The sequence below is a fragment of the Haloarchaeobius amylolyticus genome (genome assembly GCF_042678045.1).
GTDB classification, from domain to species: Archaea; Halobacteriota; Halobacteria; order Halobacteriales; family Natrialbaceae; genus Natrinema; species Natrinema amylolyticus_A.
On record NZ_JBHUDI010000004.1, the window covers coordinates 440,203 to 496,734 of the forward strand.

Here is a 56,532-nt window from a genome sequence, read left to right on the forward strand (position 1 = left end):
GCGCGTAGCCGGCGGCCTGTGCGCCAAGCAGGCGAGGCATCCCATCGACGATGCCGGCCTCGTTGAGCAGCGAAAAGCCCCGATACGCGCCCAGAAAGAGCGTTCCGTGGCCGATCGGGAGGACGACGGCGTCGGGGACGGTCCAGCCCTGCTGGGCGGCCACCTCGAACGCGAAGGTCATCGTCCCGGCGTAGAAGGCAGGGTTCCAGGCGTGGCTGGCATACCAGCCTTCGCCGGTCTGGTACGGGGCGTCGCTCTCATCGCCGCCGTCGCCCGAACCGCCTTCGACGGCCTCGAGACAGGCCGCTGTAACGTCTTCGCGGGCCCCCTCGATGCGAACCGGGCGAGCATCGGCCCGCTGAATCGCCATCAGCTTGGATTGTTTGACGTCCGCCGGGACGTAGATGTCCGCCTCGAGGCCGGCCCGGGCTGCGTAGGTCGCGATCGACGCGCCGGCGTTACCCGACGAGTCTTCGATGACCTTCTCGACGCCGAGTTCGACGGCCCGCGAGAGCGTCGTCGTCGCACCGCGGTCTTTGAACGAACCCGTCGGGAACACGTACTCGAGTTTGAACTGCGCGTTCCAGTCGGGGGCATCGACCAGCGGCGTAAATCCCTCGTAGAAGGTGACGTGCTGTTCGATCGGGAGGAACTCGAAGAACGTCCACAAGCCCTCGCTGGTGTCGAGGTTGTGCAACGGTAGCGGCTCGCCCTGCGGGTGTGGTCGCTCGGTGAACTCCAGGGCGTGTCCACAGCCACAGCGCCACGGCTCGTCCGGCCCGGCCGCGTAGACGGCACCGCAGTCGGGACAGGTCAGATCGGTGGCCATCTCAGTACTTGCCGATGTCGGTGCCGACCGAGCAGACGTACTCGCCGGTCGCGACCTGCGGGAGCCGGCGCGCGCGCCAGAAGATGCCGCTGCTGTCGGCAGTCACTTCGGCTTTCGATTCGCCGAACGGAGTCGTCACCTCGAAGAGCGTCTCACCGGGGCGGACCCGGTCACCGAGGTCCTTTTCAAGCGTGACCAGTCCGCCTGCGGGCGCGCCGTACTGTTCGAAGCCGCTGGCGCGGGTCTGGGGCTCGAGCGACTGCTCGCCCTCGAGGAAGCCGTAGTACCGCAGGACGTTGAAGACACCCTCGACGCCCTTCTGAATGCTCGCTTCGTCCCAGCCGACGGCCCCGCCGAGTTCGGGGTCGATGGTCGGGACGCCCTCGTCGGGACCCGTTCGGGCGAGCTGGCCGTCCGGCCCCTTCTGATCCAAGACGTAGCCACAGCCGAAGGCCTTCGCCAGTTCGAGACACTGGTCGTGGAGCCGGTGGCGTTTCCCACAGCGCACGCGGACCTCGTCTAACATCTGGCTGGTCGACCCCTGGTGAAGGTCGAGGATCAGATCCGCCCGGGTCGCGGCATCGAAGGTCGCAGCCGCGATCCGCTCGCTCGAGGTCCCGGTTTCGTTGCCCGGGTAGGCGCGGTTCATCTTCGTATCGTCGATCGGGTTGCGGTGTTCGGCGACCTGAAACGCGTGGTAGTTGACGATACCAACGATCAGGATCGTCCCCGAAATCTCGGCGGGATCCAGCCGCGGCACGACGCGTTGGATGACGCCGACGCCGTTGAGTTCGTCGCCGTCACTTGCCGCCTGCATATAGAGTGTGTTCCCCGAGGAGGCTCCGTTTACTACTGCGACGGGCAGTCCAACCGGACTCCCGTCTCTGGTCTCGCCGACCTCGAGACGGCCCGTGTCTATCTCGCCGGGCCCCGCGCTCGCCGTTCCGAGCGTCGTCGTCATATGTCCCAGACGATGAACCCGTTGGCCTTTATACTATCCTTTGTTCTCCACGATTCTATATAGGGGTACGGAGTGAACTGGGCCCCGAGCAACACGGGGGACACAGCGGAGACACGCCGATCCGCTATCTGTCTGAATCGGGCTTCAACTGCGTGTCGAAGACGTGGACCGAGTCGGTCGTATCCCGGGTCGTCTCGAACCGACAGACTACGTCTCCGTCGCCAACTCCTCGAGAACCGAATCGTCATCGGGTTTCGGTTCCTGCTTGCCGATCAGGCTGGGTCTCGGCCACAGGTATCGCCACATGAAACCCGCAGCGACGCCGCCGAACGTCGAGGCGACCATGAACATGACGGCATCGAACGGTTGGATCCCGGCGATCCCGGACGTGAAGACGCGAGCGAGAGCGACCTGCGGGTTGAAAAACGCTGTCGAGGCCGTTCCGATGATCCCCATACCGACGGTAAAGCCGACCGCGAGGCCGATCCACTCACTGTCCTGACGGATCAGCGAGATGATTGCCGATGCGAGCAACATCGTCCCGAGGAACTCGGCCAGCCAGGTGGATGCGGGGCGCTCGACGGCGGAGATCGCGAACACCTCCCACCCGATCGTGCTCACGAAGGTGAGTCCTGCCAAGCCGACGCCGATGAGTCCGCCAAGGAATTGGACCGGAACGTACTGCCGTGCAGTCTTCATGTCCGTATCCCCGGTCACGAGCAGTGCAACGGTGACCGCCGGGTTGAGGTGGGCTCCGCTGATTGGCCCGAGCATCTGGACGAGAACGAACAGCCAGCCGGCCGTCGCCAGGCCGATGAATAACACGCCGATACTCGGTGACGCCTCGAGCATCCCGTCGGCGAGCAACCCCGACGAGACGATGACGAAGACGAGCGTCGCGGAGCCAAAAAACTCCGCGAGACGTTTCTGTGTGCTGGTGAATTGTTCGGTAGACATTACCTAGCGTATGCGTAAGGGGAGTATAGCCACATACCCTAACCGCCCGATGGCGCCACTGTCAGACTTTGCGGACGCCTCTGCATTCGGACGCAGTTATGCGTCTGTCGGGCCCGCGCCTCAACTACTTAGCACGGCCCGCAGCGCGAACCGGAGGTTGTCCGTCCGCTCTGTGACCCGGCGGTAGAAGTAGGATTTCCACCGCTCGCCGTAGGGAACGTACTGCCAGACCTCGTACTCGTCGGCCAGTTCGTACTGCGTATCCTCGCGCACGCCCATGAGCATCTGGATCTCGAAGTCGGTGCCGTATCGCTCGTGGAGCGCCCTCGCGTGTTCGATCATCTCCGGATCGTGACTGCCCACCGCGATGCCGCCGTCGTGGTGTTCGAACGCGTACTCGAGCAGGCTCCGGTACTCCTGATCGACTCGCGCCCCGTCGGTGTAGGCGACGTCGGCCGGCGGCTCGTAGGCGCCCTTGACGAGCCGGACCTTGCCGGGCACGTCCGCGAGCCGTCTGATGTCCGCTCGCGTCCGGCGGAGGTTCGCCTGCACGCAGACTCCGACGCCACCACCCTGCTCGTGGGCGACGGCCTCGAAGGCGTCCAGCGTCGCGTCGGTCGTCGTGTGGTCCTCCATGTCGATCCAGACGAAGACGTCGCGGGCGGCCGCCGTGTCGACGATCCGCGTCAGTTCGGCACGGAAGACGTCCTCGCCGAGATCCAGCCCCAGCTGTGAGGGTTTGACGGAGATGCAGGCCTCGAGTCCCGAACCAGCGATGTCATCGACGAGCCGTCGGTATTCGGCGGCGTCGGCGGCGACGGCGTCGCGATCGTCGTAGTGCTCGCCCAGCAGGTTGACGATCGCCTTGACGTCGTTGTCGTTCAATTGACGGACGTGCTCGAGCGCTTCCGCAGGAGATTCACCCGCGACGAATCGGTCGGCGATCGGCGGGAGCATAGCAAATAGAGTGGTCGCCACGCGTAAGGCTGTTCCTCCGTTTCTCGTACAGCTAGTCGCGTATGCGCCAAGAGACGTGAAGGGGTACGGAGACTATTCGTCTTTTCTGAGACCGAGCAGACGCTCGCGCAGCGTCCGTTTGCGGGCCCGTTCGGCGAGCAATACCGAGCACTCGACGTCGTCGAGGACGTCGAGTACCAGCGAGCCGCGGACGAGCCGCGAGAGCAGTCCCGTCTCGGTCGCGCCGATTACCAGCAGCGTCGCGTCTGTGGCTGCATCGGCGATCGCAGTGTCGACATCGCGGTCGTCGACGATCAGGTCGGCGTCGCTCAGGCCGTTTTCCGCGCCCCACTCCTCGAGGAACTGCTCGCCCTCCTCGCGGGACTCGTCCTCGCCGACGGCGTGCAACAGCGTCACGCGGGAGTCGAACTCGGCGCGGAGCAAGCGGACGACGTCTGCCCCGAGGACCGAATCGGGGCCGCCGGCGGTCGGCAGCAGGATGTGTTCGGGGTCGAACCCGCGATCCTTGAGCACCAGGAAGTCACAGGGGAGGTCGTGGGTCAGTTCGTCGAGGCGTGACTCGGCGCGCCCGTGGGCGGTCGGTCCCCAGCCCATGACGACCTGATCGGCATCGAAGGTGCGCGCGGCGTCGAATATTTCCTTGAACGAGCGGTGTGAGAGCACCGTGTGGGTTTCGACGTCGGCGCCGAACGTCTCGGCGTCCTCTCGCGCCTGCTCGAGTAGCTTCTGCGACTCGGCGTCGATCCGTTCGGTCTGTTCGGCCCCGCGCTCGAGCGGCGTCTGATCGGGCACCTGCACGATGTGGACCGCATGAACCGTGCCGTCGCGCTGTTTTGCGATGGCGCCGGCGAGGGTGATGAGTTCGGTCTCCGTGCGGGGGTTCGCGAGTGGCACCATCACGCGGAAGTCGCCGCCGTCCGTGCCCGTGGCGGCTCTGACGGCGTCGGGTCGAACCGAGTCGGCGGCAGTGACTGCGGCGTCGGGCATCTCCTCGGAACGCTCGAGGATCCAGTTGACGAACACGCCAGCGCTCTCGACGTGCTGGCGTGCGTACAGTAGATACCACGCACCTGCGAAGACGACGAGTCCCGCCGAGAGCAGGATGACGAACGGCTCGATGTACGCGATCAGCGCGAACGACGAGATCGCGCCGATGATCGGGACGAACGGATACAGCGGCACCTCGAAGTCGGGATCGTACTCGGCGGGTTCGGCTTCCCGCATGACGATCAGTGCGATGTTCAACAGGCCGTAGACGATCAGGTGCAACACCGAGCCGGCTGTCGACAGTAACTCGAGGTTTCCAAACAGCAGGAAGCCGATGATGAGCGCGCCGGTTATCAGGATCGATTTGAACGGCGTGCCGAAGCGCTGGTGGATCTCGTTGACCGACGGCGAGATGATCTTCTCGCGCCCCATCGCGAAGTTGATCCGCGACGACGAGAGGATCGACGCGTTCGCGCTCGAGGCCGTCGCCAGCAGCCCGCCGAGCAACAACAGCGCCCAGCCGAGCCTGCCCAGCCCGATACCGAAGACGCTGTACTGGCCGAACAGCAACTCGGCGGCGTCGACGACGGCGGTTTCGTTGTTCGCGACCAGCTCGTTCGGCACCGCTGCCAGCAAGACGACGAGGAACAGCGCGTAGACGATCGTGACGATGACGACCGAGCCGATGACTGCAAGCGGGAGGTTCCGGCCGGGGTCTTTGATCTCTTCGGCGACGGACGTGATCTGGACGAAGCCGAGATAGGAGACGAAAACGATGGCAGTCACCGGAAGCACCTCACTAGTCGTTCCCTCGGGCGCGATCGGCCGCAGCGACTCGAGGTCGGCATTGAGAAGGCCGACGACGGTGAAGAGCCCGAGGATGCCAAGCAGCGTCACCACGATAACGATCTGGAGCCCGCCGGTCTCTTTGGCACCGACGTAGTTGATGGCGATGAACAGCGCCGCGCCGATGAGGCCGATCGTCTGTGCCGCCGAGATCGTCATCGGCCCGAGCGCGAGCGCTGGCGCGCCCACGAGCTGGTTGACGTACTCGCCGAAGCCGTACATATAGAACGCGGAGGCAAACGCCAGCCCGAGCCAGTTGGCCCATCCGCTGATCGAGCCGAACAGAGGGCCGAGTGCGCGATTGACGTAGAAGTAGGCACCACCTGATTTCGGCATCGCCGTCCCCAGCTCCGAGGCCGACAGGGCCGTAAACAGCGCCGTCACGCCGCCGATGACGAAGGTCGCAGCTGCGAGCGGGCCTGCTCGTGCCACGGCCGTCCCCGGGAGCACGAAGATCCCCGCCCCGATCATCGTCCCGATGCCGATCGTGATCGCCGAGAGGAGTCCGAGGTCCTTTGCGAGTTCCTCGTCGCTCATGTGATCTCACCCCGTCGACGTACCCACTCAGTTGGCGACCGTGGCCGACGGATCGCGTTCGATCCCGACCGGATCGGTGGACCGCGTATCCGATGTGGAGCGTTCATTGAGTCGGGATTGTAGCGGAACCGATGATAAATCCCGTGATTATATCATCGAATCCGTATAATCGTGAGGGTATATTGACGTTCCGCAAAAATAATCATATGTCTGACTGGTGGTCGGTCGAGATCGGAACACTGTATGACGACGGATTCGAGACCTCGAGATATGGAGCATCGGCTCGACGAGATCGATCGGCGGATCATCAATGCGCTGATGGACGATGCACGGAACGTCTCGGCACCGACGATCGCTGAAGAAACGAACGTGTCACCTGGCACGATTCGGAATCGGATTGCACGACTGGAAGACCACGGCGTCCTCACTGGCTACCACGCGACCGTCGACTTCGAGCGCGCGGACGGGCGGCTGACGAACCTGTTTATGTGTAACGCGCCGGTCTCCGAGCGAGAAGTGATCGCCCGCCGAACGCAAACCATCTCGGGCGTCATCAACGTCCGCGAACTGATGACCGGCCGTCGGAACCTCCACGTGCTGGCAGTCGGCGAGGACACGGCCGATCTCCGGCGTATCTCCCGTGCGCTGTCGGACCTTGGCGTCGAGATCGAAGACGAGGTCCTCGTCCAAAACGAGGTCTGGCAGCCGTACGCCCCGTACGGCGCCGACGAGAGCGCTCGATGTGAGTCGATTACCGATTTCGTCAGCCTCTCGGGCGAGGCCGAAGTCGCCGAGGTAACCGTCGATCCCGGCGCACCGATCGCCGAGACGACCCTGGAACGTGCCGTCCGGCAGGACGTTCTCGACGACGACGCGCTCGTGATCGCGATCGAGCGCGACGACACCGTCCTGACGCCACACGGCGACACCGAAATCCGGGCCGACGACATCGTCACGGTCTTCTCACGCGACGGTATCGACGACGCGATGCTCGAGGCGTTCCGTAGCACTGGCGACGCGTAATCCCCGCGGACTCGGTTTTCGTCCGACCATTTCTGTTCTGTTGGGCAACAGGAGTTGCAGAGCGGCCGCACACGACGAGTCGCAGAGGACCGGTGAGACGTCGTCATCTGTAATCGGTAACTGTGTATGTTCTATATAGTTACTGTGGACAAATTATTTATGAGTGTTTCACCTTCTCATACGTATGACGGCAGGACCGCCGATCGACGAACTCCACTTCGCGGATGCACCGTCCGTCGATGCCGTTCCGGGACCGAACACGCAAGCGTTACTCGAGAAACAGCGCGAGATCGACAGTAACGCGGTCGCCTATCCGGAGGACATCCCGATCGCCTTCGAGGCGGGCAAGGGTGCGACGGTCCGGGACGCCGACGGGAACACCTACATCGACCTCTTCGCGGGGATCGGCGTGTTGAACGTCGGCCACTCGAATCCCTACGTGCTCGAGGCCGTCCACGAGCAGGCCGACAAGTTCGTTCACACGGTCGATTTCCCGACGGAGGCACGTCTCGAACTGATCGAGAAGTTAGACGAGATCGCACCGGACGGTCTGCAGGGCCAGAACAGGGTCGTCTTCGGGGGTCCGACCGGCAGCGACGCCATCGAAGCCTCGATCAAGCTGGCCAAGTACAACACCGGCGGCGACGGCCTCATCGCCTTCCGCGGGGCCTACCACGGCGCGACGAGCGGCGCGATGAGCGTCACGTCGAACAAGAAGTTCAAGGGCCACTACACGCCCTTGCTCTCTGACGTCGTCCACGCACCCTACCCCGATCCGTTCCGGCAGGACAAGACCCCGGAGGCAGCAGTCGACCACGCACTCGAGGAGGTCCAGGCGATCGTCGAGGACCCCTACGGCGGGCTGGCCAATCCGGCGGGAATCATCGTCGAGCCGATCCAGGGCGAAGGTGGCATCGTCACGCCGCCGGAGGGCTTCCTGCAGGGGCTTCGTGACATCGCCGACGACAACGACGTGGTGCTCGTCTTCGACGAGATCCAGAGCGGCTTCGGTCGCACCGGTCAGTGGTGGGCCAGCGACTGGGAGGGCGTCGCACCGGACGCGATGACCTCCGCGAAGGCCCTCGGTGGTGTGGGCTTCCCGCTGTCGGCGACGATGTACCACGAGGATCTAGACACGTGGGGCTCGGGCGATCACGCCGGCACCTACCGCGGCCACGTCGTCGGGATGCGTGCCGGCACCCGCGCGATCGAATACATCCAGGAACACGACCTGCTCGCCCACGCCCGCGACCTCGGCGAGTACATCCGGGAACGGCTCCGCGAAGCCGCCGACGGGAACAATCGGCTGGCCGACGTCCGCGGCAAGGGGCTGTTCATCGGTGCCGAGTTCGTCGACAGTGACGGAAACCCCGACGGCGACCTCGTCGACGCGATTCAACAGTACTGTTTCGAGCGCGGTGTCCTCGTCTGGACCGCCGGCCGCCACGGCAACGTGCTCCGACTCCTGCCGCCGCTGGTGCTCACCCACGAACTGGCCGAGACCGCACTCGACATCGTCGTCGAAGCGATCGAGGACGTGACCACCGAGGCAAAACAGGCGGCCTGAGATCCGACGTCATGTCCGACATCGCTCCCATCGAAACCGACGACGCACCGAGCAACGACAACCCCTACTCACAGGGCGTCCGCGCCGGCGACACGCTGTACGTCTCCGGCTATGGCCCCGTCGACCCCGAAACGGGCGAGGTCATCGACGGCGACATTCAGGACCAAACCGAGCAGGTCCTCAATAACATCGCCGCGGTCGTCGACGAAGCTGGCGGCGACGGGCTCGCGGACGTCGTCAACGTGACCGTCTACCTGACCGATCTCGCAGACTACGACCGCGTCAACGACGCCTACGGCGCGCGGTTCGGCGCGGACCCGCCGGCACGCGCCTGCGTCGAGGTCTCGCGGCTCCCGGAGGACGTTCGCGTCGAACTGGACGCGACCGCATACCTGGGCGATAGTACCAACTGAACCGATTCACACACCGATCGTACGATGGCTGTGCGATCGGGTGTGCAGTGACGTCAGTGGCCACTATAATCGCAGTCAACGGGTGCCTCGAGTCCCTGCTCGCCGCTCGCTCGTCACCGCCGAGCCGGTCGCCCAAACCGAAACGGAATCCGAACTCGACGGTGACGTTGTCCACCGAACGTCGGAAACAGTATACGATCATTGGCCACGATTAAGTAGCTCCCCGACCTTGTTTCGAGAAACCATGTCATACGAGGTTCGAAACAGGCTCCAGAAACTCCGGCGGGACTTCCATCGGCTTCCCGAACCGGGCTGGCGCGAGTTCCGGACGACCGCCCGGGTGGTCGAGGAACTCGAGCGGGTCGGCGTCGACGAGATCGCCATCGGCCGCGAGGCGCTGGCGACCGACCAGCGCATGGCCGTCCCCGCCGAATCCGAACTCGAGCCGTGGCTCGAGCGCGCTCGCGAAGCAGGGGTTCGATCGGACATTTTAGAGCGGACCGCCGACGGTCACACGGGCGTGATCGGCGTGCTCGAGTGCGGCGACGGGCCGTGTATCGGGCTGCGTGTCGATCTCGACGCGATCTCGATGCGGGAATCCGACGCGGACGACCACCGGCCGGCCGCCGAGGGCTTTCGCTCCGAACACGACGGCTACATGCACGCCTGCGGCCACGACGCCCATCTCGCGATGGCGATCGGGACGCTCGAGGCAGTCAAAGAAAGCGCCTTCACTGGCACGCTGAAGGTGTTCTTCCAGCCCGCCGAGGAAATCTCCGGCGGCGGGAAAGCGATGGCCGAGAGCGGCTATCTCGACGACGTCGACTACCTGCTGGCGCTCCACGTCGGGCTCGATCATCCGACCGGTGAGATCGTCGCGGGAATCGAGAAGCCGCTGGCGATGGCTCACCTGACTGCGACGTTCGAGGGGGCGAGTGCTCACGCGGGCAAGTCCCCAAACGAGGGAGCCAACGCCATGCAGGCGGCGGCGACGGCGATCCAGAACGCCTACGGTATCTCTCGCCACGCCGACGGGATGACCCGGATCAACGTCGGCCGTATCGAGGGCGGCACCGCGAGCAACGTCATCGCCGAGGAGGTTACGATCGAGGCCGAGGTCCGCGGCGAGACGACCGCTCTGATGGAATATACGCGCACGGAACTCGAGCGGGTCCTCTATGCGGCCGCCGAGATGCACGACTGCGATGTCACGCCGCGGGTGATCAGCGAATCGCCACGCGTCGACAGTCATCCCGCCCTCCGCGACCTCGTCGGCAACGTCGCGTGGGAGGTCGACGGCGTCGAGCGCGTGCTCCCGACCGAGGAGTTCGGCGTCAGCGAAGACGTGACCTATCTCATGCAGCGCGTGCAGGACAACGGCGGGCTCGCCTCGTACGTCCTCATCGGCACCGACCACCCGACGAGTCACCACACGCCGACGTTCGACATCGACGAGGAGAGCCTCGAGATCGGGGTGGCGCTGCTGTCGGAGACGGCCGTCGAACTCTCCCGGCGGCGGCCATAGCGCGTGCGATCGGCTTCAGACGCTGTTCGGTTGTCAGTCACGTTCGATCGATGGGAAACGTTAATCCGCGCGGTCTCTGTGTATCTCCTATGAGCCAGGACGACGTGCCGGAGTCGCTGCAGGCGGCAGCGGACTCGGACCGCCCGCGCGGAATCTTGACCCCCTCCGACCGCGATTTCCTGCTCGGCCGGAAGACCGACTACACCGACCACTCGAAGAAACAGAAGCGAAACCGGATCCGACGCCGGGTCCGCAACGCGATTCTCGATTTCAGTATCCTCTTCGAGTACATGGAAGAACGCGACCGGGAGACGGTTTTCGACCCTGACGACGAGGACCGCGATGCCTACACCCAGGGAATCACCGACATGCTCGCCTTCCTGCATCTTGGGACGATGGGCTATCACACCCCGTTCAAGGACATGCTTTCTGAGGGCGTCGGCAAGGCCGAACAGCGCCTGGCCGGCTCGAACTACCGGATGGTCAACGTCGAGTTCAACGTCGAACCGGTCGGCCAGATCGACGTCGACGCGGTCGTCGACAAACTCGAGCACGAGGAGTTCGCCCAGCTCACCGACGAGGAACTGCGCGCGTTCGTGCGCCTCCTGACGATGTCCGACGCCTTCTCGCCGGCGGACACCCGCGAGGAGATCAAAGACAGCGTCGACGAGTTCGCCGAGCGCGTGGCCGAAAGCGCTGCGGCCCGCGAGCGCACGCTCGAGGAACTGACGAACTGACACGCTTGTCGTCGTCGCGCTGACGGCCGTCCGACTATTGCGACAATCTGCCTGCACGACTGTCGGCTGGCGAACTGATACGGTCTGCTGTCACGATGTACCGGTGCACCAGCAGGACGGGTCGCGGGTGCACCGGAAATGACTGACAGCAGTCCGTATGACTCGTGTCGATGCGTATGTTCCGATAGCAGCGTTGCTTCGTCTGCTGTGCGTCGAGTGCCGATCATCTGAGCACGGCAGCCACTGCTGTGGTATCCCCACGGCCGAACGCACAATAAACACAATCTGTGGATAGTTTGGCGGCGTGAGAAACACTTATTGTATACGCCGTCAATGGTCACGGTATGGCATCGCACGGCACGGCGAACGGCCGGTTGATTCACAGCCAACCAGCACGCTGTCAGCCGATTGTGGGGGGTGAGAGAGGATGAGTGACGCTGAGAAAGGGACCGTCGAGCAGTTCCGCGAGGAGATCGATCCGACGGTGTTCCTGTTCGGGGCGCTGTTGACCGTCGGCGTGATCGTGGCGTTTTTCATCAGCCCGAGCACCGTCGAGAACGGAATCTCGTCGCTGAACGATCAGATGCTCGGCGCGTTCAACTGGGCGCTGCTGTTGATCGTGTTCCTGATCGTCGTCTTCCTGTTGTTCCTGATCGTCGGGCCGTGGGGCCGAATCAAGATGGGGGACGAGGATCCGGAGTACAGCTTCCTGTCGTTTTTCGCGATGCTGTACTCCGCTGGGTTCGCGGCGGGCGTCGTGTTCTGGGGACCGACCGAGGCACTGTTCTATTACGATAGCCCCTCGCCGCTGTTCGGCGGCGTCGAGGGCGGATCGGCCGCAGCGATGACAGTCGCCGTCCAGCAGACGCTGTTCCACTGGGCGCTGCCCCAACTCGCCGTGTTTACCATCATGGGAATCGCGATCGGCTACTTCGCGTACAACTACGAGAACGTCCCGCTGCGGGTGTCGTCGGCGCTGACGCCGATCATCGGTGCCGAGAACTTGGACGGGCCGTTCGCGAAGGTCGTCGACATCCTCGCCGTCTTCGCGACGATCGGGGGCGTGGCGACCTCGCTCGGTTTCATCGGCAGCCAGTTCATCACCGGACTGGACTATCAGTGGGGCATCAGCATGGGGAACATTGGTATCCTCCTCGTGGTGACGTTTATGACGTTGCTGTTTACGACCTCGATGGTGCTGGGGGTCGACAAGGGGATCCGCCGACTCTCGAATTTCAACATGATCCTCTTCGTCGTCCTCATGATGGCGACGTTCATCGTCGGCCCGACGCTGTTCCTGATCCTGCTCGGCACGCAGGCGTTCAGCGGGATGGTCACGGACTTCGTCTCGATGAGCCTCTTTACCGGCGCCGGTGCATTCGGTGCAGGGAATCCGGAAGCCACGGAGTGGATGAACGCCTGGACCGTCTTCTACTGGGCGTGGGCGCTCTCGTGGTCGCCGTTCGCGGGCCTGTTCATCGCCCGCATCTCCAAGGGACGGACGGTCCGTGAGGTCGCGTTTACCGGGATCGTCGCGACGTCCGCGGCGACCATCCCGTGGTTCACGTTCATCGGCGGTACCTCCGTCTGGGCACAGCACAACGGCGTTGCCGACTTCAGCGCAGTGATGGCTGGCGAGGCTGGCGCGGAGATCTCCGGGTTCATCCTCTTCGAGACGTTCCCCATGGGGTCGCTCTTCATGCTGGCCTTTATGATCCTCGTGACGACGTTCTTCGTCACCTCGGCGGACTCCTCGACGCTGGCCGTCTCGATGATGACCACCGGTGGCAAGGCGCGTCCGTCGACGATCAACCGGATCTTCTGGGGCGTCGTCCTCGGGATGACCGCCGCGATCCTGATGATCCTCGGCGGGACGGGGAGCGCGAACACGCTCCAGCAGGCAGCGATCATCACTGGGACGCCCTTCGCCTTCGTCTGCTTCCTCTCGATGCTCGCGCTGATCAAGGACTTCGGCTCGGAGTACGGCCGCGTGCTGCTGCAAGACGAAACCGTGCTCGTCGGCTCGAGTAGGCAAACCGAATCCGAGTCTCCGGCCGGCCCCGGTGGACCCGTCGAATCGGACGACGACTGAGACGGTCGTCGCCCGCGATCGAACTGGCCGCCGACCCATGTCGGCCGTCATGCTTACCCTGTTTTCTGCGGTCAGAAAACCGACCACGCCGCCCCGTTCCCCTCGCTAACCCATAACAAGTTTTAATGTATGTGGTACACATAAATTGTGTATGGATAGGGACACGGCGGAACCCGACGCTGACGCGCTTCCGGGTCCGAACGCCCAGCAGTGGGTGAACTTCCACCAGCAGTACTCCGCGCCGAGCGAGTACTCACACGAGTTCGTCTGGGACGTGACCCAGGAGGCCGACGGGCCGTTCGTCACCGACGTCGACGGCAACGTCTTGCTTGATTTCACCTGCCACATCGGCGCGGCACCGCTCGGCTACAACAACGAGAAGATCCTCGGGAAGGTCCGCGAGTTCGACCTCGTCGAACCGCTGAAGATCGCTGGGCAGGACATGTACTTCGGTGCCGGTCCAACTCCCGAGGAGTCGGCGGTGCCGGGCTCGAGCCACCTCATGGAGAAACTCATCGACGTCTCGAGTCAGTACGGCATGGACACAGTCTTCCTGTCGAACTCCGGTGCGGAGGCCATGGAGAACGCGATGAAGATCACGAACGACTTCCGCGCGCCCGCGAAGTACGGCGTTGCCTTCTCGGGGAGTTTCCACGGCCGCACCCTCGGAACGCTGTCGATCACGAAGTCCAAGTCGGTCTACACGCGCCACTACCCCCAGATCGACGGCATCGAGACGGTGCCGTTCTGTGCCGATCGCGGCTGTGACGCCGACAGCTGCGACTGTGGATTTTTCACGGGCAGCGACTCACAGCTCCGGGGCATGCTCGCACCCGAAGGCGGTCACATCGATCCCGACGAGATCGCCTTCCTCACACTCGAGCCGATCCAGGGCGTCGGTGGCTACCGGTTCCCCAGTGAGGCGTTCATGGGGGAAGTCGCCGACGTCACCGACGAGTACGATATCCCGCTGGTCGTCGACGAGATTCAGGCCGGGATCGGCCGCACCGGCGAGATCTGGGCCTCTGACCACTACCCGATCGAACCGGACGTCATCGCCAGCGCGAAGGCCCTGCGCGTCGGCGCGACGATCTCCCGCTCCGAGGTCTTCCCCGACCAGAAGAACCGGCTCGGATCGACGTTCGGCGGCGGGGACCTGCTGGGCTCGATGATGGGTGCCTTTACGCTCGAGGCCATCGAGGAACACGACCTGCTCGACAACGCGACACGGCGGGGCGAGCAAGCCAAAGAACGCCTGCGCGACGACGCACCCGACTCCGTCGTGGACGTCCGCGGCAAGGGGCTGATGCTCGCCGTCGAGTTCGACACGGCCGAGCGCCGGAACGCGGTGGTCGAGGCCGCCCTCGAGCGGGGCCTGCTGACGCTTGGGTGTGGCAAGAAAACGATCCGGCTGCTCCCGCCGCTCGACTCGACGGAACGCGAGATCGAGCTAGGGATCGGGATTTTCTGCGAGGCGATCGAGGCCGTCAGTCCGAGTGCGACGGTAGCCTGACTGGCGGCGAGCACGGCTGTTCGATTTTCGTTTTCCTGGCTGGCTCGAGGACCGGTGTCGATCACTCCGTCCCAGTCCAATAAACGGATTCTGTTGAGGGCACTGTGTGGCCGCTTACTCGACCGACCGCTCGATGATCGACACGCCCTCGAGTCCCGCCAGTGCGTCGAGTACGCCCGTGAGATGCTCCGGGCCACTCCCCTCGAGGCCGATCGTCACGGGCGTCCGGTTCGGCTCGTCGACGCCGGTTCGACGCGCGCGCTCGAACACGTCCAGTTCAGCACCCCGTGATTCCACGGTCTCGACCACGTCGCCAACGGTCGCCGGCCACCCTTCGAGCGCCAGCCGGGCCTCGGCGTAGCGCTCGAGTTCGCACAATCCCGTCCGCGTGAGTTCGGCGTGATCGGTGAGATTCACGTTCCCACCGGAGATCACGACGCCGACGTGCTCTCCCTCGAGGTCGACGTCATCGGAAAGCGCAGCCGCCAGCGGCGTGGCTCCGGCGCTTTCGGCGATGGTCTTCGCGCGTTCGGCCAGCAGGGTCACCGCGGCGGCGATCTCCCGATCGCTCACGCTCACCACGTCGTCGACGACCTCGTGGGCGATCGCGAAGGTCGTCTCGAGCATGCGCGTGTCGGCGATCCCCTCCGCAACGGTGTCGACGGCGGGGAGTTCGCGGATCTCGCCGGCCTCGAGCGATGGCTTCGCGTGGGCGGCCCCTTCGGGCTGGACCCCGATAACCCGGGTCTCGCTATCGGCGGCGTTCAGGACTGTTCCGATCCCCGAAATCAGCCCGCCGCCGCCGATCGCGACCAGCACGGTGTCTATTTCGGGGAACTGCTCACACAGTTCGAGCCCGATCGTCCCTTGCCCGGCGACGATCGCCGCGTCGTCGAAAGGATGGACGAACGTCTCGCCAGTCTCCGCGGCGCGCTCCGTGGCGTATTCGTAGGAGCGCTCGTAGATGTCGCCCTCGACGATGACCTCGGCCCCGTAGCCGCGGGTCGCCTCGATCTTCGCCGCGGGGGTGACCTCCGGGACGACGATCGTCGTGTCGATATCGAGCAGGTCGCCGGCCAGCGCCACGCCCTGGGCGTGGTTGCCCGCGCTCGAGGCGATAACTCCAGCCTCGCGTTCTGCGTCCGAGAGCTGGGCCATCTTGTTGTAGGCCCCGCGGATCTTGAACGACCCCGTCCGCTGGATGTTCTCGAGTTTGAGCCCGACCGCGGCCGCACCGCTCATCTCGGCGAACGTCCGTGAGGTATCGAGTGGGGTTCGGTGGACCACGTCCGCGATGCGTGCCTGGGCGTCCTCGACATCTGCGAGGGTGATGCGGGGCTCATCCGGGTCGCTGCCCTCGGTCATTCGTCACTCCCATCCGCCGCCGTCCGCGCGACCGGGTGTCGGTGCTCGAGTTCGCGGATGGTCTCGACGAGCACGTCGACGCCGTGCTTGAGGCTGCGCTCGTCGACGTCGAAGGTGGGCGTGTGGTGGCTCGTCGGGTGGTCGGTGCCGACGATCAGATACGTGGCCAGCCCGCCGTCGTCCTGAACGCGCTCCATCAGGAAGGTCGCGTCCTCGCTCGCACCGAAGTCGGCGGCCGGCAGCACGCGTTCGATCCCCGCGACGCCGCCGGCGACCTCGCTTACGAGCGACTGCAGCTCGGGGTCGCTGTCGGCACGGGGTGACTCGCTGACGATCTCCACGTCGGCCCGGCAGCCGTGCATGTTGGCGGCCGATTTCACCGTGCGCTCGAGGCGGCGTTTCATGAACTCCATCAGTTCGGTCGTCTCGCCGCGGGCTTCGGCCTCCATGTGGGCGTGCTCGGCGATGACGTTGCTCGCGGTGCCGGCCTCCGCTTTCCCGATGTTCACGCGGGTCATCCCGTCGGCGTGGCGGGGGATGCCGTAGGCGTTCTCGATCGCCGTTCCCATCGCGTGCATGGCGTTGGCTCCCTCGTTGGGTGCTTTGCCCGCGTGGGCGGACGCTCCCTCGATCGTCGCGTCGACGTGGCACATCGCAAGCGGCTTCTCGATTCCCGCCACCACTTCGCCGGTCGGGTGATCGAGGCCGACGTGGATCGCGAGCAGGTAGTCCAGCCCGTCCGCGAACTCGCTTTTGGCCATCGGACAACCGCCGCCGCCGGTTTCCTCGGCGGGCTGGAAGAAGACGACCAAGCGTCCCGAAAAGTCACTCTCGGCGATCGCCTCGAGGGCGGCCAGCCCCCACGTCATGTGGGCGTCGTGGCCGCAGGCGTGCATCGTGCCCGCTATTTCCGAGCGAAAGCCCTCGGCCGCGGGGTCGTGCTCCGGACTGGTCGATTCCTCGATGAACAGCGCGTCGATGTCGACGCGCAGCCCGATCGCCGGCCCGTCGCCGCGCTCGAGCACAGCGACCGCGCCGGTGGTGCCGCCGGCCATCCGCTCGAGCAGATCCTCGTCGGCGCCGCGCTTGCGGGCGCGTTCGAGCCACGGCTCGAGGTCGTCGTCGGGGACGGCCATCCGGTCTGCGGGGTCGTAGGCGTCGGGGCCGACGGCGAGTTCGTCGACGCCGATCGCACGGATCTCGTCGACGAGCCGGGCAGTGGTGTAGAACTCGCGCCACGCGGGTTCGGGGTGACGGTGGAGACGCCGTCGCAGAGACACGAGGCGATCCCGTACTGGTTCGTGCATGTGTGTCGGTGACGTGGTCAATCCCCTTAACTATACACAGTTGTCGTTGACGACGGGTACACAAAAAGGATAAGTCAACTGCTGACAATCGTCGCACAACGCGTCGTTGTGGCGCGAAAACGATCCATATGCACACGAATCCAGATATCGTCGTTCTGCGAGAGGGGACGGAAGGGCTGTCGATGACGTCGTACGCCGACACGCTGCGCGAGCGGCTGCCGGATCACACCGTCGCGCTCGCGCGGACGCCGAAAGAAGAGCGCGAACTGGTCCCGCAGGCGCGGGTCGCGACCGGCATCACGATCGAGGCAGACCTCCTCGAGGGTGCCGACCGGCTCGAACTCTTCGCATGTACCTTCGCCGGCACCGACCACGTGCCAATGGACGCGCTGGCCGGCCACGACGTCGCCGTCACGAACGCCGGCGGCATCCACGCCCCCGGTATCGCCGAGCAGACGATCGGCAACATGCTCGTCTTCGCGCGGCGGCTCCACGAAGGGTGGCGACGTAAGCAACACGGCGAGTGGCGCCACTTCCAGTCCTCGGAGTTCACCGACAGCACTGTCACGATCGTCGGTCTCGGCTCGATCGGTCAGGAAGTCGTCAAACGCCTCGAGGGGTTCGAGGTCGAGACGATCGGCATCCGGTACACGCCCGAGAAAGGCGGCCCGACCGACGAGGTACTCGGCTTCGACGAGGACGATATCCACGAGGCGTTTGCCCGTAGCGACTACGTCGTCCTCGCCTGTCCGCTGAACGACCTGACCCGCGGGCTCGTCGGCGAAGAAGAGTTAGCGACGCTTCCTCCGAACGCGGTCGTCGTCAACGCGGCCCGCGGCGGCATCGTCGACACCGACGCGCTCGTCTCGGCCCTGCAGTTCAACGGCATCCGCGGGGCCGCCCTGGACGTGACCGATCCCGAACCACTGCCGAACGATCACCCGCTCTGGGACCTCGAGAACTGTCTCATTACTCCACACACCGGCGGCCACACCCCGAAACACTGGGAGCGGCTGGCCGACATCGTCGCGAACAACGTCGAGGCGCTCGTGACCGGGGGCGACCTCGAGAACGCCGTCTTGCAGCCCGACTCGAGCTGAGACGGTTTCCTGTCACTGGGTACCGGTGGGACCGCAGGGCGGTCGCGGCCGGCCGGCACCCACTGACAGGAAACCGTCTGAGCGATGGCGAAACGCGCCGCTGCGCTCGTGTCATGGCTGTACTGTCCACGCCCGCGCTCAGTCGTCGTCTGCCGTCCGGTCGGCTGATTCGGCGTCGGACTCGAGCGACTGATCGGCCACCTGTGGATGCTTCGACGCGCCGAACCCGCCGCTTAAGACTCGCGCGAGTACCTCTTCGACGCGTTCGTCCGTTTCGGTGATGCGATCGTCCTCGGCTTCGACGACGAACCCGGAGGAGATGTTCGGTGCCGTCGGGACGAACAGCACCGTTCGGCCGTCGCTGGTGGTGTGGCCGGTCTTGAACGCCGGCATCTCCGTGCCGTCCCAGCTCTCGACTCTGACGGGTTCCTGGAGGGCCTGTTCCTCGCCGATCGTGGTTTCGGCGGCGATCTTCGACGCGTTATAGACGACGCGCAGCCCCGGCAGGCGGTTCGCGACGGCGTCGACGCTTCGCGCGAAGAGGTCACCGACCGTCGTCCGGGTCAGGGTTCCGACCGCGACCGTCACCAGCAGAAAGACGGACAGCGAGAGCCCGAGTCGGAGGACGTGGGCGACGAGCGAGCGGCTCGGTTCGTGAGCGATAACGCCCTGCAGAGTCTGTGCACCGACCATGGACGTCGGCGTGAGTCCCGCGACGATCGCGTAGACTCGATAGACGACGTACAGCGTGACGAGTATCGGCCCGATGAGGATTAGCCCGCTCGCGAAGACACGCTTCCACGACGCCATTATGCGATCATACAACCCATAGGACATGAGCCCTTTCCTTTCTCGACGGCCACCGGTCTGCTCTCCGGAAACGTCCCTCGAGATGCGGTGTCGGGTCCGGTTACGGCCAGAGGCCGCGAGTCTCTTTCGCTTCGGCGACCCGGGACAGCGCCACCACGTACGCGGCGTCACGCCACGTCAGCCCGTCGTCGACCTTCGTGCTGACGTCGGTCCAGGCGTCGAGCATGTGGTCCTCGAGTTCCTCGTTGACGCGCTCGAGCGTCCACTGGCGGCGATTGATGTCCTGGAGCCACTCGAAGTAGCTCACCGTCACGCCACCCGCGTTTGCGAGGATGTCCGGAATCACCGGGATGTCGCGTTCCTCTAAGATGGAGTCGGCGGCGAACGTCGTCGGGCCGTTTGCGCCCTCGACGACGATGTCGGCCTGGATCGCATGGGCGTTGTCGGCGGTGATGACGTTGCCGACGGCCGCCGGGATCAGGACGTCCACGTCTAACTCGAGCAGGTCCGCGTTCGAGAGTCGGCGAGCGCTGTCTCCGTCGACGATTTCGGTCGCGAAGCGAGTGACGGCTTCCGGCTCCTCGTCGTGGGACGGGATCGCGTCGACGTCGATCCCGTCGGCGTCGTAGATCGCGCCGTTGACGTCGCTGACGGCAACGATGGTCGCACCCCAGTCCTCGAGCAGGCGGGCGGCGTTGGCCCCGACGCTGCCAAAGCCCTGGACGGCGACGGTCGTGTTCGACAGCTCGCGGTCGTAGTAGTCGATCGCCTCGCGCGTTGCGATCGCGGTCGACCGGCCGGGAGCCTCCTCGCGGCCGTAGGAGCCACCGATGACCGGCGGCTTGCCGGTGACGACACCGGGGATGGTCTCGCCCTGTTGCATCGAGTAGGCGTCCATGAACCAGGCCATCGTCTGGGCGTCGGTGCCCATGTCCGGGGCGGGGACGTCCTTCGTCGGCCCGACCATGTTGCGCAGTTCCTCGGCGAACCGGCGGGTGAGCCGTTCGGTCTCGTCGTCGCTCAACGACTTGGAATCGACGGCGACGCCGCCTTTCCCGCCGCCGAAGGGCAGATCCATCACCGCACACTTCCAGGTCATCCACATCGAGAGGCCGATACACTCCTCGGCGGTCACCTCCGGATGGTAGCGCAGCCCGCCCTTGTAGGGCCCGCGAACGTCGTCGTGTTGGGCCCGATAGCCGGTGAACACCTCGACGGAGCCGTCGTCGCGCTCGAGGGGGACCGACACCTGTTGAACTCGCGTAGGGTGTTTCAGCCGCTCGACGACGCCGGGATCGACGTCGACGTGGGTGGCAGCCCGTTCTAACTGCCGGCGAGCGGTTACCAGCGCCGAGTCGAGCTCGTCGTCCGATACCGCTTCGTCTGCGGCTGGAGGTGTGCTCATGTGTATTCCTGACGACCTTACGTCGTAAACAGTTGTCGCGGGAATTCGGCCAGCGCTTCGGCACCGTTGCTGGTGACGTGGAACGTCTCGCTGATCTCGACGCCGAGTTCGTCGGTCCAGATGCCCGGAATCATGTGGAACGTCATGTCCTCCTCGAGCACCGTGTCATCACCCGGGCGCAGACTCGCGGTGTGTTCGCCCCAGTCTGGCGGATAGCCGAGCCCCATCGAGTAGCCGATCCGATCCTCCTTCTCGAGACCGTACTGAGCGATCGTCTCGCGCCAGGCTTTCTCGACGGCCTCACAGGTGACGCCGGGTTCGGCGGCGTCGAGCGCCGCCTCGAGTCCCTCGACGACGATCTCGGCAGTCTCTGCGAGTTTCGCGGGCGGGTCGCCGACGAACGTCGTGCGAGCCAGCGGCGAGTGATACCGGTGACGGCAGCCCGAGAGTTCGATGATGACGGGATCGCCGTCCTCGAAGGGCCGATCGGTCCAGGTCAGATGTGGCGTGCCGGTGTGATCGCCGGATGGCATCAACGGGACGATCGAGGGGTAATCGCCGCCGTACGCCTCGGTTCCTGTAATGAGCGCGTCGTAGATCGCGGCCGCGGCCTCGTACTCGGGGACGCCCTCCTCGATAGCGTCGAGCCCTGCTTGCATCGCGTGCTCGGAGATGCGGGCGGCCTCGCGCATGTACTCGAGTTCCTGTTCTGACTTCTTGATCCGGACCCAGCCGACCAGCAGCGTCGCGTCCTCGAATTCGGCGTCGGGGAGGTTCCCCTGCAGTCGGGTGTAGGACTTCGCCGTGAAGTAGGAGGCGTCCATCTCGAGGCCGATCCGGCCATCGGCGACCTCGAGTTCCTCTAAGACGCCGGCGACGTAGTCCATCGGATGGAGGTCGTACGGCGAGTGGACATGGTCGTCGCTGTAGGTCCGAATGCTCTCCTCGGAGAGATGTGTCGTCGCGCGCGCGCCGTTTCCATCCATCTCGCGACCGATCCAGACGGGCTCGTCGCGCTCCGGCGTGACCACGACGGCCTGATGGACGTAAAACGACCAGCCGTCGTAGCCCGTCAGATAGTTCATGTTCGCCGGATCGGCGACGACGATCGCGTCGAGGTCTTCCTCGCGCAACCGATCCTTGGTCTGAGCGACCCGTCGCTCGTATTCGGCTTCGTCGAAAATATGCTCTCGTGGCATGCTAACAAGGACTCTACGAAAGGGATCGACCAGGAGTGTTAAAAGTTTTTCGTGTACACAAGAAACAGATATCGTTTACAACTATGTGGCTGCCGTCGAGCACGATCGAGGACCGATCGGTTCGAGTTGGTCGTCTGATGTTCCGATGGTCGTTCTCGTTCCGGCGAACCACCGCCGGTTAAGACACGTCGGTTCGTCCCGGCGGATATGGCAATACTCGAGACAGTCGTGATCGCGTTCTGGGCGATGTTGCCCGCCTACGTCCCTAACAACGCCGCGGTACTGGCCGGCGGCGGCCGGCCCATCGACGGCGGTCGGACGTGGGGCGACAGGCGCGTGCTGGGCGACGGGAAGACGTGGCGCGGGACGGCAGTCGGAACCATCGCGGGCATCGCGCTCGCGGCCGTCCTGACCGTCCTCGAGCCGACCGTCAGCGACACCCTCGGCTTTGCAGTCCCGCGATTCGAGCCCCTCGCGGCGCTCGGCCTCGCCGGTGGCGCGATGCTCGGCGACATCCTCGCCTCGTTTCTCAAGCGCCGAAGTGGCCGCCAGCGCGGCGCGATGTTTCCCGGCCTCGACCAGCTCGACTTCGTCGTCGTCTCCCTGCCGTTGACCGCCCTGTTGGCGACCGACTGGTTCCTGACCTGGTTTACGCTCGAGGTCATCCTCGTCGTCGTCGTCCTGACGCCGATCCTTCACGTGACGACGAACGTGATCGCGTACAAGCTCGGGTTGAAAAACGAACCCTGGTAGCGCTGTCATCGCACGCGCGGGCCGCGTCCCGTTTCACACCGCTTATTTCAGTTCGGACCGCGTTCTCGAGTAATGACGAACCAAGCGCTCATCGATGCCCTGCGAGCGGCCGACGCCGTCCAGTTCGGCGAGTTCGAACTCTCCCATGGCGGCACCAGCGAATACTACGTCGACAAGTACCTCTTCGAGACCGATCCGGGCTGTCTCGAGTTGATCGCCGAGGCCTTCGCCGAGCGACTCGACGATGACGACAAACTCGGCGGCGTCGCCCTCGGTGGCGTCCCGCTGGCCGCTGCGACGAGCGTCGCGGCCGACGTCCCCTACGTCATCGCGCGCAAGCAGCGCAAGGACTACGGTACCGCGAACCTGGTCGAAGGGCGTCTCGAGGAGGGTGAGGAAGTCGTCGTTCTCGAGGACATCGTGACGACGGGGACGAGTCTCGTCGACGCGATCGAGGCACTCCGTGACGCCGGGGCGACCGTCGAGCGCGCGCTGGTCGTCGTCGATCGACAGGAAGGCGGCCGCGAGAACGTCGAGGACGCGGACGTCGAGATGGAGGCGCTCGTCACCGCCGAGGAACTGCTGGCCGATCAGGACTAAAGACTGAGTCACCGAGCGTCGTGACTCATACGGTCTGCTATCACTGTGTCCCGGCGTACTCGCATGACGTGTCGCGGGTGCGCCGAAACCCACTGAGAGGTGTCCGTATCACTGACGGGCGCTGTACCGACGGTACACCACGACAGCGACGACCAGCGCGACCCCACCGCCGATCACGAGCGCGCCGCCACCGACCCACTGACTCCGGAACCCGATCAGCATCACGCCGAGGCTCGCGCCGAAGAGGCCGGCGTGAATGAGTCCCGCGACGACGACGAACGCGAGCAGCGTCGATCGCGAGATCTTGCTAAACGTCCTCTCGAGATCGCTGTCGCCACCGCTCCTGTCTCCGATCGGGTCCTCGAACGGATCGCTCTCGAACGGATCCTCGAGCGGGTCATCCCCGAACGGGTCTTCGAGCGGATCGTCGTCCCCTGGTGGATCGAAGCCCACGACGTGATAGAGTCGGTTCGGAATGAAAACCGTTCTGCCGGTGACGCCCCATCACAATGCTTTTATCCCGCTCGAGACTACGCGTAGCCACGATGGTAGGTGTCCGCTTTACAGGGGCGTTTGCCCGTTTCTAACTCCCACCTACCGTGTATTGTGTCGGCTCCGGTCGACCAGTGTGCGGGATACGGCGCGGACACGCCACCGGGATTTTCACCACATCCACAGCCATGTCAGAATCAGATTCACAGCAGCAGATAGCGGTCGTACTGCCCGACGGATCGGAACTCGAGGTCGACGCCGATGCCACGGTCGAGGACTGTGCCTACGAGATCGGTCCCGGCCTCGGCCGGGACACGGTCGCCGGCAAACTCGACGGTGAGCTCGTCGCCAAAGAGGAGCCAGTCTACGACGGCGTCGAACTCGAGATCGTCACGGACCAGTCCGACGAGTATCTCCGCGTCATGCGCCACTCTGCGGCCCACTGTCTCGCTCAGGCCGTCGAGCGCCACTACGACGACGTCGACCTCGCGATCGGGCCGCCGACGGACGAGGGCTTCTACTACGACTTCGACAACCTCGACGTCGACGAGGAGGACCTCGCCGAACTCGAGGCCGAGATGGAGGCAATCATCGAGGAAGACTACGACATCGAGCGTGAAGTGGTCTCGATCGACGAAGCCGAAGAGCGCCTGGCCGACGAGCCCTACAAGCTCGAGCTCCTCTCCGAGTTCGCCGAGGAAGACGAGACCGTCACGTTCTACAGCCAGGGCGAGTGGGAGGACCTCTGTGCCGGCCCGCACGTCGACTCGACGGGCGAGATCGGCGCGGTCAAACTGCTCGAGATCGCCGGCGCGTACTGGCGCGGCGACGAGGACAACACGATGCAGACGCGCATCTACGGCACCGCCTTCGAGGACGAGAGCGATCTCGAGGACTTCCTGGAGCGAAAACAGGAAGCCGAGAAGCGCGACCACCGCCGGATCGGCAACGAGATGGACCTGTTCTCGATTCAGGACGTCACCGGCCCCGGCCTGCCGCTGTATCACCCCGCCGGGAAGACCGTCCTGAAGGAACTCGAGGACTTCGTCGAGACGCTGAACAAGGAAGCGGGCTACGACTACGTTGAGACGCCCCACGTCTTCAAGACGGATCTCTGGCACCAGTCGGGCCACTACGAGAACTATCAGGATGACATGTTCATCTTCGACGTCGGCGACGACGAGTTCGGTCTGAAGCCGATGAACTGTCCCGGCCACGCCGCAATCTTCCAGGACCACTCCTGGAGCTACCGCGATCTGCCGATCCGCTACGCCGAGAACGGGAAGGTCTACCGCAAAGAGCAACGCGGTGAACTCTCGGGGCTCTCGCGGGTCTGGGCGTTTACGATCGACGACGGCCACCTGTTCATTCGTCCCGACCAGATCAAACGCGAGGTCGAGGAGATCATGGACATGATCACGGACGTCCTCGAGACGTTCGACTTAGAGTACGAGATGGCCCTGGCCACGCGCCCCGAGAAGTCGGTCGGCTCCGACGAGATCTGGGAGCGCGCGGAGGACCAACTCGAGAGCGTCCTCGAGGCCCACGGCCACGAGTACGAGATCGAGGAGGGCGACGGGGCGTTCTACGGGCCGAAGATCGACTTCGCGTTCGAAGACGCGATCGGCCGCTCGTGGGACGGTCCGACGGTGCAGCTGGACTTCAACATGCCCGAGCGGTTCGACCTGAACTACGTCGGCGAGGACAACGAGGAACACCGCCCCGTCATGATCCACCGCGCGCTGTATGGCAGCTACGAGCGGTTCTTCATGATGCTCATCGAGCACTACGAGGGCCGGTTCCCGCTGTGGCTCGCGCCCGAACAGGTCCGCGTGCTGCCGATCTCCGACGACAACCTCGGCTACGCCCACCGCGTGGCAAACGAGTTCGACGACTTCCGCGTCGAGGTCGACGGCCGCGACTCGACCTTAGAGCGCAAGATCCGCGCGGCCCACGACGACCGCGTGCCATACCAGATCATCGTCGGCGACAACGAGGAAGCGGACGGGACCATCTCGGTTCGTGACCGTTTCGAGGATCAGGAGTACGACGTCGAAATCGACGAGTTCCGGAGTCATCTCGAGGCCGAACGCGACGAACAGCGGACGGAGCCGGACTTCCTGCAGTAACGACCGAACAACGCGTTTTCGACGGCCGTGCACGGCGATCGAGTGTTATCAACGACCGGACAGCGGCGATCTCAGCTCGAGTAAACCGCACGTCCGTGCTGATTCACACGCAAATCTGGATCGTAATAGCCATACTTGCGGAATCGTGCATATCTGTATGAACAGAGCCGAGAAGGCAGCCCTTCAGCTGCGGGCCGTCGACGTGTTGCGGATGTTAAAAGAGACGCGAACGTACGACGAGCTCGCCGAGACGACGGGGCTGCCGGCGGGCGATCTCAACCGGTACGTCAACGGGCACGTCCTCCCGGGAACCGACCGTGCGCGCGAGGTCGTCGAGGAACTCGGTCGGGAGGCGTTGAGCGAGGAACTCGATGCGCGTATTCGCGTCGACGACGAGGGGTACGTCGACAACTCCGCGACCGTCTTCGATCAGCCGTTTCTCGATCTGGCCGCACCGGTCGTCGCGAACGGCTTCGACTTCGAGCGCCCCGACGTCGTGCTCACCGCCGCGACCGACGGGATCACGCTCGCGGCCGCGCTCGCGAGTTACTACGGCGTCCGCTGTGCCTACGCGAAAAAGCGCAAGGAGACCGCCGTCGAGGAGTTCATCGAGGCCCGCCAGCGCCTGCAGTCGGGGATCGAACTCACTTACTACCTGCCCGCGTCGGCGATCGATCCCGGCGAGTCGGTGCTCGTCGTCGACGACCTCATCCGATCGGGCGAGACCCAGGAACTCCTGCTCGATATCGTCCATACCGCTGAGGCCGATGTCGCGGGCGTCTTTGCGCTCATTGCCGCCGGTGAGGATGGCATCCAGCGTGCCCGCGAGCACACCGATGCGCCGGTCGGCGCGCTGACGACCGTCTGAGTGACGGATCGTCGATCCCCTTTCTTTCCCGGTCTTCCATCGAAGAGTGGCTGATACGGTCTGCTGTACCGATTGACCGGTGAACCGCAGCACGGTCGCGGTTGCACCGGCACTGACTGACAGCGGTCCGTATGAAACCCTGGCATGGGATTATTTTAGCGACACTCCCTCGAGGCGGCTCCGCGGGGAAACCATGTGAACCAGTGCCACATTATTAATCATTAGGTTTATGGTGGTGCCCACAGTTTGTGGTGGTACGCACATGACGCAGACAGTCATCCTCGGCGTGATCGGCTCGGACGCCCACGTCGTCGGGATTACCATCCTGGAACAGGCACTGGAGGCAGCTGGATTCGACGTCGTCAACCTTGGTGTGCAGACCTCCCAGGAGGAGTTCGTCGAAGCCGCATCCGCCAACGACGCCGAGGCTGTACTCGTCTCGTCGCTTTACGGCCACGCCAAACAGGACTGTGAGGGCTTCCACCAGCGGATCGCCGATGCCGACCTCGACGTGACGACCTACATCGGTGGCAACCTCGCCGTCGGCCAGGACGACTTCGAGGAGACCCGCAAGTTCTTCCGCGAACTGGGCTTCGACCGGGTCTTCGACTCCGAGACCGACCCCGAAGATGCCATCGAGGCCCTGCGGGCCGATCTGGACATGCGCTCGACCGAGTCCGAACAGGAAAGTCAGACCGTCTCGGCCTGATCGTCCCACTGTCGCTGCTTCTCGCCGTTCTCGACCGACCAGCGGCCGCTGGCCGCGATCACTACACGGGTACTTGTGTCGATTATCGGACGATCGTCACCGGCACCGGTGACCGACGCGCTACCGTCTCGGCAACACTGCCGAGGAGAATCCGACTCGCTCCCGTCCGGCCGTGGCTGCCGACGATAATATGATCGACGTCGTGTTCGTCGGCGTAGTCGACGATCGATCGCGAGACGCTGCCGACGATGTGGTCCGTCTCGAGTTCGACGTCGTGGTCGGCGGCCTGCCTGCGGGCTTCCTCCAGGACCTGCTCGGCTCGTTCCTCGTGGTGGCGCTGTACCTCATCGTAGTTCGCCATCGCGGTCCCCTCGACACCGCTTACCGCGTAGAAGTCACCCGGATCGAGGACGTAGAGTGCGGTGATCGTCGCGTCCGAGTACTCCTCACAGGCGAACTCGAGCGCGTCAGTCGATTGCGCCGAGCTGTCAACTGCCACGAGAACGTGCCGTGTCATACGCAGCGATACGTCAGCCTCTGGAATAAGTCCACCTCTCGACCCAAGACAGCGGGAACTGTTCGGCGGGTATTCGATCGGTAGCGACTATCGAGCAGTCGCTCTCGCCTCGAGTCGCAGAAAAACGGTATGAAATCAGCTGGTCGCGCGTTACTTCGCGCGGCCCTGGCCGCCGGTGTTGGACGGGCGGACCTTCTCGGCACCTTTGCCGCGGTTGTTGAGCCCACGGTTTGCCGTGCCGGCGTTGGTGAGTCCGCGGAACGCGCGGTTCTGGTGGTCGTTGCTGCAGATCCAGTTGAGATCGTCGTCGTTCTCGATCGCGGGGTGGTTCGGATCGACGAGGATCACTTCGAACCACTTCTGCGAGCCGTCTTCACCGACCCAGTAGCTGTTGAGCACGCGCAGGTTGGGGTACTTCCGGGAGACGCGCTCTTCGCCGATGCGCTGGATGTTCTTGCGCCGCCCGATGCGGTTGACACCCTGGCGCTTCGTTCGGCGGCCGGCCGTGAATCGCTCCTTCCGGGCGGTCCCTTTGCGGACCGACACGCGGGTCACGACGATGCCCTGTTTGGCCTTGTAGCCGAGTTCGCGCGCTTTGTCGAGTCGCGTCGGGCGATCGATCCGCTCGATCGCGCCCTGGTCGCGCCACTCCTGTTTGCGCTGCCACTGCAGTTCCCCGAGCTTACCGTCGTCGGGGTCTTTCCATGCGTCCTTGATGTGGGAATAGAAGCTTTTTGCCATCGTATTCACCCGCGGGCGTTTCCTGGTTCAATCCCGGCCGGGGCACATGCCCCGCGGATCACATCCCGACCTGTGGCACGTCACCGTGCAGGTGCCCGCTGATGCCCGCGAACCAGCGAGTCTACCGGACCTACCCAACTCTCGAGTATAAGGGCTTCGAACTCCGCGAGCGGGCTACCGCACCGGCACGCGCTCGCGGACGCCGCGCGGTGCGATGCCGTTGATCGTCGCAAAGACGGTTCCCAGGACCAGCCCGTACACGAGGTGGCCGAGCCCGAACACGAGCGCGCTAACGAGCTCCGCCGTGGGTCCTGGGCCCGGGACCGGCAGGAACGGCATCGGCAACGCGGCCACGCCAGCGCGCTCCATCGCGATCGGGAACACGACGCCACCGGCGAAGAGCCCGATGATCGCACCGAAAGCGAGTCCCGCGATGACGTAGTCACTGAAATCGGTCACCTGCTGCTGGATCCAACCCTGCGAGACGATGGCGGCGAACACCAGCCCGAACGCGATGCTGATCATCAGGTGGATCGCCCATCCGGCACCGACGGCGAGTTCGGGCTCGACTGCGAGACCACCCAGTAGTTCGATCTGGTCGCCGCCGAAGTGAAGCACCAGTCCCATGGCGATACCGGCGACCAGCCCGCCCGTAACACCGCCGCCCCACACACCGACGCCGTCGAGGTCGTGTGTCGTGCTAGCACTCATATGTAGGGCTACGGATGCGAGGCTGATTAATTCAAGCATTCGCCGGTGACAGTGAGTGTGACGTACATCAGTAGTTCCATTAGTGTGACTGATCGTCGCTCGAGCGGATCGAACACCGGACAAATGCGTGACCTTAACCGTCCGTCATGGGACGAGTGGCGGAACCGCCGATCTCTGATCGAAATACCTAATTGATAATTCAAACTCTGTATTCAAGCAGGTCTTCGATTCCCAACGAGCCGATTTGAGAACTCGTATGACAGTACGAGTATATCTACTTCGGGCGCGTATTTCGTCGTATGACCTTTCGTATCACCGACGCGATGTCAGACGGATTTTCCCGTACCACCGAGCGAAACGGACTCACCTTCATCGCCGTGTTCGCCGCCCTTGCACTCCTGAACGCACTCGTGACGTCCGCGGGGTTCGACCCCGCGGCCGGGACAGCGCCCGCATCCGGGGCGGTCGGGCTCGTCACCGGACTGCTCTCGCTGGTGATCGGGGTCGTAACGGTCGCAGCTGCCATCGTTGCGCTCCGGACGTTCGCGTCGGCGGAAACCGACACGATTCCCCGTGAATTCCGCCACCGAAGAATTGGAATCGCCACGCTCAACGTCTTCGTCGGCACGATCGTCTACGCGTTGCTCGTCGCCGTCGGCAGCGTCTTCCTGCTCGTGCCGGGGCTGTTCGTGCTCGTCAGCCTCTACTACTGGAGCGTCTTCGTCGCGGTCGACGATCAGAACTTCGTACAGGGCTTTCGCAGCAGCTGGACGCTGACCCGTGGTCGTCGCCTTCGGCTGTTCGGGCTCGGTGTCGCCGTCCTGTTCGTCGGCATCGCCGTCAACGGAGCCGCCGGGATTCCGGCGGTTTTCCTCGGCGGTGCCGTCGGGCTCGTACTCACGCAACTCGTCGCCGCGGTCGTCACGGTGTACACGCTCGCGACCACCGCTCGCGCATACGACCAGCTTCGGAGCCTCGAGCCACCCGTCGATGCCGACCCGCGGCCGGGCTCCGCCGGGATGCCTGCCTGAGCCCGTTCCTCGAGCGGTCACCTGCTCCTGGTTTCATATATCGATATATCCTGTATAGTGGTGACGACTGCCGCGCTCCATCTACGGACGGTTTCGATGCTGGCAGCGTCGAGTCTGCCCGGGAAAAGGGACGGTTGCAGTCACGAGCCCGTGAGTTTGATCCGCGATCCGATTTTATCGCAGTCGCGTTCTTGATCGCGATCGATAGCGGCTTCGAGCGTGGGTGCGATACAAGGACAATCCGTCCGACCGGTCACGCTGCTCGAACGAGCGTCAGCGAAATCTGACGCGATCAGACGAAGTCGGTAATCGACTCGAACGAGTCGTCGGTGATCGCGTCGGCTACCTCATCAGTCGGGAGGTCGTCGGGCACGTGCTGGGGGTACTTGCGGCGGAAGTAGCCCACGATGTTAGTCAGATCTCGCCGGAGGAACTCGTCGGCGTTTTCGTGATCCGTCGGGACGGCCTGGGGCCAGTCGAAGATCTTCACGCCCGCCTCGTTGACGAAGACGTTGTACTCGCTCATGTCCGCGTGGACGTAGCCGTGTGCGTACGCACTCGAGACCTCGGAGACGAGCAGATCGAGCACGCCCAGTACCTGATCGTCCTCGAGTCGGGTTCGCGAGAGCTCGACGCCGTCCATCTTCTCCATGACGATGGCGTGGCGGTTCTGTCCGATCGGCTGGGGAACCGCGACGTCGGGGTAGAGTTCCTCGAGAATGTCGTACTCGCGCTCGGCTGCTTTTCGGGCGGTGTACATCCACGAGACGTGCTCGTTGTCCGAGGTGTAATCGCGTTCCTTGTGGACCTCACGGAAGTTCGTGTAGCCCTCGCGGTGGTACTTCAGCGCGAGCGGTTTGTACGATTTGACCTCGTAGACGTCGCTTTCTTTACCGACGCCAAGGGGCGAGCCGAACTCCGAGATGGTGTCCTGTTCGACGAGTGCCCGCAACGCGAGGACGTCGTAGCCCTCGAACTGCAGGGTGTAGCCCTCGTACTGGATGGTCTTCTTCTCGATCAGTCCGCGTTTGAGACAGCGCTCGAGGCGATAGTCGACTTCCTCTTCAGTGAGGTTGGCGAACTTCGGGAGCTTCTCGCGCTGGACCCATTCGGAAAAGCGCATCCCCTGTTCGACCCCCGAGAGGAGATAGAAGTCTTCGTCCTCGAGTTCCGGAAGCAATCCGGCGACGTTTCGCACCATAGCCCTCGATAGCCGGTGAGTACGTAAAAACGGCGTGACGGACGGCGGCCGGGTCGTCGTCGCCGTCGGATAACCCGATTCGGTCGCCGATCGTACCGTTTATCGTCGTTGTAGCGACGAGTCGTGGGCCCGAGTACTGGTGACGTGCATCGTTGCGACTGGCGCGTGTCGACTCGAGACGCGCGTTCAACCCGCTGTAAATTACATATCGATATACAGAATCGTGCCGCTGCCGGAATCGCTTTGCGTCTCGTCCGTGTGGAGTCGTGCATGACGACGCTTGCCGATCGAGACTGGCGACTGATCCGGGACGACCCCCGCGCAGGCGCGACGCAGATGTCGCTCGAGGAAGTCGCCGCGCGAACGGCACTCGAAGACGATCTGCGGACCGTCCGCGTCTACTCGTGGGAACCGAGCACGCTCTCGCTTGGGTATCGCCAGGACGTCGACACCGTCGACTGGGACTTCTGTGACCGCGAAGGAATCGACGTTACGCGCCGCCAGACGGGCGGCGGTGGGATCTACCACGACCGCTATGCTGACATCTCGTATACGATCGTCGCGCCAGCCGACGAGGTGCCCGGCGACCTGATGGACTGTTACGAACTGTTCTGCGAGCCGATCCTCGAGGCATTCGATCGGATGGGTGTCGACGCCGCATTCGCCTCGGCCGAACAGGAGGCGATCTATCAGCCCTCGTGCTATCTGCGCGATATCAATCCGGCACACGACATCGTCGCGCCGGCGGACGCGGGCGCGGACGCCCAGAAGATCAGCGGCAACGCCCAGTACCGCCAGCGTGACGTCGTCATCCAGCATGGGTCGATCAGTTACGACCTCGAGCCGCGCAAACACGTTGGCGTCTTCGACGCCGACCTCGAGGCGTCGACGTTCACCGATCGGGTGACGAGCATTCACGACGAGGTGGGGATCGACCGCGAGGACGCCGTCGATGCGATCGCGGGAGCGCTGGGTGACTGGTCGGACGCCACGGAGTCGACGTGGCGCGACGACGAACTCGACGCTGCCCGCGAGCTGGCCGACCGAAAGTTCGGCAGCGATGGGTGGATTCACGACCGGGAGGTACTCGCGGCGGACGAGCAGTAATCGTCCGACGGTGGCCCACTCGAGGCGCTCCGAAGTACCTATCACGGCCCGGTACTGACGGGAATCCATGACGATGAAGGTCGGCGCACACGTTTCGATCTCCGGCTCGCGCGTCTCCTCAGACGACGAAACGCCGCCGTACGACGATATCCGCAACGCCGTCTGCCGACAGGTGGCCTTCGGCGGGAACTGCGGCCAGATCTTTACCACGTCGCCGCAGGTCTGGGCCCAGCCCGACATCTCCGCGGAGGCCGCCGCCGGCTTCCGTGAGGAAAGCGACGCCAAACTCGAGGGGCCGTGGGTGATCCACTCCTCGTATCTGGTGAATCTCTGTACCCCGAAAGAGGACCTCCGCCGGAAGTCCAAAGAGAGCATGCAGGCGGAACTCGACGCCGCCGAAAAGCTGGGGGTTCCGTACGTCAACGTCCACCTCGGGGCCCACACCGGCGCGGGCGTCGAAGGTGGACTGGACAACGCCGCCGGCGTCATCGACGACCTCGAGGTGCCCGAGGGCGTGCAGATCCTGATCGAATCCGACGCCGGCAGCGGCACGAAACTCGGCGGCGAGTTCGACCACCTCGCGGGGATCATCGACCGCACCGAGACGGACATCGGGATCTGCATCGACACCGCCCACACGCTCGTCGCGGGCAACGACCTCACGACCCCCGAAGCGGTCGACGAGACCGTCGGTCGGTTCGACGACGTGGTCGGCCTCGAGTACCTCGAGTACCTCCATCTGAACGACTCGAAACACGACGTCGGGACGAACAAGGACGAACATGCCCACATCGGCGAGGGATACATCGGCGAGGACGGCATGAAGGCGATCGTCAACCACCCTGACCTGCGGGACCTGCCTTTCGCACTCGAGACGCCGACGGAAGACGGACGTGGCTTCGCGTGGAACATCCAGAAGGTCAAAGAGCTGCGCGACGACGAATAGGGGTTTAGATCGACTCGTTTTTACTCGAGACGCCGCTAGCGGAGGTCGTGCGCGAGTTCTCTGAAGACTACCTCAGCCGGACCCGTGAGGGGATGTGGGCCGATTCGCGGGATGCCCTCGAGCCGCTGGCCCTCGCCTCCCGAGAGCGAATCCTCGATGTAGGCTGTGGCACCGGCGAATTGAGCCGCGTCCTCGCCGCGGAATCACCCGCCGAGGTGATCGGCTGTGATGCCGACCCGGACCTGCTTGCGGCCGCCCCCGAGCACGTTCCCGTCGCCACCGGTGATGCCTATCAGCTGCCGTTCCCCGACGAGACGTTCGACCTCGTCGTCTGTCAGGCCTTGCTGATCAACCTGCCCGAGCCCGCGGCCGCGATCACCGAGTTCGCCCGCGTCTCGAGTGATCTCGTCGCGGCCGTCGAACCCGATAACGCCGCGGTCGAGATCGACTCGAGCGTCGACGCCGAAGGCCCCCTCGAGCGGCGGGCCCGGCGTGCCTACCTCGACGGTGTCAGTACGGACGTGGCACTCGGGGCCGACGCCCGCGAGGCGTTCGCGGCGGCGGACCTCGAGGTACTCGCGACGCGTCGCTACGATCACGTGCGGACGGTCGAGCCGCCGTACAGCGACGCCGCGTTACGGGCCGCTCGCCGGAAGGCAACCGGCGACGGGCTGGCCGACGACCGGGAGACGATGCTCTCGGGTCCACTGACCGAACGCGAGTACGACGACCTCCGGGGATCGTGGCGCGAGATGGGGCGAGACGTCATCGAGCAGATGCAAGCCCGGGAATACCGCCGCGAGGAGGTCGTCCCGTTCCACGTGACCGTCGGTCGAATTTCGGAGTCGTAGCGCTTACTGGCGAAACGCTGTAGTCATCGCGTTCTGTCTCCGATCCATACTATGGTGATCGGTAACAACTGACAATGTCTAAATGCGGAGCTGGTGAACTAGTCAGCCGATGCAAGCGATCGAAAAACCCCGGTTCGAAACCGACGCACAGGAACGGCTCTACGAGTACGTCGAGCGAAACGGCGCCGTCACCACCGACGAGCTCGAGACGGATTTCTCGATGGATCCCGGTCGATTGAAGGAGTCGATCGACGCACTCGAGGCGGACGGCTACCTCGAGTCGGAGGACGGCCTCTTTCGCATCGCCATCGAGACTGGTGCCGAGACGGAGCACACGATCGACGACCTCACGTTCACGATCCGACCGGCCGAGCAGAGCGACCTCAAGGGGATCGTCAGTGTGATGCGCGAGGTCGCCGAGGAAAACGACTACCTCGTCGCGGAGACTGTCGTCGACCTGCTGGACCACGAGGAGGTCGTCTTCCGGCACAACGACATCGAGTCCCGGATCTTCTTCGTCGCCACCGTCGACGACGAGGTCGTCGGCTGGGTCCATCTCCGCTCGCCCAACTACGAGAAACTCGCGCACACCGCCGAACTCACGATGGGCGTCCTCGAGGAGTACCGCGGCCACGGGATCGGCAGTCAGTTGATGGAGCGCGGCTTGAAGTGGGCCGACTCGAACGGCTACGAGAAGGTCTACCAGAGCATTCCCGCGACGAATCAGGACGCCGTTCGGTTCCTCGAGGACCACCGCTGGGAGACCGAGGCCATCCGACAGGCCCACTACAAGATCGACGACCAGTACGTCGCCGAACAGATGATGGGCGTTATGCTGTGAGCAGCTCCCGATCCGGGCGACGTTTTTTCGGCCCAGTCGACCGCGACCGACCGGTTCGTCGCGACGGGAGAACGCCCACCACTCCAATATGCTTCCCGCGTGAAACGAGCGTATGGCCGCGATCGAACTCGAGGGGCTGACGAAAGATTACGGCGAGGTCCTCGCCAACGCCGACGTCACGTTCGACGTCGAGCACGGCGAGATATTCGGCTACCTCGGCCCGAACGGTGCCGGGAAGACGACGACGATCCGGACGCTACTCGGGTTGCTGTCCCCAACTGCGGGGACGGCGCGAGTGCTGGGCCAAGAGGTCACCGACGAAGGGCAACTGATCGAGGCCAAACGCCGACTCGGATACCTTCCCGACAGCCCGGCGTTCGACGAGACGGCGACTGGCCGGGAGGTCCTCGAGTTACACGCCTCGATCAAGGGCGACGAGCGAAGCGAGGAGTTACTCGACCTGTTCGACCCACCACTCGACCGCGAGATCCGGGAGTATTCGCGCGGGAACGTCCAGAAGCTCGGGCTCGTTGCGACGTTCATGCACGATCCCGACCTGGTGATCCTCGATGAGCCGACCAGCGGCCTCGACCCGCTGTTACAACAGCGATTCAACGAGTTCGTCCGGGCCGAACGCGACGACGGCCTGACGGTGTTTTTCTCATCGCACATCTTGAGCGAGGTCCGAAAGCTGTGTGACCGCGTCGGGATCATCCGCGACGGCCGACTCGTGACGGTCGAGCCGGTCGAATCGCTGCTGGACCGCAGCGGGAAGGTCGTCCGCTTGCACGCTACTGAAGCGATTCCGAGACAGGCCCTCGAGATCGATGGCGTCCACGGCCTCGAGACGGATGCCACCGGCGGCCCGAGCGACGGGACCGAGTACGTCTTTACGTTCACCGGCGACGTCAACGACTTGCTCGAGCGGCTGCGGGAGTACCGACTGCTCGACCTGTCGGTTGAGGAAGCGCCGCTCGAGGAGGTCTTCATGCGATTTTACGATGGCGAGGAAGCCGGCGGGGACGACAGGTCCGACGAGGCCGATCGCGTGGCTGCAGGGGACACAGGGGGTGACGACGGTGTTTGAACTGACGCGATACGACGGCCGCCGTCGGATTCGAGGCAGTCTCTACCTCTCGATTGGCCTGTCGCTGCTCGCCGCGATGGTCATCTGGGTGTACCCCTCGTTCAAGGCCGAGGTCGATCTCGATCAGTTGCTGGCCGCGTATCCGGAGCCGGTCTTGCAGGTAATGGGGGTTCAGACGATGGCGAGTCTCGGCGGCTTTCTCTCGTTCGAACTCTACACGTTCGGCTGGATCATCCTGCTTGGCCTGTATCTGGCCTACAGCACCGCTGGGACGATCGCCGACGATGTCGACCGCGGCCGGATGGACGTGCTGTTGTCGCTGCCGATCTCCCGCCGGCGGCTGCTCGGCGAACGCTTCGCTGCGATGGCCGTCCCGATCGTCGGTGCGAACGTCATTCCGCCGGTCGTCGTCTACGTCGGCGCACGATTGATCGACGAACCGCTCGCCGCCGCCGACGTGCTCGCGGTTCACCTGCTCTCGATTCCCTATTTGTTTGCCTGTGCGGGCATCGGGCTGCTCGCATCGGTCGTCTTCGACCGGGCAGGCATCGCCCAGCGCGTCGCCCTCGGCGTCACGTTCGCGCTGTTTCTCTCGGAGTCACTGCTGTCGGGGACCGACGCCGAGGCGGTCGGCGCAATCGCGCCCATGCGCTACTACGATCCCAACGAGGTCTTGCTCGAGGGCACGTACGACCTCGCCAATGCGGCGATCCTCGTGGCAATGACCCTCCTCTTCCTCGTCGCTGCGCAGGTGTGGTTTACTCGCACTGATATCGCCTGACCGCGACGCGCGCTCGCTTACGTCGGGGTGTCGTCCGGATACACCGTGTTCTCGATGAGGGTTTTGGCACCGCGGCGGAACCGCTCCGACGCCGCGTTCGACGAAATGCCGAACTGCCCCCCAAGCTCGGCAAGCGAACACGAGCGCGGAATGTCGAGATACCCATCGTCGACGGCGGCGACGAGCACTTCGTGCTGTCGGTTCGTCAGTCCGAATCGAGACTGTGCGCTGTGTTTTGGCTTCCAGTCTTCGTACAGCTGCTTGAGTTCGATATCGAAGCCGTGGCCGCGGAAGAAATCGTGATACTGCTCGAGCGACTCCTCGTCCGGAAGCGCAGCGCGGATGTCCCACCCGTCGGTGGTCGCGATCGCCTTCTGGAGGAGTGCCCCCGTCTCGACGACTGTTGGGTAGACGCTGGCTTGACGTCCCTCGGCGGTCAACTCGAGCTGGTAGAGCCGTTGGTCGTCGAATTCGATAACCTGAACCGGCGGCTTGAGGGTTGGGTCCGCTTCGATGCCGGTCTCGAACGCACCGAACGCGGGACCGTCCACCCAGACGAGCATTCGATGTGTCATATCTCCGACGAGGTCCGACCGTTCCCACGTAATCTCGATGTCGGGTGCGTGTGATAACGCCTCTCGTAGAATAGGATAGTCGATCCGGAACGTCGTGAGTAGCATACTAATGGTTGGTACCGATATGAACCCGCTCCCTTTGCGCGTTTTGATCTACACCTAATCAATAATCATTATGAACTATATAAATAGCGTGAATACTTACGCCACATCATTATCCGACAGACTAGTGCATTATCGAACAATGCCTAACCGGAACGCGGAGGGGAATCAGGGATCTACTCCGATCGACGCGTGGTTCGACGTTTTGAACGACCCGCGTCGCCGATTCCTCTGTCGGTATATGCTTCGAACGGAAGCGGACATCGTGACACATGAGGATCTCATCGACTTCATCATCGAGTGCGATTCGAACCTAGCTGACGAGGTATCCGATCGGCAGAGCGTCGCGATGGAACTTCGCCACGTTCATCTGCCGAAACTCGACAGCACCGAAGCCGTTGACTACGAGCCACGAAAAGAGCAGGTTTCCATCGATTCTTCGACACTTCTGGCGAACCTCGAGAACGTTCAATCGACAGTCGAAGACATACAGCAGGCCGACAGGTAACGGCCGCCTCAGACGACGTCCCCGCGGACGGTCACGCCGTCCTGCCGGTCACGCCAGGCGTGCAGTTCCCGGGCAGCGTCCGTGGCCTCGTCGGCATCCAGTCCGAGCATCTCGAGTGCGCGCGACAGCGTCGGCAGCGCCAACTCGCTGTTGCGGAGCTTCCGGAACGCCTTGTTGCTTCTGGTGCCGTCGGCCCAGAGACAGACCCCACGGGGATCGAGCAACTGCGTGTAGTCCTCGCGGAGTTGTGCCCCACGGAGCCGCTGGGTGACGTTGTCCTCGAACGGCGCGTTACAGACCTCGAGGTGGATCGGTTCGTCCTCCTCGAGGAGGTGCGCGGCGAGACACTTCTCGGGTGCAGCGTGGCCGTTGGCGTTGGCCCGGAGATAGTGGGGGTGCTCGCGAGCCCAGTCGGCCCGGACGGTCTTGCCGACGCCCTGGATACCGTGGGAGTCGCGAAACTGGCTGTCGGGATCTGTGTCGTCGTCACTCGTGGCTGTCGGATCGCTGTCGTCGCGCAACAGAATGTCCTTCGTGATGTAGACATCCAGCCGCTCGACGGGATCGAGTCCCAGCGCCACGTCGCCGACGGCCCACACCTCGCGAACGGGTACCGGAAGTCGCTCGTCTTCGACGGTGTCGACCAGTCGCTCGAGGCGGTCGACCGCCGCGTCCCGGGCGAAGCCACTCATTGTCGGTTGTGGGCGCTCGAGTCGCAAAACGGTTTTCCAGTCGCTGCCTCGAGCCGAGGAGCGCGCCCGTCGGTGCCACACGTTGAGGACGTGTTCGGCCCCTGGCGTCGCCTCGCTGGCAGCTATCGTGTCACGCATGCAGATTTTTACCACCGCCCGGTGTACGGAACCGTATGCGACACCGGATCTTCAACGACGACGGCGACGAAGAACTCGTCTTCGTCATGGGCTGGGGCAACCGCTGGACCCACGAGAACGTCAGCTGGCTCCTCGGGCAGCTGACCGACGCCGGGTATCGCGTCCACGCGTTCGAACTCCCCACGAACATCGACGACTTCAAAGCCGACTGGCTCGAGCCGGTCGCTGAGTACGTCCGCGACCTCGAAGGATATCAGTTACTCGGCCACAGCGCGGGTGGACTCATCGCGCAGGCCCTCGATGGCGCGGACAACCACGTCTACCTGAGCCCGTGGTGGGGCTACGGCGATTCGTTCCCGGAGCCGGTGCTCGAGGCAGTCTCGCTGGTTCCGACCACGTTCCCATGTCTGCCCGTCGGCGGGATGGACCGCGAGGCGCTGGGCGAGCGGGCGACCGACCACCAGCTCGCGACGCTGCCCTCGTGGGTCTCGCCGGCGTTCGTCCGGGAAACCCGTCGCGCACAGCAGGATTTGCTGACGATCGACCACGATGCCGTCGTCTTCTGTTCGCTTCGCGATCCCGTCATCAGCCTCCGGCCCATCGGCGAGCGCGTCCCTGCCGATCACGTCGTCCTCTACGACGGCGGCCACGAACTGTTCTCCGCTGCCGCCCGCGATCGGTACGTCGATCTCTTACTCGACGCCCTCGAGACCGGGGCCGACGCCGTCGAGGAGCGACCGACGGTTCCCGCCTGACGGTCGGCGGTCGTCTCGACCCACGGCAGTCGGCTGGGGTCTGGGAGACGAAACGGACATACGCGTCCGACGGCAACGCTTTCGCGATGGACTGCAACCGGTGCGACGAGGAGGCGATCATGCACGCCGCCTACTCCGGGGCACACCTCTGTTCGGATCACTTCCGCGAGTCAGTCGAAAAGCGGGTTCGCCGCCGGGTGCGCCGGGACGATCTCGTCCCACACGACGCGACACCCGAGAACCCACAGACGTGGGTGATTGGCCTCTCCGGTGGCAAAGACAGCGTCGTCCTCACACAGATCCTCCACGACACCTTTGCTGAGGATCCCCGCATCGAACTCGTCGGGCTGACGATCCACGAGGGGATCGAGGGCTACCGCGACAAGAGCCTCGAGGCCTGCGTGGATCTCACCGACGACCTTGGCATCCGCCACGAAGTCGTCAGCTACGAGGAGGAGTTCGGCGTCCGGATGGACGACGTCGTCGAGGACGACCCCGAAAACATGGCTGCCTGTGCCTACTGTGGCGTCTTTCGCCGCGATCTCCTCTCGAAATACGCCGACGAACTCGAGGCTGACCTCCTGTTGACGGGACACAATCTGGACGACGAGGCTCAGTCGGCACTGATGAACTTCCTCGAGGGCGACGTCGAGCAGATGGCGAAACACTTCGACGCCAGCCTCGGCCCGCTCTCCGAACGGGACGAACAGGACGAGTTCGTCCCGCGTGCGAAACCGCTGCGCGACGTTCCCGAAAAGGAAGTCGCGCTCTACGCCCACGTCAACGACCTTCCCGCCCACATCACGGAATGCCCTCACTCGAGCGAGGCCTACCGCGGCGAGATCCAGCAGTTGCTCTACGGGCTCGAGGAGAACCACCCCGGCACGCGCCACTCGATTCTCTCGGGGTACGAAGAACTGGCCGGCATCCTCTCCGACGAGTTCAGCGGCGACGACGGGGCCGACCTCCAGGAGTGTGTCGAGTGTGGCTCGACGACCACCCGCGAGGTCTGTCGGAAGTGCTCGCTGCTCGAGTCGCTCGTTTGAACGCCAACACTGGGGCGTGACGCGCTATCGGGCGCACTGCCTTCGTTCTCGAGTATTCTACAGCCGATCTGACCGAGTTACGCCTGTATACGTCCGTAAACATGGCTCTCGGCCGGTATCGAAGATGAGTTCATCATCGGCACGATTGTCGGTGGATCGATACAGATGATGCTGATATGGTGGGTCTCGGTATCAGGTCGCGCAAAAAGCGGATCCGACCGGTGAACGGAGTCGTCGGAGATCCGATGGTGTGTCAAGTGCCGCGTGCGGCGGTGGTGTGTCAAGTGCCGCGTGCGGCGGTGGTGTGTCAAGTGCCGCGTGCGGCGGTGGTGTGTCAAGTGCCGCGTGCGGCGGTGGTGTGTCAAGTGCCGCGTGCGGGTTACCGGATCACGTCGACGCCGTTCTGTCGCTCGAGTTCGTTGCGGCCGCCGTCGCTGTGTGCGCCGCGTCGGGAGCCGCCGTCCTCGATGTGATTGCTCGCGTCGAAGTCCGTATCGCTCACGCCTTCGATGCTCGCACGGGACTTGTCGGCCTGCTTCTGGGTCGTCGGGCCGAGCACCTGTGCGCTCTGGACGCCAGTCATGATCGCCATGACGCGTACCTTGCCCTTGTAGTTCTCCTGAATCCGGGCGCCCCAGATGACGTTCGCACTTGCCTCGAGGCGTTCGGTGATGTTGTCGGCGATGCCCTCGGCCTCTTTGAGCGTGAGGTCGGGGCCGCCAGTGATGTGGACGAGTCCGCCCGACGCGCCGCGGTAGTCGACGTCCAGCAGCGGGTGGTTCATTGCGTCCTTGACGACCTCGTCGGTCTTGTTCTTGTCCTGGGTCTCGCCGACCAGCATGACGGCGACGCCACCCTGGTTCATGATCGTGGACATGTCGGCGTAGTCCAGGTTGATCAGCGAGGGCTGGGTGATCGTCTCCGAGATGCCTTTGACGGTCTCGGCGATGATCTGGTCCATCACCGAGAACGCCTTGCCGATCGGCAGGTTCGGGACGTAATCGAGCAGCCGGTTGTTGTCGAGGACGATAATCGAGTCGGCCTGCTCGCGCAGTTTCTCTAAGCCTTCTTCGGCTTTGACCGTCCGTGCACGCTCGACGTTAAACGGCGTCGAGACCATGCCGACGACGATCGCACCCTGTTCTTTGGCGATCTTCGAGACGACGGGCGCGGCACCCGTCCCGGTGCCACCGCCCATTCCGGCCGTCACGAACACGAGGTCCGCGTCGCCGAGGACCTCTTTGACCGTGCTCTGGGCCATCTCGGTCGCACGCTCGCCCATCGACGGGTCGCCGCCAGCGCCGAGCCCGTTCGTGAGCGACTTGCCGACGAGGATCTTCGTGTCGGCCTCGATCATCTTGAGGTGCTGTTTGTCCGTGTTGATCGCAACGGTGTCGGCGCCGTCGACGCCGATGTTGTACAGTCGGTTGATTGTATTGTTGCCGGCACCGCCACAACCGACGATAACGATTCGGGGGTCCCCGAACTCGTCATCGTCCATCGAGGCGTCCATCTCCCGAGCCTCTTCTTCCGCGTTCTCTAAGGCGTCTTGGACGATATCCTGCATTGTTACACCTTCGCCCAGTTGCGTTTGCCGGACTGCTCGGTGTGGCCGTCCGCCTGTTCGTTGATCATCTCACGGACGGCCGACCGGATCGCCTCGCTCCGGTTCGGGAACTCGCCCGAGTCGACTAATTGCTCTACTTCCTCGATCTGCTGCTTTGGGATTCGCAGTGTCACACGCTCCATGGTTGTATTCCCCGTTGGGTAAGACGGTGGCGCGCCCCTGTCAGACGCGGCGTGTCTTACGTCCAAACCGCCCGAAGTCGGGCGATTTTCCGTCTTGTCGACGGCTGTAAGACAATCCGTCTTACGCGAATAAGTCGATGTTTGTCTTGGACAATAAAGTTTTCGCCGAGCGTGATTTTCAGTGTCTTACACCGATCAGTATTGTGTACTGTCCGACTCGAGAACGTCCGCCGCGGGCGTCCGACGACCGCAGCCGGGACAGAACGACCAGTCGGATCGAATCTCGTCGCCACACTCACAGAACAATCGTCGCGACGCCTTTTCGCCGCAATTGGGGCAGTATACGTGGTCGCCGTCGAGACGGTCACCACACTGGTTGCACTGTACACCGTCGTCACGTGGCTGGGATGCTGTCCGTTCGTGTGACTGATCTGATCGCTGGTCGTCACCCGCTGTCTCACGCGTCCGATCGACGTCGATCGCTCCCAGTTCGTCCGACGCGTCTGTCGTTCCCTCGAGCGAGATCGAGATGTTGACGTCTTGTGGATACGTTGATTCGCGCGCTCGCGTGCTCGCGTCGTCGAGCCCTAACTCCCGTAACCGCGTGTCGAGTCGTTCGTCGACTCGATCGCGGACGAGATCGTCGATCGCACCCGCGCGCTCCCGTTCCGCATTGGAGCGTGCGTCGCTACCCCGAGTCACCTCGTCCTCGAGATACGCGCGCAGTGCCTCCCGCATGGCTTCGCTCTTGGAGGCCTCGAGGTCCTCGAGTTGCGCGACGAGGTCGTCGTCGGCACGGAACGTGATCTTGCTCATCGGCCAATTACGCTGGTGTTATCACGCCATCTATATCAATCATGGTGCCACTCACGGTATCTGACACGTTCTCACCGTCTCGAATAATAACCCTTATGTGCACTACGGCGGCTACGTTTGACTGCGAAGTGCCCGCCCTTAGCTCAGACTGGTAGAGCAGTCGACTGTAGATCGACTTGTCCCCCGTTCAAATCGGGGAGGGCGGACTTCCTTTCTCGTCGATTCCGAGCAGACACCGAGTAGTCGATCGTCTTACGGGTTCCCGACGCTCGAGTCGTCCTAAATGCTGAGTGGAACGTGCCTCATGTCGCAGCTCCGCGCCGTCTGCCGAATCTAATAGGATCGTTTATCGTACGTGGTATGATAGCTTTATATCGGCGCTTGGCGTGTGTTCCTGCGCTCATGGCAACAGCAAAAGCCCACCAGATACAGGTCTCTGACATGATGTGCAACGGCTGCGAAGACACGATACAGCACGAGCTGCGCCATGCCGACGGTGTCAAGCGCGTCAGCGCAAACCACATCGAGGGAACGGTCGAAATCGAGGGCGACGACCATCTCGATCTCGAGAAACTGGCCGACACAATCAACGACCTCGGGTTCACCGCTACATAATCGGCTCGAGGTCGCTCCCGTCTTTTTGATCGATGATGGAAGCACCGGAACTCAACGACAAATGACTAGCTGAGAGTGACTCAGAGCGCGAAGATACGATCCATCTCCGCGTCGGTCAGCTCGAAATCGAAGATGTCGATGTTTTCGCGGAGGTGCTCGCGGGACGAGGCTTTCGGAATCGTCGACACGTTCTCCTGCTGGAGCAGCCAGCGGAGCGCGACCTGTGCTGCCGTCTTGTCGTAGGTTGCGCCGATCTGGGCCAGCGTCTCGTCGGTAGCGATTTCCCCCTCGGCCAGCGGACTGTACGCAGTCAGCATGATATCGTTGTCGCGGCAGTACTCGAGCAGGACCGACCGATCGCGGTAGGGATGGTACCGCACCTGGTTCGTCAGGATCGGCGTCTCGGAGGCGGCCATCGCGTCCCGCAATTGCGCGATCGAGAAGTTGCTCACGCCGATGTGCCGAACCGATCCCTCGTCCTGCAGCTGGTTCATGACCGCGATCGTCTCGTCGATGGGAACGTCCGGGTTCGGCGCGTGGATCAACAGCAGGTCCACGTAGGCTGTCCCGAGATGGTCGAGCGATCGCTGGAACGACTCGAGCGCGTCGTCACGTCGCAGGTTCTCCCGCAGGAGTTTCGTCGTCACGAAGACATCGTCGCGATCGACCCTCGAGTCAGCAATCGCCGCCCCGATCGCATCCTCGTTGTCGTACATCTGGGCGGTGTCGACGTGTCGATAGCCGAGCTCGAGTGCGGTCCGCACGGCCTCGGTACACTGCGTCCCCGTCATCGGCCAGGTACCGAGCCCGAGTGACGGAATGTCGACGCCGCGGAGCGAAACGTGTTCCATACGACAGTTCGTACGACACCGGCACAAAAAGCTGTATTTGGCAGCGACTGGAACGACGGTCGGAGTCGTGGGCCGTCTGGTGCTGGCTGGTGGAGACGGCCAGGTTGCGGTAGCTACGGGATCGCGCTCGACACCTGACTCCGAACAACGGCTCGAGCATGTTCGAGTGTGTTTCCGGTTCGTGAATCGATCATCTTCTGTGACCTACTGTGTCACTAACCTGTACGTGCCCGTTTCAGCCACTGGCCAGCGGACAAGCCGTCCCTACACGCTCGCCTGTCGCTCGAGTCCCGCGACCGCTACACGACCGGGTCGACAGTTGCTGAACGCCGCCTGTTGTGTCCAGTTGTCCGCATGCAACCGCGAGTAACAGCCGTCTTGTGTGAGTAAACCGGGTCGAAACAATGAGTCGGTGCGTCTTCTCCCCCTCGTGAGACTCCCGTGAGGATGTTCAACCGATCAGCGCAGGATTCGGGATCGTCTACGGCCGAGGCGGACGATCGCGAATCGACGACGGCCGTTCGCCTCGAGGGTGTCACCCACCAGTACGGATCGAGTGGTGGCCGCCTCCGGTCGGGCGATGAGCGGACGGTGACCGCCCTCCGGAACGTCTCGTTCGATGTGCCGATGGGGTCGATCGTCGGGCTCGAGGGGCCAAGCGGGAGCGGAAAGTCGACGATATTACACGCAGTCGCAGGGCTGCTAGTGCCGACCGACGGCAACGTGATCGTCCGCGAGACCGACCTCACGGCGCTGTCCGATGCGGAGCGAACCCGGATGCGGCGGCGTCATATCGGGATCGTTTTCCAGCGGTTTCACCTCCTGCCGTCGCTATCCGCCCGCGCGAACGTCGCGTTGCCGCTCGTGCAGGCCGGCATCTCACGCTCCGATCGGCGAGCGCGTGCGACGGCGCTGCTCGAGGCGGTCGGGCTGGCCGATCGCACTTCGCACTTGCCCGGCGAGCTCAGCGGTGGCGAGCGCCAGCGGGTCGCGATCGCCCGGGCGCTATCGACGGATCCGGACGTGATCGTTGCCGACGAGCCGACGGGCGAACTCGATACGGCGACCGGGAAAGACGTCCTCGAACTGTTGACCGATATCGGCCGCGATCGTGCAGTGGTGGTCGCCTCCCACGACGCGACGACACTGTCGGTCGCGGATCACGTCATCACGCTCCGTGACGGACGGGTGAACGATGTCCGATAAACGTGACGACCTGCTCGCGGGCGTCGAGACACGGCGACGCAGGCGCTGGACCGGACTCGTCGGGTTGACGCTCTCGCGGTGGTGGCAGCGGGCGACGGGGACGACGGCAGGCCGGATCGTCTCGACCGTCGCTGCCGTCGCGCTGACGATCGCGTTCCTGCTCGTCGTGACGGGGATCGCGCTGGCGCTGGCCGACGGCGGTGTGACGGCTACCGACGATGCGACCGTCCGTATTACACCGGAAGAACAGGGGACGTTATCGTCTGTCGACGGGGTCGAGGGGCCGCGTCTCGGGGCAGCCAACGAACGAGCCAGTGAGATCCGTGCCCACGAGGGCGTCACACACGCGTCGCCGGTACTGATCGAGACAGGCAGGCTCGAGGGGGCTGACGGTGACCCACAGACCGTCCGGCTCGTCGGTGTCGTTCCCGACGACGAGTCGCGAACCGTCGCGGGGCTGCCGACGAATCAGCTTGAGGCGGGCGATACACATTACGCGAACGGCTCGTACGAGGGTCCGCGGGCGGGTGGAATCGTGCTCTCTCGGACTGCCGCAGACCGCCTCGGCGCGTCCGCTGGCGACGAGTTGGCGGTCTCGCAGGGGCCAATAGAGTCGACCGAACCGTCGGTAACGGTGACGGTAACGGCGGTCACGGAGACCGAGGGCGGCGGGTCAGGCGTGCCGGTGGCACTCGTCCACGCGAGCGAACTCCAGTCGCTGTCAGGGGCCGCCGATGGGGAACTCGCTGATCGGGTGGTGATCTGGGGCGAGTCCGACGCCGCACAGTCGGCCGCCGCCGACACCTACCCCGGCGCGTCGGTCGCAGTCGCCGGGACGACCGACCCCACCGCGCTGTTCGAGGACGGGCTGGCGTTTGCGACCAGCGTGATCGCGCTGGTGGTCGGCGTGACGATCTGTGCGTCGTTCGTCGCGACGACGATGGGGATGACCGTCGACGAGGATCGACGAATGCTCGCCGTCCTCGAGTCGGTCGGCATTGCCACTCGTGGCCGACTCGCCGTGATCGCGATCTCGACGGGGATCACCACGCTCGTCGGGTCGGTCGTGGGCGTCGGCCTCGGTGCGGCGGCGATCGCCGGCGTCAACGCGGTCGCGGGCGCGACCGTCGCGCCGGGGGCGGTCGCGCAGTTCCATCCGCTGTTCGTGCCATACGGGATCGCCGTCGCCTTGCTCTCGGGCCTCGTCGCCGTCCCCTACCCGCTTGCCGTGGCCGCACGGACGTCCGTGCTGGCGGAGGTGGGCCGATGAGCGTGAGCCGCGCAGTCGTTCGGACGCGAGCCGTCATCGGGCTCGCACTCGCACAGCTCCGGCGCTCGCCCGGCCGGACCGCCCTGACCGTGCTCGCGGTCACGTTGGCGGTGCTCTCGGTGACAGTGCTCGCGAGCCTCGGCGTCGGTGTCGTCGAGAAGGGCGAGCAAGGACTGGACAACGCCAATCGGGACATCTGGATCTCGCGATCCCCCGTCGAACCAGGTGCCAGCGGCACGGAGAACCCGATCGTCGGCGCACACGGCATGGCGGCCGAGCTCACCGCGCGGGACGACGTCGCGTCGGCCTCTCCGATCGCGATGTACGACGTCTACGTCGGCTCGAGTCCGTCCGAACTCGAGCGCCGGCCCGCGGTCGGCGTCCAGGAGACCCACGACGAGTTCGACTTCCAGGCGGGACGCGGATTCGACGTCGACGAAGACGCCGCCGCTGGTCCCCCGCCTGACGATCCGCAGCGCCGTGAGATCGTGCTCGATCCGCAGGTCGCGGACGAACTCGGCGTTGGGGTCGGCGATACGATTTACATCGGAACCAGCCGGCACACGGCCGAGCACAACGAGTTCACGGTCGTCGGCCTCTCCGACTACTACTCGCAGTATCTGGGCTCGCCGACGGTGACGGTCCCGCTCGGCGACCTGCAAGCCGTCGCCGGGACGTCGGGGACCGACCGGGCGACGTTCGTCACTGCCGACGTGGCCGACGACGCCGACCGCGACGCCGTCGCAGCTGACCTGAGTGAAGAGTATCCCGAGTACGACGTCCGGACCAGCGACAACCAGATCCAATCGATGCTCGGGGAACGTACGGCCGTACTCGCAAGCGGCGCTACGCTGGTCGGACTGGCCGTCCTCGGCGGCATCGTCCTGACGGCCAACCTGTTCGCGCTGGTGGCCCACCAGCAACGCGAACAACTCGCGGCGCTGCGGGCGATCGGCCTCTCGCGTGGCCTGCTCGCCGGCACGATCGGCATGCAGGGACTCGTCATCGGTCTGCTCGGTGGCTTCCTCGCCGTCGCGGTGACGCCGCTTGCCGTGATCGGCCTGAACCGGTTCTCGGCGTCGGTGCTCGGCTTCGAGCGACTCCTGCAGACGCCGCCTGCGGTCTACGCCGGTGGGTTCGCGCTCGCGCTCGTCGCCGGGACCATCGTCGCGCTCGTCGCCGGCTGGCGGGCCGGCCGCTACGCCCGGATCGAGCACCTCGAGGCCTGATCGCATCCCGACCGCTCGAGTCGGACGCGGACCAGCGACTTCTGCCGGCGTATCCACGCCCAACCCACTTGCGGCCTGGGTCCGTACAGGTCGCGATGCGAGTTCGAACACCCGATCGCGAGCGACCGAGGACGGCGGCCGAAGCGGGACCGACGACGGCGTCGCGCCTGGGAGGGCTCGCCCGTCACCTCCTCACCGCAATCGGCCTGCTCACCGTTACCTACGTTGTGTTACGAGTGCTGGGGCCGCGCGACGACGTGCCGATCCAGTCCGTCGACGAAGTACAGGAAGAGATGGAGGACGTCCTCCCTGACGAGATCCGGAGCCGCGCCACCGACGCCGTTCCCGGTGATCGGTCGATCGACACGATCCGGAACCGAGTCGGTGCCACCGTCCCCGACGACATCACGGAGACGACGATCGACGGTCCCCGGAGCGAGGCCTCCGAGTTCGACCCCGGTGTCGAGCCGTCGTCCGAGACGGACGAGGGCGGTGGCGACGACGTGACGGGACTCGACGAGAGCAGCGAAGCCGGAACCGACGAACCCGAGAGAGATGAGACCAGCGGCGACATGCTCGACGAGACGGCGACGAACGCCGACTACGCCGACGACCGCTCGGACGAGGAAATCGCCGAGCGCACCGAATCCGACGTACAGGACGAACCGGCTGAACCGGGTGAGATGGCAGTCGGAGAGGATGTCGCGGAGGATCTCGTCGATGACGATCTCGATAGCGGGGATGACGAGAAATCCGAGGAGTGAGTCCACCCCGCCGGGGAAACACATCGACTGTCGGGCATCGGTTCTCAGCGGAACGATTCCCGTGAGTGCCGGCGTCGGCTCGAGTCGCCCTCGAGTTCACCGGAAGCGTGGTACTTATCCGCCGTTCGTTCCTACCGTATTTCGATGACTGACGGGGACGTCGCGGCCTTTACCCACCTCGGAGCGACGGTTCGCGGGGCGCTCTCCGAACGCGGCTTCTCACAGCCGACGGCACCACAGCGGCTGGCAATCCCACCGCTGTCGGCCGGCGAGAACACGCTCGTGATCGCACCCACCGGTAGCGGGAAGACCGAGACGGCGATGTTGCCCGTCTTCGATCATCTGGTTGCTGACGAGGGGCCTCCCGAGGGCTTCGGCGCACTCTACATTACGCCGCTGCGGGCGCTCAACCGCGACATGCGCGAGCGCCTCGAGTGGTGGGGCGACTATCTCGATCTCGCGGTTGACGTCCGCCACGGCGACACGACCCAGTATCAGCGGAGCAAACAGGCCGAGAACCCGCCGGACGTGCTGATCACGACCCCTGAGACCGTCCAGGCGATGCTCACTGGCGAGCGGTTACGCGAGGCGCTGGCGGATGTCTCCCACGTCGTGATCGACGAGGTTCACGAACTCGCGGCCTCGAAGCGGGGGGCACAGCTCTCGGTGGGTCTCGAGCGGCTCCGGGACCTGGCGGGGCCGTTCCAGCGGATCGGCCTCTCGGCGACCGTCGGCGACCCCGGCGAAGTCGGCCAGTTCCTCACGGGCGGGCGGTCCTGCGAGATTCGCGAGATCGACGTGGGGAGTAATGTCGATGTAACGGTCCGTCAGCCAGAGATTACCGAAGCGGACGAGCGGTTAGCAGGGGAACTCATGACCGAGCCAGATACGGCCAGCCACGTCCGGCTGATCCGCGACCTTGTCGCGGCCCACGAGTCGACGCTGATCTTCGTCAACACGCGCCAGACTGCGGAGGCGCTCGGCTCGCGGTTCAAGGAACTCGAGTTGCCGATCGGCGTCCACCACGGCTCGCTCTCGAAGGAGGCACGGATCGACGTCGAGGACCGGTTCAAGGCCGGCGACCTCGACGGCTTGCTGTGTACGTCCTCGATGGAACTGGGCATCGACGTGGGACAGGTCGACCACGTGATCCAGTACAAGAGTCCGCGACAGGTCACGCGGCTGCTCCAGCGGGTCGGCCGCGCCGGGCACCGCCAGGACGAGGTCTCGAGCGGGACGATCGTCACCACGCGACCGGACGACACGTTCGAGGCACTGGCGATCGCTCGCCGGGCCCGCGACGGCGAGGTCGAGCCGGCGGCGATCCACGAGGGCAGCCTGGACGTCGTGGCGAACCAGTTGCCGGCGATCGTGCAGAGTCGCGGCGATACGGATGTCGACGAAGCCGTCGAAACTGTCACGCGCGCGTACCCGTTTCGAAACGTGCCCGGGGAGACGATTCGCGAGATCGTCTCCGAACTGGACCGCAACCGTATCCTCTGGTTCGACGAGGGGGAAGACCGTATCGAGACCACCGGCGGTACCTGGCAGTACGTCTACGCCAATCTCTCGATGATCCCCGACGAGGAGACCTACGAGGTCCACGACATCGCCTCGGGCGGCCAGATCGGGACCCTAGACGAGCGGTTCGTCGTCAACTTCGCCCAGCTGGGCGAGGTGTTCATCCAGCGCGGCGAGATGTGGCGGATCGCCGAGATCGACGACGACGAGGCCCGGGTCAAGGTCAGCCCGATCGAGGACCCCGCCGGCGAGGTGCCCTCGTGGATCGGTCAGGAGATCCCCGTTCCCGCCGCGGTCGCAGGTGAGGTCGGCGAAATCCGAGCCGTCGCCGAGCCACAGCTTCAGTCGGGTGCCGATGCTGCCGCGGTCGGTCGCGAACTCGCCGGCCGGTACCCGAGCGACGAGTACACGCTGACCGAGGCCTGCACGCAACTCGAGCGCCAGGTCGACGCCGACGCACCGATGCCGACGGCCGACCGACTCGTCCTCGAGCGCCGGGGGCGGACGATCGTCCTGAATGCACCGTTCGGCCACATGGCAAACGAGACGCTCGGCCGCGTCCTTTCGGCGCTATTGGGTCAGCGGGCCGGTTCCTCGGTCGGCCTCGAGACCGATCCCTACCGGATCGAACTCGAGGTACCGACATCGATCGCGACCAGCGACGTACTCGAGGTGCTCTCCGAGACCGACCCCGATCACGTCGAGGCGATCGTCGAACTCGGGCTCAAACGCTCGGACGCCCTCGCCTTCCGACTCGCACAGGTCTCGGCGAAGTTCGGCGCACTCAAGCGCTGGCAGAACACGGGCTCGGGTCGCATCTCTAACGATCGGTTGCTGGCAGCGCTCGAGGACACGCCGATGTACGAGGAGGCGATCCGGGAGGTGTTCCACGAGGATCTGGACGTCGACCGTGCGAGTGCGGTGCTCGAGAAGATTCAGTCGGGCGAGCTCGCAGTGGTGACCAACCGTGGGCGTACGCCGGTCGGACAGGGTGGCAGGTCGTCGGGCGGTAAGGAACTGCTCGCGCCAGAAAACGCCGACGCGAGCGTCATCGAGACGGTCAAAGAGCGGATTCGGGACGATCGGGTCATCCTGCTGTGTACGCACTGCACGGAGTGGAAGGTGAAGACGAAAGTCAAGCGAGTCGCCGACCAGCCCGAGTGTCCCGACTGTGGCTCGACCCGGATCGCGTCGCTGAACCCATGGGCTGATGAGGTCGTCCAGGCAGTCCGGGCCCAGGAGAAAGACGAGGAGCAGGATCGGATGACCGAGCGCGCGTTCCGGGCCGCGAGTCTCGTCCAGAGCCACGGCAAGCAGGCCGTCATCGCGATGGCCGCCCGCGGCGTCGGCCCGCACAACGCCGCTCAGATCATCAACAAGCTCCGCGAGGACGAGGCCGAGTTCTACCGGGACATCCTCTCGAAAGAACGCGAGTACGCCCGGACGCAATCGTTCTGGGATTGACCGCTCATTAGCTGACGAACGAGTCTTCCATGTCCGTGGGCGTGATCACCTCGAGCTCACCAGCGGATTCCAGTTCGTTGAGGTAGCTGACCGTCTCCCGGAGCATCGACTGGGACTCGCCGTCGAGTTGGCCGAAGGCGAGCGACGTGATGCCGCCGAGCTCTGCAGTGAGGTCGAGCGCCGACCGCGCCGCCTGGGCGCTGAGGCCGGTGACCCGCGAGCAGAGGTGTGGGTTCACCGGGACGCCCTGCGAGGGATAGAGACCGGCGAATGCGAGGCTGTGGTGTTCCGAGACGGCCTCGAGGACCTCCCCGTCGTACTCGCCGACCGGATAGGAGAAGTAGCGTGCGCCCTCCTCGTAGCCGTTGTCCTCGAGCCACGCCTTCGCGTCGCCGACCTCCGTTGCCGGGTCGCGGTCTGTCGTGGCGAGATCGAGCCCATGCATCGAGTGGCTCCCGATCGTCCAGCCGGCGTCGGATAGCTCCGCGAGCTGGTCGGTGAGGAGGTGCTCGCCCGTCGCGCTTTCGTCCTCGCGAACCCGCCCTGGCGTGATAAATGTCGTTGCAGGATAGTCGTACTCGTCGAGGACCGGGAACGCATGCGTGTAGGCGGACTCGTGGCCGCCGTCGAACTGGAGCACGACCTTCCCGACGTCCGGTGCGGGGGCAAACCGGAGGTCGTCGACCCAGACCGCCCCCTTGTCGTCGTCGGACGTCCAGCGGATGATCTGAACCTCGGTGATCGCGCTCAGATCGGGCTCGCCGTCGACGGTCCCAACGCCGAAATTGTTGTGGACGAGCGGCGTGTCCTTGTGCATTTGCTGTCTGAAGACCATCCGGTTCTCGTCCTCGTCGAGCAACTGGACGACCATGTCGGCCTCGTGTTCCGTCGCCATCGCCATGCTCGGCCGCACGCCGGAGAAATCCTGTGGTTCGTCCAGCTCGCGGACGATCCGGAACTGGTTGTCGGACCCCGACTCGAGTCGTGCGGACTGCGAGCCGTCGTAGACACGCTCCTCGTCGGCCGAGAGCGAGCCGAGCCGCGCGTCCCACGCGTCTAAATCTTCGAAGTCGTCGAACAGTTCGGCCGTCGGCTGGTCGCCATCAGAACCGGGGTCGTCGTCCGATTCTTCGGACGTCGAGCAGCCGGCGAGAGCGGCTACGAGGGCGGCGCTGAGATACGTTCGTCGTTTCATTGCTGGCGACCGCTTGCGCCACGGTGCGATATATTGTTATTCTCGGTTGTCAACAGTTCCTTATACGTCATAACGTCGGGAAAACCCGGCTCACATAGCATGCCTGTGGTGAACGCATCGATTCTCGTGATCGACTACTGCCGTCCGACATAGCCTTCCAATACACGAGTCACAGGGCCGCCGTATCGATCGTCGACGCCAGACGGACTCCGAGCGACCTGCATACGTTTTGTAACCCACGCCGTACGAGACCAGTAGGCCAGTATTGTCGTGACCCGTGAACGGCGGTGTGATCGATCGAGAGCCACACCGACGCAGGTTGTCGATCCGTAACGGCCATACGGGTCGCTCTCGTTTGCCCTGCTATGAAATTCGCGCCGGGGGCCTGGAAGTACGCCATCGTGCCCTTGCTCGCTGCGCCGTTCGCGCTCCTCTATAGCGCTACGGTCGGGCTCGTCGCGCTCGCGCTCGGTGCGGGAACCCTCGCGTTCTTTCGCGACCCGGAGCGCACGCCACCGGCCACCGGTGTCGTCTCGCCAGCCGACGGGACGGTCTCCGTCCTCCGCGAGGAAGGCGATCGGGTCCGGCTCGGCGTCTTCATGAACGTCTGGCACGTCCACGTCGTTCGCGCACCCTTCGCGGGCCACGTCTCTGACGTCGAACACGTCCCCGGTGCGAACCGGCCTGCGTTCTCGAAGGAGTCCGACAGAAACGAACGTGTCCACGTCCGTCTCGCGTCCGACTCCCCGAATCTGCCGTCGGCATCTGCCGAGGCGGCGACGAGTGTCGACGCCTCGAGCGCGATGGCCGACGGGCCGGACCACGATGCCGCAGTCACGCTGATCGCCGGCGCGTTCGCCCGCCGCATCCATCCCTACGCCGACCCCGGCGACGATCTCGCGCGCGGCGACCGCATCGGCCACATCGCCTTCGGCAGCCGCGTCGATCTCCTCTTTCCGCCGTCGGTCGACCGTGAGGACGTCGCCGTCGACGTCGGAGATTCGATGACCGCCGGAGAAACCGTCGTGCTCGAGCCGTCATCCCGACCGACAGCCGATTGGTCCGGCCGTGAACCGTGAGCCCGAGCGAACGCAACTATCACTTCTGTGCCGGGGATCCGGCTCGCCACCAGCCGACTGTTTCGATCGATAAACGCCTCGTTCAGTGCAGCAGATTCCGTTGAATCCGTCGTAACCGATCGAAACTGTCGCATCGCTATTTTGGATAGCGGACGAATGGAACGGCGTCCACTGATCCCGATGGCCAGTCCACCGTCCGTCTCCGACCAACGGTCTGCAGACGCTGGCTCGAGTTCGACGACCGAGGGGAGCGACGACACCCACGGCGTCCTCGAGCGAGTCGCACCGGGGCTCGTCACCTCGATCCGCGCGGTGGGGTTCTGGACGGCTATCGCCATGCCGTTTCTGTACCTGCCTCTGCTCGCGACCGGATTGTCGTCCTCGTTCGATGCCGTCCTGTTCGTCTGTCTGGTCGTCGGGAACCTCCTCGCGTTGTACGTCGGCCATCCCCACTACCAATAGGCGCTCCGCATCGATTTCGAGCAGGGTTGTCGTTCGCCGATCGAGCAGATGCTAGACGCTCCGGCGGATTCGCGAACCCTACTTACTGCTCCCAGGAGAGTTCCCGGCGGATCGCCCGCCGCTTGACGAGGACGAAGCCGACCGCGATGAGTCCGAACCCGGCCAGCGTCACGACATCGACGGCCTCGTCGAGATAGAGCCAGCCGACGATCGCGGTCACGATCGGGGCCACGTACGAAACCATGTTGATCTCGACGGCACCCAGTCGATCGAGCAGGTCGAAGTAGATGAGAAAGCCGACCGCGCTCGCGCCGAACGCGAGGACGGCGAGCGCGCCGACCGCTTCCGGGTGGGACCACGTGGCCGGCTCGAGCGGTTCATCGAGCGCGAGGCTCACGAGATGGAGGACGACCGCGCCGCCGAGCATCGACCAGGCCTCCATCGTCTCGATCGGGAGCGTGGCATCGAGCCGGCGGGTGAGGACGCTGCCGAGCGCGAACGCCGCTGCCGCACAGAAGACGAGCGCCTTCGACACGGCGTCGGCTGCGAGCAGATTCGACGGGTCCGGCTGGACGATCACCGCGACGCCGGCGAGTCCGACGAGGACGCCGACCACGCCGACCGGTGAGAGGGCGTCAGCGGGGACGAGCAGCCGAGCGAAGCCGGTACTCAAAACCGGTGAGAGGCTCACCAGCACGGCTGCGGTCGCCGCCGGCGTGCGCTGCTGGCCGACGAAGAGAAACGCGTGATAGGCCGCAATCAATAGCACGGCACCGACGGCGACCTGTCCCCACTCGACTGGCTCTCGAGGCCGCCACCGCTCGACGACGACAGCTGCATACCCAAGCATCAGGATTCCGGCGATATCGTACCGAAACGCCGCGAACAGGATCGGCGGAAAATACGAGAGTCCCACACTGATCGCGACGAACGCGCCACCCCACAGCGTCGCGAGCGCCACGAACAACCCGAGATTTCG

At 64.5% G+C, this 56,532-nt stretch carries 54 protein-coding genes and 1 tRNA gene (1 of these 55 only partly in view); 32 read left to right on the forward strand and 23 right to left on the reverse strand.

The annotated features are described in order from the left end of the window. The 5 genes from ACFR99_RS08445 to ACFR99_RS08465 all read right to left on the reverse strand — a co-directional run. A partial coding sequence (locus tag ACFR99_RS08445) for a pyridoxal-phosphate dependent enzyme (RefSeq protein WP_390286278.1) occupies nt 1-829 on the reverse strand: 829 nt, incomplete at its 3' end. Between the two features lies 1 nt (nt 830). Next, nucleotides 831-1,790 (reverse strand): succinylglutamate desuccinylase/aspartoacylase family protein, encoded by a 960-nt coding sequence (locus tag ACFR99_RS08450; RefSeq protein ID WP_390286280.1) that lies wholly within the window; start codon nt 1,788-1,790, stop codon nt 831-833. A gap of 207 nt (nt 1,791-1,997) precedes the next feature. After that, a complete protein-coding gene (locus tag ACFR99_RS08455) occupies nt 1,998-2,747 on the reverse strand; it encodes an MIP/aquaporin family protein (protein WP_390286282.1) in 750 nt (249 codons plus the stop codon). A 120-nt stretch (nt 2,748-2,867) separates the two neighbouring features. After that, complete coding sequence (locus tag ACFR99_RS08460; RefSeq protein WP_390286284.1) at nt 2,868-3,704, reverse strand: proline dehydrogenase family protein; 837 nt, start codon at nt 3,702-3,704, stop codon at nt 2,868-2,870. 93 nt (nt 3,705-3,797) lie between these two features. Next, a complete protein-coding gene (locus ACFR99_RS08465; RefSeq protein WP_390286286.1) occupies nt 3,798-6,095 on the reverse strand; it encodes an amino acid permease in 2,298 nt (765 codons plus the stop codon). A gap of 270 nt (nt 6,096-6,365) precedes the next feature. Here ACFR99_RS08465 and ACFR99_RS08470 point away from each other — a divergent pair, with 270 nt between their 5' ends. The 7 genes from ACFR99_RS08470 to ACFR99_RS08500 all read left to right on the forward strand — a co-directional run bounded on the left by ACFR99_RS08470 (nt 6,366) and on the right by ACFR99_RS08500 (nt 14,965). After that, complete coding sequence (locus ACFR99_RS08470; RefSeq protein ID WP_390286287.1) at nt 6,366-7,118, forward strand: Lrp/AsnC family transcriptional regulator; 753 nt, start codon at nt 6,366-6,368, stop codon at nt 7,116-7,118. Between the two features lie 184 nt (nt 7,119-7,302). Further along, on the forward strand, nt 7,303-8,685 hold the full coding sequence (locus tag ACFR99_RS08475) for an aspartate aminotransferase family protein (RefSeq protein WP_390286289.1): 1,383 nt from the start codon (nt 7,303-7,305) through the stop codon (nt 8,683-8,685). An 11-nt stretch (nt 8,686-8,696) separates the two neighbouring features. Further along, on the forward strand, nt 8,697-9,098 hold the full coding sequence (locus tag ACFR99_RS08480) for a Rid family detoxifying hydrolase (protein WP_390286291.1): 402 nt from the start codon (nt 8,697-8,699) through the stop codon (nt 9,096-9,098). A 244-nt stretch (nt 9,099-9,342) separates the two neighbouring features. Next, a complete protein-coding gene (locus ACFR99_RS08485; RefSeq protein WP_390286293.1) occupies nt 9,343-10,623 on the forward strand; it encodes an amidohydrolase in 1,281 nt (426 codons plus the stop codon). Between the two features lie 89 nt (nt 10,624-10,712). Continuing rightward, nucleotides 10,713-11,360: a hypothetical protein gene (locus ACFR99_RS08490; RefSeq protein ID WP_390286295.1), complete on the forward strand. Its 648-nt coding sequence runs from the start codon at nt 10,713-10,715 to the stop codon at nt 11,358-11,360. 427 nt (nt 11,361-11,787) lie between these two features. Next, nucleotides 11,788-13,452, forward strand: coding sequence for a BCCT family transporter (locus ACFR99_RS08495; protein ID WP_390286297.1), 1,665 nt, complete (start codon nt 11,788-11,790; stop codon nt 13,450-13,452). 151 nt (nt 13,453-13,603) lie between these two features. Continuing rightward, the gene (locus ACFR99_RS08500) at nt 13,604-14,965 is read left to right on the forward strand and encodes an aminotransferase class III-fold pyridoxal phosphate-dependent enzyme (protein WP_390286299.1); all 1,362 of its coding nucleotides are present in this window, start codon (nt 13,604-13,606) and stop codon (nt 14,963-14,965) included. A 114-nt stretch (nt 14,966-15,079) separates the two neighbouring features. Here ACFR99_RS08500 and ilvA read toward each other — a convergent pair whose 3' ends face one another. Together ilvA and ACFR99_RS08510 are read right to left on the reverse strand one after the other, a co-directional pair. Continuing rightward, nucleotides 15,080-16,330: a threonine ammonia-lyase gene (gene ilvA, locus ACFR99_RS08505; RefSeq protein WP_390286301.1), complete on the reverse strand. Its 1,251-nt coding sequence runs from the start codon at nt 16,328-16,330 to the stop codon at nt 15,080-15,082. After that, entirely contained in the window at nt 16,327-17,637 is a 1,311-nt protein-coding gene (locus ACFR99_RS08510; protein ID WP_390286303.1) for an amidohydrolase, read from the reverse strand. The genes ilvA and ACFR99_RS08510 overlap by 4 nt, the downstream gene beginning before the upstream one ends. Nucleotides 17,638-17,765: 128 nt before the next feature. Between ACFR99_RS08510 and ACFR99_RS08515 the strand changes: the two genes are divergently transcribed. Further along, nucleotides 17,766-18,737: an NAD(P)-dependent oxidoreductase gene (locus tag ACFR99_RS08515; protein WP_390286305.1), complete on the forward strand. Its 972-nt coding sequence runs from the start codon at nt 17,766-17,768 to the stop codon at nt 18,735-18,737. A 138-nt stretch (nt 18,738-18,875) separates the two neighbouring features. On the opposite strand, the gene ACFR99_RS08520 is transcribed toward ACFR99_RS08515, so the two are convergent. The 3 genes from ACFR99_RS08520 to ACFR99_RS08530 all read right to left on the reverse strand — a co-directional run bounded on the left by ACFR99_RS08520 (nt 18,876) and on the right by ACFR99_RS08530 (nt 22,151). Then, a complete protein-coding gene (locus tag ACFR99_RS08520; protein WP_390286307.1) occupies nt 18,876-19,547 on the reverse strand; it encodes a DUF502 domain-containing protein in 672 nt (223 codons plus the stop codon). Nucleotides 19,548-19,647: 100 nt separating this feature from the next. After that, nucleotides 19,648-20,952, reverse strand: coding sequence for a glutamate dehydrogenase GdhB (gdhB, locus tag ACFR99_RS08525; RefSeq protein WP_390286309.1), 1,305 nt, complete (start codon nt 20,950-20,952; stop codon nt 19,648-19,650). A gap of 17 nt (nt 20,953-20,969) precedes the next feature. Then, entirely contained in the window at nt 20,970-22,151 is a 1,182-nt protein-coding gene (locus tag ACFR99_RS08530; protein ID WP_390286311.1) for a M24 family metallopeptidase, read from the reverse strand. Between the two features lie 207 nt (nt 22,152-22,358). Between ACFR99_RS08530 and ACFR99_RS08535 the strand changes: the two genes are divergently transcribed. Together ACFR99_RS08535 and pyrE are read left to right on the forward strand one after the other, a co-directional pair. Next, nucleotides 22,359-22,904, forward strand: a complete 546-nt coding sequence (locus ACFR99_RS08535) for a CDP-2,3-bis-(O-geranylgeranyl)-sn-glycerol synthase (protein ID WP_390286313.1) — start codon at nt 22,359-22,361, stop codon at nt 22,902-22,904. A gap of 72 nt (nt 22,905-22,976) precedes the next feature. Then, nucleotides 22,977-23,504, forward strand: a complete 528-nt coding sequence (gene pyrE, locus ACFR99_RS08540) for an orotate phosphoribosyltransferase (protein WP_390286315.1) — start codon at nt 22,977-22,979, stop codon at nt 23,502-23,504. A gap of 108 nt (nt 23,505-23,612) precedes the next feature. On the opposite strand, the gene ACFR99_RS08545 is transcribed toward pyrE, so the two are convergent. Further along, nucleotides 23,613-23,957, reverse strand: coding sequence for a DUF7322 domain-containing protein (locus ACFR99_RS08545; protein ID WP_390286317.1), 345 nt, complete (start codon nt 23,955-23,957; stop codon nt 23,613-23,615). Between the two features lie 227 nt (nt 23,958-24,184). On the opposite strand from ACFR99_RS08545, the gene thrS reads away from it, so the two are divergent. From thrS to glmS, 3 genes are all read left to right on the forward strand, one after another. Next, on the forward strand, nt 24,185-26,125 hold the full coding sequence (gene thrS, locus ACFR99_RS08550) for a threonine--tRNA ligase (RefSeq protein ID WP_390286319.1): 1,941 nt from the start codon (nt 24,185-24,187) through the stop codon (nt 26,123-26,125). 157 nt (nt 26,126-26,282) lie between these two features. After that, nucleotides 26,283-26,993: a phosphoribosyltransferase family protein gene (locus tag ACFR99_RS08555; RefSeq protein WP_390286321.1), complete on the forward strand. Its 711-nt coding sequence runs from the start codon at nt 26,283-26,285 to the stop codon at nt 26,991-26,993. 262 nt (nt 26,994-27,255) lie between these two features. Beyond that, nucleotides 27,256-27,702 carry a methylaspartate mutase subunit S gene (gene glmS, locus ACFR99_RS08560; protein WP_390286323.1) on the forward strand — a complete coding sequence of 149 codons (447 nt, stop codon included), beginning with the start codon at nt 27,256-27,258 and terminating at the stop codon, nt 27,700-27,702. A gap of 82 nt (nt 27,703-27,784) precedes the next feature. Here glmS and ACFR99_RS08565 read toward each other — a convergent pair whose 3' ends face one another. The 3 genes from ACFR99_RS08565 to ACFR99_RS08575 form a co-directional block, all read right to left on the reverse strand. Beyond that, complete coding sequence (locus ACFR99_RS08565; protein ID WP_390286325.1) at nt 27,785-28,219, reverse strand: universal stress protein; 435 nt, start codon at nt 28,217-28,219, stop codon at nt 27,785-27,787. A gap of 150 nt (nt 28,220-28,369) precedes the next feature. After that, a complete protein-coding gene (locus ACFR99_RS08570) occupies nt 28,370-28,960 on the reverse strand; it encodes a 50S ribosomal protein L15e (RefSeq protein ID WP_390286327.1) in 591 nt (196 codons plus the stop codon). A gap of 174 nt (nt 28,961-29,134) precedes the next feature. Further along, nucleotides 29,135-29,671, reverse strand: a complete 537-nt coding sequence (locus ACFR99_RS08575; protein WP_390286329.1) for a hypothetical protein — start codon at nt 29,669-29,671, stop codon at nt 29,135-29,137. Nucleotides 29,672-29,970: 299 nt separating this feature from the next. Between ACFR99_RS08575 and ACFR99_RS08580 the strand changes: the two genes are divergently transcribed. Continuing rightward, nucleotides 29,971-30,702: a DUF7847 domain-containing protein gene (locus tag ACFR99_RS08580; RefSeq protein WP_390286331.1), complete on the forward strand. Its 732-nt coding sequence runs from the start codon at nt 29,971-29,973 to the stop codon at nt 30,700-30,702. A 292-nt stretch (nt 30,703-30,994) separates the two neighbouring features. Here ACFR99_RS08580 and ACFR99_RS08585 read toward each other — a convergent pair whose 3' ends face one another. Then, nucleotides 30,995-31,903 carry a serine/threonine-protein kinase RIO2 gene (locus tag ACFR99_RS08585; RefSeq protein ID WP_390286333.1) on the reverse strand — a complete coding sequence of 303 codons (909 nt, stop codon included), beginning with the start codon at nt 31,901-31,903 and terminating at the stop codon, nt 30,995-30,997. Nucleotides 31,904-32,173: 270 nt separating this feature from the next. Here ACFR99_RS08585 and ACFR99_RS08590 point away from each other — a divergent pair, with 270 nt between their 5' ends. The 6 genes from ACFR99_RS08590 (at nt 32,174) to ACFR99_RS08615 (ending at nt 37,516) form a co-directional block, all read left to right on the forward strand. Further along, complete coding sequence (locus ACFR99_RS08590; protein WP_390286335.1) at nt 32,174-33,010, forward strand: lipoate--protein ligase family protein; 837 nt, start codon at nt 32,174-32,176, stop codon at nt 33,008-33,010. Nucleotides 33,011-33,083: 73 nt separating this feature from the next. After that, entirely contained in the window at nt 33,084-33,956 is an 873-nt protein-coding gene (locus ACFR99_RS08595; RefSeq protein WP_390286401.1) for a deoxyribonuclease IV, read from the forward strand. A gap of 47 nt (nt 33,957-34,003) precedes the next feature. Next, nucleotides 34,004-34,807, forward strand: coding sequence for a class I SAM-dependent methyltransferase (locus ACFR99_RS08600; protein ID WP_390286337.1), 804 nt, complete (start codon nt 34,004-34,006; stop codon nt 34,805-34,807). Nucleotides 34,808-34,916: 109 nt separating this feature from the next. Then, the gene (locus ACFR99_RS08605; protein WP_390286338.1) at nt 34,917-35,648 is read left to right on the forward strand and encodes a GNAT family N-acetyltransferase; all 732 of its coding nucleotides are present in this window, start codon (nt 34,917-34,919) and stop codon (nt 35,646-35,648) included. A 112-nt stretch (nt 35,649-35,760) separates the two neighbouring features. Continuing rightward, a complete protein-coding gene (locus ACFR99_RS08610) occupies nt 35,761-36,735 on the forward strand; it encodes an ABC transporter ATP-binding protein (protein WP_390286340.1) in 975 nt (324 codons plus the stop codon). Further along, nucleotides 36,728-37,516 (forward strand): ABC transporter permease, encoded by a 789-nt coding sequence (locus ACFR99_RS08615; RefSeq protein ID WP_390286342.1) that lies wholly within the window; start codon nt 36,728-36,730, stop codon nt 37,514-37,516. Before ACFR99_RS08610 ends, ACFR99_RS08615 begins: the two co-directional genes overlap by 8 nt. A 17-nt stretch (nt 37,517-37,533) precedes the next feature. On the opposite strand, the gene ACFR99_RS08620 is transcribed toward ACFR99_RS08615, so the two are convergent. Then, the gene (locus ACFR99_RS08620; RefSeq protein ID WP_390286344.1) at nt 37,534-38,196 is read right to left on the reverse strand and encodes a helix-turn-helix domain-containing protein; all 663 of its coding nucleotides are present in this window, start codon (nt 38,194-38,196) and stop codon (nt 37,534-37,536) included. A gap of 139 nt (nt 38,197-38,335) precedes the next feature. On the opposite strand from ACFR99_RS08620, the gene ACFR99_RS08625 reads away from it, so the two are divergent. Next, complete coding sequence (locus ACFR99_RS08625) at nt 38,336-38,701, forward strand: DUF7344 domain-containing protein (protein ID WP_390286346.1); 366 nt, start codon at nt 38,336-38,338, stop codon at nt 38,699-38,701. 8 nt (nt 38,702-38,709) lie between these two features. On the opposite strand, the gene ACFR99_RS08630 is transcribed toward ACFR99_RS08625, so the two are convergent. Then, nucleotides 38,710-39,393 carry a DUF7095 family protein gene (locus ACFR99_RS08630; protein WP_390286348.1) on the reverse strand — a complete coding sequence of 228 codons (684 nt, stop codon included), beginning with the start codon at nt 39,391-39,393 and terminating at the stop codon, nt 38,710-38,712. Nucleotides 39,394-39,566: 173 nt separating this feature from the next. On the opposite strand from ACFR99_RS08630, the gene ACFR99_RS08635 reads away from it, so the two are divergent. After that, nucleotides 39,567-40,286 carry an alpha/beta fold hydrolase gene (locus ACFR99_RS08635; protein WP_390286350.1) on the forward strand — a complete coding sequence of 240 codons (720 nt, stop codon included), beginning with the start codon at nt 39,567-39,569 and terminating at the stop codon, nt 40,284-40,286. 86 nt (nt 40,287-40,372) lie between these two features. Continuing rightward, a complete protein-coding gene (gene ncsA, locus ACFR99_RS08640; protein WP_390286352.1) occupies nt 40,373-41,332 on the forward strand; it encodes a tRNA 2-thiolation protein NcsA in 960 nt (319 codons plus the stop codon). Nucleotides 41,333-41,711: 379 nt separating this feature from the next. Here ncsA and ftsZ read toward each other — a convergent pair whose 3' ends face one another. The 3 genes from ftsZ to ACFR99_RS08655 all read right to left on the reverse strand — a co-directional run bounded on the left by ftsZ (nt 41,712) and on the right by ACFR99_RS08655 (nt 43,897). After that, the gene (gene ftsZ, locus ACFR99_RS08645; protein WP_390286354.1) at nt 41,712-42,899 is read right to left on the reverse strand and encodes a cell division protein FtsZ; all 1,188 of its coding nucleotides are present in this window, start codon (nt 42,897-42,899) and stop codon (nt 41,712-41,714) included. 2 nt (nt 42,900-42,901) lie between these two features. Further along, nucleotides 42,902-43,081: a ribbon-helix-helix domain-containing protein gene (locus ACFR99_RS08650; protein ID WP_390286356.1), complete on the reverse strand. Its 180-nt coding sequence runs from the start codon at nt 43,079-43,081 to the stop codon at nt 42,902-42,904. 195 nt (nt 43,082-43,276) lie between these two features. Next, nucleotides 43,277-43,897 (reverse strand): double zinc ribbon domain-containing protein, encoded by a 621-nt coding sequence (locus ACFR99_RS08655; protein ID WP_390286358.1) that lies wholly within the window; start codon nt 43,895-43,897, stop codon nt 43,277-43,279. 132 nt (nt 43,898-44,029) lie between these two features. Here ACFR99_RS08655 and ACFR99_RS08660 point away from each other — a divergent pair. Together ACFR99_RS08660 and ACFR99_RS08665 are read left to right on the forward strand one after the other, a co-directional pair. After that, nucleotides 44,030-44,103, forward strand: a tRNA-Tyr gene (locus ACFR99_RS08660). 196 nt (nt 44,104-44,299) lie between these two features. Further along, complete coding sequence (locus tag ACFR99_RS08665; RefSeq protein ID WP_390286360.1) at nt 44,300-44,512, forward strand: heavy-metal-associated domain-containing protein; 213 nt, start codon at nt 44,300-44,302, stop codon at nt 44,510-44,512. An 80-nt stretch (nt 44,513-44,592) separates the two neighbouring features. On the opposite strand, the gene ACFR99_RS08670 is transcribed toward ACFR99_RS08665, so the two are convergent. Further along, nucleotides 44,593-45,363, reverse strand: a complete 771-nt coding sequence (locus ACFR99_RS08670) for an aldo/keto reductase (RefSeq protein ID WP_390286362.1) — start codon at nt 45,361-45,363, stop codon at nt 44,593-44,595. 447 nt (nt 45,364-45,810) lie between these two features. Between ACFR99_RS08670 and ACFR99_RS08675 the strand changes: the two genes are divergently transcribed. The 5 genes from ACFR99_RS08675 to ACFR99_RS08695 all read left to right on the forward strand — a co-directional run bounded on the left by ACFR99_RS08675 (nt 45,811) and on the right by ACFR99_RS08695 (nt 52,817). Beyond that, nucleotides 45,811-46,569, forward strand: a complete 759-nt coding sequence (locus tag ACFR99_RS08675; RefSeq protein ID WP_390286364.1) for an ABC transporter ATP-binding protein — start codon at nt 45,811-45,813, stop codon at nt 46,567-46,569. Further along, on the forward strand, nt 46,559-47,839 hold the full coding sequence (locus ACFR99_RS08680) for an FtsX-like permease family protein (protein ID WP_390286366.1): 1,281 nt from the start codon (nt 46,559-46,561) through the stop codon (nt 47,837-47,839). Before ACFR99_RS08675 ends, ACFR99_RS08680 begins: the two co-directional genes overlap by 11 nt. Beyond that, the gene (locus ACFR99_RS08685) at nt 47,836-49,068 is read left to right on the forward strand and encodes an ABC transporter permease (protein ID WP_390286368.1); all 1,233 of its coding nucleotides are present in this window, start codon (nt 47,836-47,838) and stop codon (nt 49,066-49,068) included. Before ACFR99_RS08680 ends, ACFR99_RS08685 begins: the two co-directional genes overlap by 4 nt. A gap of 95 nt (nt 49,069-49,163) precedes the next feature. Beyond that, nucleotides 49,164-49,832 carry a hypothetical protein gene (locus tag ACFR99_RS08690; protein WP_390286370.1) on the forward strand — a complete coding sequence of 223 codons (669 nt, stop codon included), beginning with the start codon at nt 49,164-49,166 and terminating at the stop codon, nt 49,830-49,832. Between the two features lie 144 nt (nt 49,833-49,976). Beyond that, complete coding sequence (locus ACFR99_RS08695; protein ID WP_390286372.1) at nt 49,977-52,817, forward strand: DEAD/DEAH box helicase; 2,841 nt, start codon at nt 49,977-49,979, stop codon at nt 52,815-52,817. A gap of 7 nt (nt 52,818-52,824) precedes the next feature. On the opposite strand, the gene ACFR99_RS08700 is transcribed toward ACFR99_RS08695, so the two are convergent. After that, complete coding sequence (locus ACFR99_RS08700; RefSeq protein WP_390286374.1) at nt 52,825-54,012, reverse strand: polysaccharide deacetylase family protein; 1,188 nt, start codon at nt 54,010-54,012, stop codon at nt 52,825-52,827. 365 nt (nt 54,013-54,377) lie between these two features. Between ACFR99_RS08700 and ACFR99_RS08705 the strand changes: the two genes are divergently transcribed. Beyond that, complete coding sequence (locus ACFR99_RS08705; RefSeq protein WP_390286376.1) at nt 54,378-55,091, forward strand: protein sorting system archaetidylserine decarboxylase; 714 nt, start codon at nt 54,378-54,380, stop codon at nt 55,089-55,091. A gap of 180 nt (nt 55,092-55,271) precedes the next feature. Continuing rightward, complete coding sequence (locus ACFR99_RS08710; protein ID WP_390286403.1) at nt 55,272-55,553, forward strand: DUF8028 family protein; 282 nt, start codon at nt 55,272-55,274, stop codon at nt 55,551-55,553. A gap of 82 nt (nt 55,554-55,635) precedes the next feature. Here ACFR99_RS08710 and ACFR99_RS08715 read toward each other — a convergent pair whose 3' ends face one another. Beyond that, on the reverse strand, nt 55,636-56,532 hold the 3' portion of the coding sequence (locus ACFR99_RS08715) for a DMT family transporter (RefSeq protein WP_390286378.1). Its footprint extends 12 nt past the window's final position; 897 of the gene's 909 nt are visible here — the last part of the coding sequence; its start codon lies beyond the right edge, outside the window — the gene reads right to left on this strand; it ends in the stop codon at nt 55,636-55,638.

Bases quoted from the DNA above. Each gene is read 5' to 3' on its own strand.
- ACFR99_RS08495 (WP_390286297.1), top strand. From the start codon at position 11,788: ATGAGTGACGCTGAGAAAGGGACCGTCGAGCAGTTCCGCGAGGAGATC.
- ACFR99_RS08475 (WP_390286289.1), top strand. From the start codon at position 7,303: ATGACGGCAGGACCGCCGATCGACGAACTCCACTTCGCGGATGCACCG.
- ACFR99_RS08650 (WP_390286356.1), bottom strand. From the start codon at position 43,081: ATGGAGCGTGTGACACTGCGAATCCCAAAGCAGCAGATCGAGGAAGTA.
- ACFR99_RS08450 (WP_390286280.1), bottom strand. From the start codon at position 1,790: ATGACGACGACGCTCGGAACGGCGAGCGCGGGGCCCGGCGAGATAGAC.
- ACFR99_RS08670 (WP_390286362.1), bottom strand. From the start codon at position 45,363: ATGGAACACGTTTCGCTCCGCGGCGTCGACATTCCGTCACTCGGGCTC.
- ACFR99_RS08610 (WP_390286340.1), top strand. From the start codon at position 35,761: ATGGCCGCGATCGAACTCGAGGGGCTGACGAAAGATTACGGCGAGGTC.
- ACFR99_RS08705 (WP_390286376.1), top strand. From the start codon at position 54,378: ATGAAATTCGCGCCGGGGGCCTGGAAGTACGCCATCGTGCCCTTGCTC.
- glmS (WP_390286323.1), top strand. From the start codon at position 27,256: ATGACGCAGACAGTCATCCTCGGCGTGATCGGCTCGGACGCCCACGTC.
- ACFR99_RS08470 (WP_390286287.1), top strand. From the start codon at position 6,366: ATGGAGCATCGGCTCGACGAGATCGATCGGCGGATCATCAATGCGCTG.
- ACFR99_RS08605 (WP_390286338.1), top strand. From the start codon at position 34,917: ATGCAAGCGATCGAAAAACCCCGGTTCGAAACCGACGCACAGGAACGG.
- ACFR99_RS08675 (WP_390286364.1), top strand. From the start codon at position 45,811: ATGTTCAACCGATCAGCGCAGGATTCGGGATCGTCTACGGCCGAGGCG.
- ACFR99_RS08580 (WP_390286331.1), top strand. From the start codon at position 29,971: ATGACCTTTCGTATCACCGACGCGATGTCAGACGGATTTTCCCGTACC.
- ilvA (WP_390286301.1), bottom strand. From the start codon at position 16,330: ATGACCGAGGGCAGCGACCCGGATGAGCCCCGCATCACCCTCGCAGAT.
- ACFR99_RS08585 (WP_390286333.1), bottom strand. From the start codon at position 31,903: ATGGTGCGAAACGTCGCCGGATTGCTTCCGGAACTCGAGGACGAAGAC.
- ACFR99_RS08665 (WP_390286360.1), top strand. From the start codon at position 44,300: ATGGCAACAGCAAAAGCCCACCAGATACAGGTCTCTGACATGATGTGC.
- ACFR99_RS08700 (WP_390286374.1), bottom strand. From the start codon at position 54,012: ATGAAACGACGAACGTATCTCAGCGCCGCCCTCGTAGCCGCTCTCGCC.
- ACFR99_RS08490 (WP_390286295.1), top strand. From the start codon at position 10,713: ATGAGCCAGGACGACGTGCCGGAGTCGCTGCAGGCGGCAGCGGACTCG.
- ACFR99_RS08620 (WP_390286344.1), bottom strand. From the start codon at position 38,196: ATGCTACTCACGACGTTCCGGATCGACTATCCTATTCTACGAGAGGCG.
- pyrE (WP_390286315.1), top strand. From the start codon at position 22,977: ATGACGAACCAAGCGCTCATCGATGCCCTGCGAGCGGCCGACGCCGTC.
- ACFR99_RS08555 (WP_390286321.1), top strand. From the start codon at position 26,283: ATGAACAGAGCCGAGAAGGCAGCCCTTCAGCTGCGGGCCGTCGACGTG.
- ACFR99_RS08480 (WP_390286291.1), top strand. From the start codon at position 8,697: ATGTCCGACATCGCTCCCATCGAAACCGACGACGCACCGAGCAACGAC.
- ACFR99_RS08500 (WP_390286299.1), top strand. From the start codon at position 13,604: ATGGATAGGGACACGGCGGAACCCGACGCTGACGCGCTTCCGGGTCCG.
- ACFR99_RS08625 (WP_390286346.1), top strand. From the start codon at position 38,336: ATGCCTAACCGGAACGCGGAGGGGAATCAGGGATCTACTCCGATCGAC.
- ACFR99_RS08695 (WP_390286372.1), top strand. From the start codon at position 49,977: ATGACTGACGGGGACGTCGCGGCCTTTACCCACCTCGGAGCGACGGTT.
- ACFR99_RS08510 (WP_390286303.1), bottom strand. From the start codon at position 17,637: ATGCACGAACCAGTACGGGATCGCCTCGTGTCTCTGCGACGGCGTCTC.
- gdhB (WP_390286309.1), bottom strand. From the start codon at position 20,952: ATGAGCACACCTCCAGCCGCAGACGAAGCGGTATCGGACGACGAGCTC.
- ACFR99_RS08635 (WP_390286350.1), top strand. From the start codon at position 39,567: ATGCGACACCGGATCTTCAACGACGACGGCGACGAAGAACTCGTCTTC.
- ncsA (WP_390286352.1), top strand. From the start codon at position 40,373: ATGGACTGCAACCGGTGCGACGAGGAGGCGATCATGCACGCCGCCTAC.
- ACFR99_RS08710 (WP_390286403.1), top strand. From the start codon at position 55,272: ATGGCCAGTCCACCGTCCGTCTCCGACCAACGGTCTGCAGACGCTGGC.
- ACFR99_RS08590 (WP_390286335.1), top strand. From the start codon at position 32,174: ATGACGACGCTTGCCGATCGAGACTGGCGACTGATCCGGGACGACCCC.
- thrS (WP_390286319.1), top strand. From the start codon at position 24,185: ATGTCAGAATCAGATTCACAGCAGCAGATAGCGGTCGTACTGCCCGAC.
- ACFR99_RS08680 (WP_390286366.1), top strand. From the start codon at position 46,559: ATGTCCGATAAACGTGACGACCTGCTCGCGGGCGTCGAGACACGGCGA.
- ACFR99_RS08565 (WP_390286325.1), bottom strand. From the start codon at position 28,219: ATGACACGGCACGTTCTCGTGGCAGTTGACAGCTCGGCGCAATCGACT.
- ACFR99_RS08530 (WP_390286311.1), bottom strand. From the start codon at position 22,151: ATGCCACGAGAGCATATTTTCGACGAAGCCGAATACGAGCGACGGGTC.
- ACFR99_RS08685 (WP_390286368.1), top strand. From the start codon at position 47,836: ATGAGCGTGAGCCGCGCAGTCGTTCGGACGCGAGCCGTCATCGGGCTC.
- ACFR99_RS08465 (WP_390286286.1), bottom strand. From the start codon at position 6,095: ATGAGCGACGAGGAACTCGCAAAGGACCTCGGACTCCTCTCGGCGATC.
- ACFR99_RS08515 (WP_390286305.1), top strand. From the start codon at position 17,766: ATGCACACGAATCCAGATATCGTCGTTCTGCGAGAGGGGACGGAAGGG.
- ACFR99_RS08655 (WP_390286358.1), bottom strand. From the start codon at position 43,897: ATGAGCAAGATCACGTTCCGTGCCGACGACGACCTCGTCGCGCAACTC.
- ACFR99_RS08575 (WP_390286329.1), bottom strand. From the start codon at position 29,671: ATGAGTGCTAGCACGACACACGACCTCGACGGCGTCGGTGTGTGGGGC.
- ftsZ (WP_390286354.1), bottom strand. From the start codon at position 42,899: ATGCAGGATATCGTCCAAGACGCCTTAGAGAACGCGGAAGAAGAGGCT.
- ACFR99_RS08595 (WP_390286401.1), top strand. From the start codon at position 33,084: ATGAAGGTCGGCGCACACGTTTCGATCTCCGGCTCGCGCGTCTCCTCA.
- ACFR99_RS08630 (WP_390286348.1), bottom strand. From the start codon at position 39,393: ATGAGTGGCTTCGCCCGGGACGCGGCGGTCGACCGCCTCGAGCGACTG.
- ACFR99_RS08455 (WP_390286282.1), bottom strand. From the start codon at position 2,747: ATGTCTACCGAACAATTCACCAGCACACAGAAACGTCTCGCGGAGTTT.
- ACFR99_RS08485 (WP_390286293.1), top strand. From the start codon at position 9,343: ATGTCATACGAGGTTCGAAACAGGCTCCAGAAACTCCGGCGGGACTTC.
- ACFR99_RS08570 (WP_390286327.1), bottom strand. From the start codon at position 28,960: ATGGCAAAAAGCTTCTATTCCCACATCAAGGACGCATGGAAAGACCCC.
- ACFR99_RS08520 (WP_390286307.1), bottom strand. From the start codon at position 19,547: ATGGCGTCGTGGAAGCGTGTCTTCGCGAGCGGGCTAATCCTCATCGGG.
- ACFR99_RS08535 (WP_390286313.1), top strand. From the start codon at position 22,359: ATGGCAATACTCGAGACAGTCGTGATCGCGTTCTGGGCGATGTTGCCC.
- ACFR99_RS08460 (WP_390286284.1), bottom strand. From the start codon at position 3,704: ATGCTCCCGCCGATCGCCGACCGATTCGTCGCGGGTGAATCTCCTGCG.
- ACFR99_RS08690 (WP_390286370.1), top strand. From the start codon at position 49,164: ATGCGAGTTCGAACACCCGATCGCGAGCGACCGAGGACGGCGGCCGAA.